The following is a 57,671-nucleotide window of genomic DNA, read 5'->3' as shown; positions in this document are numbered from 1 at the left end:
GGCATACTCGGCCCTGCCCGTCACCTTCGCCGGACCGTCCACGCGGTTCATCGGCTCGCCGATGATCTTGCTGGTCGATTGTTCCATCTCAATTGCCTCCCAGTCCGGTCAGCTCCCGCAGCATCGCAACAACAACGCGCGGTGCCAGAATCTTTTTGAAATCATTGTGCCCATGGCCTTCGGCGTCGGCCATCTCCTGTTCCAAGGCCTCCATGAACAGCGCGGCTTCGGGCATCTTGCCTTCCAGCATTGCTTCGGCCTTGGTCGCGCGCCACGGCTTGTGCGCCACGCCGCCCAGCGCAATGCGAAGGTTGCGCATGTGCCCGTCCTCAAGATCGAGCGCAATCGCGGCTGATACCACCGCAAAGGCATAGGACGACCTGTCACGAACTTTCCGGTAGGACTGAAGCCGCGGCGGCGAGGCTGGCAGTTCCACCGCAACAATCAGCTCTCCCTCATCAAGCACATGATCGAGATCGGGCCGGTCGCCGGGCAGCCTGTGCAGCTCCGTAACCGGAATCCGGCCTTCGGTGCCGTCGCGCTTGCGTGTGACGACTACTGCACCCAGGGCAGCCATCGCGACCGCCATATCCGAGGGATGAACTGCAATACAGTTTTCGCTTGCTCCGAGGATGGCATGAAAGCGGTTGAGCCCGTCGAGCGCATCGCAGCCGCTGCCGGGTTCCCGCTTGTTGCAGGCCCGCGCCGTGTCATAGAAATACTGGCAGCGGGTCCGCTGCAGCAGGTTGCCGCCGGTCGTGGCCTTGTTGCGCAACTGCTGGGTCGCGCCTGACAGAAGCGCAGACGAAAGCACCGGATAGTCTCTGCGGATCAGCGGATGGGACGCCAGATCGGTGTTGCTGACCTGTGAACCGATAAGCACAGCGTCTCCGCGCTCCTCGATTCGGTCCATTCCTGCGCGGGTGACATCGACGAGAACATCAGGAGTCTCGATCTGGTGTTTCATCAGATCTATCAGATTGGTTCCGCCACCCAGGAACCGCCCGGCATCGACGTGGCCGAGATGCTCTGGTGTTTCAAGGCGCTGATAATCAAAGGGTTTCATCGCTCGTCTCCCGACACGGTTCTGATGGCCTCCACGATGTTGTTGTAGGCACCGCATCGGCACAGGTTGCCGCTCATCCGTTCGCGGATCTCCTCATTGGTCATCGCCACACCAACCTCGCCTGTTACCACGCTCGGCAAGCCTTCGCGGATTTCGTCCACCAGCGCCGCAGCCGAACACAACTGCCCGGGTGTGCAGAAACCGCACTGGAAGGCATCCTTGTCGATGAATGCCTGCTGCAGCGGATGCAGTTCGCCGCCTTCTGAAAGCCCTTCCACCGTGACTACGGTGTCGCCCTCATGGGTCACTGCCAGCGAAAGGCAGGAGTTGATACGCCGGCCGTTGACGATCATCGTGCAGGCGCCGCACTGGCCATGATCACATCCCTTTTTGGGACCCTTCAGGCCCAGCGTTTCCCGCACCAGATCGAGCAGCGAGCGGCGCGGATCGATCTCGACGTCGTGAACCGTGCCGTTGACGGTCAGCATAAGTGGATACAAGGCATGTGCCTCCTCCTCTGCAAACATTGAACCGGACAGACGCCGGCAACCTTTCGGTAAACCTCCCAGCCGTTGCAATCGTTCCGCCATGAACAGAAATTTTTGGACCATCGGTCGATCGCGGAACGATCCATCGCGCCCGCCGTTGTGCAGAGCCAACCTGTTGAGGATTCCACATGACTTTTGATCGCCACGGTGAAAGAGAAGCCAGAAAGTCACTGGTGGAGAAGAAAAAACTCCATGAAAACAAATCGTTCTGGGCGAAGACACCGCGAATTTCGGTTCGACACCATCAAAAGCCGCCAGTCGGGTCCTGCGATGTGCTCATCATCGGCAGCGGCATCAGCGGCGCCCTTGTGGCGGAACATTTGTGTGACGGCACGCGGGATGTGATGATGGTCGACAGGCGCAAGCCTGTGCGCGGCAGCAGCCTCGACAGCACGGCAATGATCCAGCACGAGATAGATATCCCGCTTCATCAACTGGCGCGGAAGATCGGTGAAGACAGCGCCATCCGTGCATGGAGACGCTCTCGCGACGCCGTCACTTCGTTGGTCGATCTTGTCCACAGCCTCGAGATTGATTGCTCGATGCAGGCCAAGCGCACGCTGTATCTTGCGGGAAACGAATTTGGATCACGGGCGCTCCGGACCGAGGCCGGGTTGAGAGAGAAAGCGGGGATCGAGGCCAGATATCTCGACCGGGATACAACCGCGAAGGAATTTGCCATAGATCGTCCGGCATCGATCGTCTCGAGCGATTCCGCATCGGCAAACCCGGCCCAACTGACGGCTGGGCTGATCAGGATCGCCCAGGCACGGGGACTGAAACTGGCAAGTGCGGTTGAGGTGACCGATGTGCAGTCCTCTGGGGACCGGGTTGCCTGCGCGACCAGTGATGGCCGGCTGATTACCGCCAGGCATGTGGTGTTCTGCAGTGGCTACGAGTTCCTCAAACGGCTCGAAAGCAGGAAACATTCGGTTATCTCGACCTGGGCGATTGCTGCAAGGCCGCGAGGCTCTGTGCCAGGCTGGCTGGAGAACCACCTCGTCTGGGAGGCCAGTGACCCCTATCTCTATCTCCGCATGGCCGCAGACGGCAGCATCATCGCCGGCGGCGAGGATGAGGACAGCGCCGATGCCTTTGACGACCCGGTCAAGCTGACCGTCAACACCCAGACGATCATCGCCAAGACCGAAGCCCTGCTCGGGATCCGTCTTTATCCGCCTCACAGCCGGTGGGCCTCACCGTTCGGCAATACGAGTACGGGGTTGCCGTTCATCGGCGCGGTTCCAGGTCTTGAAAACGTCTATGCGGTGATGGGATTCGGCGGAAACGGCATCACCTTCTCCAAGTTCGCCGCCGAAATCATCAGGGGCGAAATCAATGGAAGCAAGGATCGGGATGCAGAGCTGTTCAGCTTCCCGGAAAGGTGACCGGAGCAAGGGAACAGCCGCTTTCGCGGCCCCTTCTGGCAGCGGTCAATCAGGTTTTCACCGGCCAAGCACGATCGGGCGATCGCCCTCCTGCCATTGCGGATACTTCTCCATGATCTGTGCGAACCGTTCGGACGCCAGAAACCGCTCGAGCCAGGCCTGCAGACTTGGCCAGGACTGTGAATCGAACCAGTCCTTGTCGATGAAGGCGAACTGGCGGACAAAGGGCAGGATGGCGAAATCGGCAAGGCTCGGGCCGTCGAAGATCCAGTGGTCGATCGTGGCGTCGAGTTGGTTCAGGAAACCGGCGGCCACGCTGCGCTGCTGCTCCGGGTCAGTGCCCGGATAGCGGTCGGCATACTTGGTCCGGTCGAGTGCGTGCTTGAAGGGGCCGTCCACCTCGGCAATCAGCCCGTAACCCGCTTGCGGCATCGACAGCCAGCCTTCGGGATCATGTTGTTTCAGGGCCCAGATCATCACGTCCAGGCTCTCGTCTATCACCTCACCGGCGTTGACAAGACAGGGAACCGTTCCGCTCGGAGAGGCTTCCAGAAAGGCAGACGGTTTGTCCCGCAACACGACTTCGCGCAATTCGACCTCAAGCCCCGCCGACAAGATGGCTAGACGGGCGCGGATCGCGTAGGGGCAGCGGCGAAAGGAGTAAAGAACGGGCGTCATCACGCTCCTGCTGTAGCAAACTCGGCCCGGATTTCAAATGCGGCGGCGTTGCCATCCGGTCACCTCCGGCTCCAGCAAAGGCTATTTGCCCCACCTCAACGCCATCACATCGAGATCCCTGGCAAGTTCGAGCAGGCGTGTCCGGGTGCGTTCCGACATCGGCTTGAGCGGGTGGCGTACATGGTCGCTGCCGATCACCCCGCCTTCCTTGAACACCACCTTGGCCGCACGCAATCCGCATTGGCGATTCTCGTGATTGATCAGCGGCAGGCATTTCTGCCATTGGGCAAGCGCCGCATCCTTGTTGCCGCCCCGGTACTCGGTGACGATCGGCCGGATCAGTTCGGGAAACATGGCGGAGGTCATGGTGCCGGTTGCCCCGGCGTCGAGGTCGGCGAGCAGCGTCACCGCCTCTTCCCCGTCGAACGGCCCTTCGATGTACGCGCCGGCAGCCTCGATCAGTGCCGCAAGCTTGTCGGCGGCAAAAGGGCACTCGATCTTGAAGTAGGACACGTTTTCAAGCTCGCGGGCGAGCCGCGCCAGCAGATCGACCGGCATCGTCACGCCCGACAGCGGTGCGTCCTGCACCATGATCGGGATCGAGATCGCGTTGCTGACGGCTTCGAAATGCTCGAAGATTCCCTGTGCTGCCGGGTAGAGTCCCGATCCGTGATAGGGCGGCATCATCATGATCATCAATGCGCCCATCGATTGCGCCGCCTGCGCGCGCTCCATCGCGATCCCGGTTGAGAAATGGCTCGTAGTGACGATCACCGGCACCCGTCCGTCCGCATGCTCCAGGCTCAACCGCATCAAAAGGCTGCGCTCGTCATCCGACAGCAGGAACTGCTCGGAATAGTTCGCCAGAATGCAGATCGCATCCACCCCCTGATCGATCATGCAGTCGATCACCCGGCGCATGCCGTCCTCGTCCACGCGCCCGTCGGGATGAAACGGTGTTGGAGCCACGGGGAGAATGTTGGCGAGCGGTTGCTTCATCTCATAGTCCTTTCGGGAATTGGCATCGGGCGAACTGGCGGGCAGCGATCCTTGGCAGGCTCACTCGACAAACGCTTCGACGGTGATCCGCTTGCCGAGCAGAAACGCATCGGCCACATGCGCCATCGGCGCCAGATCCATGTCGATCGCCCCTGCCCGCACCAGCCTTGCCATCCGGGCATAGAGCCGCGGATACTCCCCCTGAAGCGCGTTGTCGTGGGTAGCTGCGCTTTGAACCACGCCGTTGATGGATAGCGTCGCCCCGCCTTCCGACAGCACCAGGCTGCCCTGATCGGTTTCAATCGCAATGTTCCAGAACTGGTCGCCTTCCTTGCGGAAGTCGAGTTCGGCGGAAACCTCTGCTCCGTGCGGGTGGCTAAAGCGAAGATTTGCCGCGATCGGCGTTTCACAGTTCTCCGGAACCAGCAGTTCAGATGCGGAGACATGGATGGGATCAGCAAGAATTTCCGTAACGATCGAGAGTGCATTGATACCCGGATCGAAGACCCCGAGCCCGCCCGCCTGCCAGATCCAGGTCTGGCCGGGATGCCATTTGCGCACGTCTTCCTTCCAGGTCACCACGAGACTCTTGAGCCTCTTGCCGGCCAGCCAGGCTTTTGCCGGCGCTACCATGGCCGCTTCCCGCGAATGCCAGCTCGCATAGATCGAGACGCCGGCTTTGCGTGCCAGTGCCTCGAGCGCATGGCACTCGGACAGCGTTGCGCCGGGTGGCTTTTCGAGCATCACGTGACGCCCTGCGCGTATCGCGGCTTTCGCATAGTCGAACCGCGGCACCGGCGGCATGCATAGTGACACCACGGTGATGTCCGGCCGTGCCTGAAGCATCGTGTCGAAATCATCGAAGGCTTCGACCCCTTCAACCGTTCCATGCCGCGAGACGGTTGCGGCCAGTTCCCAGTCCGCTGACGCCGCGAGCGCCGGCACATGCTGGTCGCGGGCGATCTTGCCTATTCCCGCCAGGGCAATCTTGAATGGCATCAGTGTGAATCCCTTCCGACTGGTGAACCTCTGCATCCGACGAGAAAATCGAGATCCGCGCCAGTGTCGGCGCCGCCGATATGGGTGTGGTGCAGCCAGGCGTAGCCTGAGACTGGCTTGGTCTCGCCCGGTTTCCATTTACCGAGCCGTGTCGCCAGTTCCTGGTCGGATATGTCGAGCCGGATGCTGCGCGCAGAAACATCCAGTTCGATCATGTCCCCATTTTGCACAACCGCCAGCGGCCCGCCATCCGCCGCTTCCGGGGATGTGTGCAGGATCACTGTGCCATAGGCGGTGCCCGACATTCGCGCATCCGAAATCCGGACCATGTCGGTGATCCCCTTCTTCAGAATCTTCGGCGGCAGTCCCATGTTGCCGACTTCGGCCATGCCCGGATATCCCTTCGGTCCGCAATTCTTCAACACCATCACGCAGGTCTCGTCGATGTCGAGCGCGTCATCGTTGATCTTGGCCTTGTAGTCGTCGATGTCCTCGAACACCACCGCGCGGCCGCGGTGCTTGAGCAGATGCGGCGATGCGGCAGACGGCTTGATCACGGCGCCACGCGGCGCAAGGTTGCCTTTGAGAACGGCAATCCCGCCCTGCGCCGTCAGCGCCTTCTCGACCGGCAGGATCACCTCCTCGTTGTGGTTGACCGCATCCTTGACCTCGTCCCAGATCGCGGTTCCGCTGACCGTCATCGCATGCTTGTTGAGTAGACCCGCCTCACCCAGGCGCTTGAGCACCACCGGCAGGCCGCCGGCATAGAAGAACTCTTCCATCAGATACTTGCCCGACGGCATCAGATTGACGATCGTCGCCACATCACGTCCGCACCGGTCCCAGTCATCCAGCGTCAGATCGACGCCGACCCGGCCGGCAATCGCCAGCATGTGGATGACGGCATTGGTTGAACCGCCGATGGCGCCGTTGGTCCGGATGGCGTTTTCAAACGCCTGCTTGGTCATCACGTCGGACGGCTTGAGGTCATCCTTGACCATGTCGACGATGCGGCGGCCCGACATCTGCGCCATCACCCGCCGGCGGCTGTCGACCGCGGGGATCGCCGCGTTGCCCGAAAGCGCCATGCCAAGCGCCTCGGCCATTGAGGCCATGGTAGATGCAGTTCCCATGGTGTTGCAGGAGCCCGGCGAGCGCGACATCGAGGCCTCGGCTTCGAGAAAATCTTCCGGCGACATTTCGCCGGCCTTCACGGCTTCCGAAAACTTCCACAGATGGGTACCAGAGCCAACCCGCTCGCCGCGGAAATAGCCATTGAGCATTGGCCCGCCGGTCACGACGATCGACGGCAGATCGGTCGACGCGGCTCCCATCAGGAGGCTTGGCGTTGTCTTGTCGCAGCCGACCAGAAGCACCACCCCATCCATCGGCTGGCCGCGAATGGTTTCCTCCACCGCCAACGCCGCAAGGTTGCGGAACATCATCGCGGTCGGGCGGAACGAGCTCTCTGAGGCGGAGAACACCGGAACCTCCACCGGAAAACCGCCGGCTTCCAGCACACCATGTTTCACCCGTTCGGCAAGATCGCGCAGATGCGCGTTGCACGGCGTGAGTTCCGACCAGGTGTTGAGGATGCCGATCACCGGCCGGCCATCGAACATGTCATGGGGAAAGCCCTGGTTCTTCATCCATCCCCGGTGATAGATCTGGTCGCGGCCGGTTCCGCCGAACCATTCCTGGGAGCGCAGCCTTCGCGGCCAATGTGCTGGTTTGAATGTCATCGTGTTTCCAGAACCGCGGCAGCCGTCAGTGTGGCCGCGAGCGGTGTCTTCCTTTCGGATCAGCTTTGTTTGTTCTTGTTGTAGACATCGAAAATGACGGCCGCGAGCAGCACCAGGCCCTTGATCACCTGCTGGTAGTCGATGCCGATGCCCATGATCGACATGCCGTTGTTCATCACGCCCATGATGAAGGCGCCGACGACGGCGCCGACGATCTTGCCGACACCGCCCGACATCGACGCGCCGCCGATGAACACGGCTGCGATCACGTCAAGCTCGAACGAGACGCCGGCCTTCGGCGTCGCGGTGTTGAGCCGGGCGGCAAAGATAAGTCCCGCGAGCGCCGCCAGCATGCCCATGTTGACAAAGGTCAGGAAGGTCAGCCGCTCTGTGCGGATCCCCGACAGCTTGGCTGCCTTTTCGTTGCCGCCGAGAGCGTAGATGCGACGGCCGAGAACCGTCGATTCCGTCACGAATGCATAAATGATGGTCAGCAAGCCCATGGTGATGAGCACGTTCGGAAGGCCGCGGAAGGTGGCAAGCTTGTAGGACACGAAGACAATCGCCCCCGCCACCAGCAGGTTTCTGAGGATGAAGAAGCTCATGGGTTCGGCAGCCATGCCGTAGGCGCGGTTGCGGGCCCGGGCCCGCAAGCCGAGCCAGACGATCAGGCCGGCGATCACCAGACCGGTGACGACCGCGAACCCGTTCATGCGTTCGACACCGAAGATGGTTTTGACGAAAGGCAGAAGATCGGGAATGAATCCGGTGGAAAGCGCCTGGAACTGTCGCGGAAACGGCCCCACCGATTGCCCTTCGAGCAACCACAGCGACGCCCCGCGGAACACCAGCATGCCGGCAAGCGTCACGATGAAGGAGGGAATGCGCCAATAGGCGATCCAGTAGCCCTGCGCCGCCCCGATCAGGATGCCGACCATCAGGCAGGCGGGAATGGTCAGGTAGATCGACCATTCCCAGTTGACCATCATCACTGCCGCCAGTGCCCCGACAAAGCCAACCACCGACCCTACGGAAAGGTCGATATGGCCGGCGACGATCACCAGCAGCATGCCCAGAGCCATGATGATGATGTAACTGTTCTGCAGGAACAGGTTGGTGATGTTGACCGGTCTGAGCAATGTGCCGTCGGTCATCACCTGAAAGAACGCCATGATGGCGATCAGCGCCAGCACCATGCCGTAGTCGCGCAGGTGATTGGCGAGGTATTGCCCGGCCGACCGGCCTTGCTGGTTGTCCTGGGTATCAGCGGCTTCGCTCGCCATTGTCTCAACTCCTCACGATGAAGGACATGATGCGTTCCTGGCTCGCTTCCGCGGCGGTCAGCTCGCCCACGAGGGCGCCTTCATTCATCACATAGATTCTGTCACACATGCCCAACAGCTCGGGCATTTCAGACGAAATCATCAGCACGCCCTTGCCGTCGGCGACGAGCTTGTTGATGATGCCGTAGATCTCGTACTTCGCGCCGACATCAATACCGCGTGTCGGCTCGTCCAGGATAAGCACCTTGGGATTGGCAAATAGCCACTTGGACAGCACCACCTTCTGCTGGTTGCCCCCCGACAGGTTTCCGACCTTCTGGAACACGCCCGGCGTGCGTATGTTGATCGCCTTGCGAAAGCCTTCCGCGACATTGATTTCCTGGGCTTCCGAAATCACCCCGAGCGACGCCACTTCCGAAAGGTTGGCGAGCGTGATGTTGCGCTGAATGGTTTCGTCGAGAATGAGGCCGAGATGCTTGCGGTCCTCGGTCACATAGGCAAGGCCCGCGGAAATCGAGCGATCGACGGTGGAGACATCCGCCGGCGCCCCATCAACCAGCACTTCGCCCGAGATCCGCCGCCCGTAGCTCTTGCCGAAGATGCTCATCGCCAGTTCGGTGCGGCCTGAGCCCATCAGCCCGGCAATGCCGACCACCTCTCCGGCCCGGACGTTGAAACAGGCGTCACGGATGACCTGCCGTTCGGTGTGTTCCGGGTGCCAGACATTCCAGTTGCGCACTTCCATCAGCATCTCGCCGGGATTGCTTTCTCGCTCCGGAAACCGTTGCGCCATGTCGCGCCCGACCATGTCGCGAATGATCCGGTCCTCGGTGATCTCGTCGCTGTCGGCATCAAGGGTCGATATGGTTGCGCCGTCGCGGATCACGGTCACCCGGTCGGCGATGCTTCTCACCTCGTTGAGCTTGTGGCTGATGATGATCGATGTCACGCCCTGCTGCTTGAGTTCGAGAAGCAGGTCGAGCAGCGCCTGGCTGTCCTTCTCGGAGAGCGCAGACGTCGGTTCGTCCAGGATCAGCAGCCTTACATCCTTGGACAGCGCCTTGGCGATTTCGACGAGCTGCTGTTTGCCAACGCCGATGCGGTCGACGAGCGTGCCGGGCGCTTCCGAGAGTCCCACCTTTTTCAACAGCGCCTCGGTGCGCTGGAACGTCTCGTGCCAGTCGACGATGCCCCTGGTCGCGCATTCATTGCCGATGAACAGGTTCTCGGCAATCGACAGCAGCGGAACCAGTGCCAGCTCCTGGTGGATGATGATGATGCCGACGCCTTCGCTCTGCGAGATTCCGGAGAACTGAGCAAGAGCGCCGTCGTAATGGATCTCGCCTTCGTAGGTTCCGGCCGGATAGACACCCGAGAGAACCTTCATCAGTGTCGATTTGCCCGCTCCGTTTTCGCCCACCAGCGCATGGATCTCGCCTTTCATCACGGTCAGGTTGACCTCGTTGAGAGCCTTGACGCCCGGGAAGGTCTTGGTAATGGAGCGCATCTCCAGAAGCGGTTTCATGGCTCGGTCTCGGTATCGATGGAATTGGAGGTCAGAGCCCGGGCCGCGCGCGGAAACAGGCGCGGCCCGGACGGCATGCCGGCTGCTTGGGACAGCCTACTTGATCTGATCCATCGTGTAGTAGCCAGAACCGATGAGGATCTCCTCCCAGTTCGACTTGTCGACCGAAACCGGCTCCAGAAGGTAGGATTCAACGACCTTGACGCCGTTGTCATAGGTCGAGGTGTCGTTGATTTCCGGAGTGCCGCCCTGCAGCAGCGCTTCGACCATGCCCACGGTAACGCGGGCAAGCTCGCGGGTGTCCTTGAACACGGTCGAATACTGCTCGTCCGCCAGGATCGACTTGACCGACGGCACCTCGGCATCCTGGCCGGTCACGATCGGCATTTTGAGGTCGCCGGAACCGTAGCCAACGCCCTTGAGCGAGGACAGGATACCGATCGAAAGGCCGTCATAGGGTGAGAGCACGCCATGAACAGGCATGTCGGTGTAGTGCGCGGACAGAAGATTGTCCATGCGGGCCTGCGCCACCGCGCCATCCCAGCGAAGCGTGCCGACCTTGTCCATGCCCATCTGGCCGGAGACGATGACCACGTTGCCGGAATCGATCAGCGGCTGCAGAACGCTCATCGCGCCGTTGTAGAAAAAGAAGGCATTGTTGTCGTCCGGCGAGCCACCGAACAATTCGACATTGTAGGGGCCTTCGCCAAAGCGGGCCTTCAAGCCGTCAACCAGCGAACTGGCCTGCTGCACGCCGACCTTGAAGTTATCGAAGGTGGCATAATAGTCGACATTGCCGCTTTCGCGGATCAGCCGGTCATAGGCAATCACCTTGATGCCCGATGCGGCGGCATTTTCGAGCGCATTCGACAGCGTGGTACCGTCAATGGCGGCAATCACCAGAACATCGACACCCTTGGTGATCATGTTCTCGATCTGCGCCAGCTGGTTGGGAATGTCATCCTCTGCATACTGCAGGTCGGTGGCGTAGCCGGCGGCGGTAAACTGCTCGACCATCGAGTTTCCGTCGGAGATCCAGCGCGCGGATGATTTGGTCGGCATGGCGATACCGACGGTGCCCTTGTCCTGGGCGATAACAGGCGTCGAAATTAGACCGACGCCAAGCGCTACTGTCGCCAGAATAGATGTAAGCTTCTTCATAAAGTCCTCCCGAGACAATGCCATGCAGCGGCCCTCCTCCTCGGAAGTCCGACCCTGCCGACCATAAGGATCCATTTGAACCCGGGCGCAGGGTAGCGGGACTTCATCATGCATTTCAAATGAATAGATTGACATTCTGCATACCAAAATTGATAAGCAGAAGATGGCACCTTCCTCCCGCAACCTGCAACTCAAGGACTTCCGCCTGATCCAGGCGATCCACGAAACCGGCCAGCTTGGTCTTGCGGCCGAGCAGCTGGCTCTTTCGCAGCCCGCCGCATCCCGCATGCTTGCGCACATTGAGCGCGCGGTCGGTGGTCCGGTATTCCTGCGTCATCCCAAGGGCATGACACCTACGCCGGTTGGCGAGACCCTGATCCGCAACGGCCACAACCTGCTCAACGGCCTTGACCGGACGCTCAGGGAGATATCGTCCGTGAGCGAGGGCCTGGCAGGCACGGCGCGGGTCGGCTCGGTTACCGATGGCGCGGTTGCCTTTGTGGTGCCGGCTATCCAGCAGCTCAAGAAGACGGCCACCGGAGCCGACATCCACGTCGATGTCGCCCCCAGTGACGCGCTCGTCGAAGGCCTGTTCCGCGGTGAATATGATTTTGTTCTCTCGCGGATACCGCCGAGTTATGACAAGCGCCAGCTCGAGGTGCGTCCGGGTAGGCACGAGGATATCTGTTTCATGACCCGGGCCGGCCACCCGCTTGCGCAGAACCCGACGGCACCGCTCGAGGAACTCGCTGCCTATGAGTGGGTCGTCCAGGCTCCGCAGACACCGCTGCGCCAGGCGGTTGAATCGGTTTTCGTCTCCGCGGGCGTCGATCTGCCTGTCGACATCGTCAACACCACATCCATGCTGGTGATGATTTCCTATCTCGCTTCATCCGACGCGCTGGCGCCGACACCGAGACCGGTGGCGGATCTGTTTGTCGCAAACAAGCTCGCAGGCGGTCTGGCTATTGTCGGCCCCCAGGAGCAGATCCTGGTCAGTCCCTACTATCTCATCTCCCGCAAGAACGTCATCATCAGCGCGGTCGCAACGCGCCTGCGCGAACTTGTCTTTGCCGCAATGAACACCCCGGCAGCTTAACCCTGAAATGCCGTCCGGCGGATCAACGTGCGTCGATGAACACGCTGACGCTTGCCGCCCTGCCCTTTGCATCCATCACCGTCAGCGTCGATGCTCCCGGACTGTCAGGGGTCCAGTTCAGCACGCGGCGCCGTGTGGACTTCGGCAGCGCCTCGCCATTGGCGATCAACCGGTAGGGCCCCGACCCGCCCTGCAGCTTGATGACCAGCGGCATCAGTGGCCCCGCCCCGCCTGAACCGAGCGCCACGCGCGCTCCCTGCGGCGGATAGACGATCTGTGGCGGCAAAGTCCCACCGGCGGACACATTCGCTACCTTATCGGTGCTGCGGAACTTCTTCAGCGCATACGGCAGGCTGTCGCGTCCCCGCGCCACGAGTCCGCGCGGGGCTTCCGGAAAGTCCACCCGGTCCAGCCCGCTCCGCACAAAGGCCTCGAAAAGCAGCGGCGCCGCGGTCTCGATCCCCGAAAGACCTGGGACCGGCGCGGCATCGGCTCGCCCGACCCAGACTCCGAGCACATGGCGCCCGTCGAAGCCCACTGCCCAGGCATCGCGATAGCCGTAGGACGTTCCGGTCTTGTAAGCTATGGCAATGCGAGGTGCGCCCTGCGGCGCGGTGACACCGGACAGGATCTCGGCGACGCGCCACGCGGCGTCCGCCGCAATCACCGGCTGATCGAAAAGATTTTGGGGGGTGCCTTCCGTGCCATCCCGCAACATCCGTGCTGTGCCGTTGTTGGCAAAAGCGCTGTAGAGCTGGACCAGATCGCGAAGGCTTATCCCGGCTCCACCCAGACCGATCGCCAGCCCTGGTGTGCCGCCGGGCGGCAGTTCCAGTTGAATCCCGCCGCGCCTGAACCGGGACAGCAGCCGTTGCGGACCCACCGCTTCAAGCAAACGCACGGCAGGAACATTCAACGAAAACTGAAGCGCCTCGCGAATGCTGACTTCACCCATGTAACCGCGATCGAAATTGCGCGGCCGGTATCCGGAAAAATCCGCCGGCGTGTCGTCAATCATTGTCTCCGGCGCGATCAGCGCATCCTCGAAGGCCAGCCCGTAGATGAACGGCTTCAGCGTCGAGCCGGGCGAACGTATGGCGCGGGTCATGTCTATGGCGCCGGTGCGGCCCGTATCGAGGTGGCCGGTGGAACCGACGCTCGCCAGGATCTCGCCGGTTGCGGCATCGGCCAGCACCATGGCGAGCGACTGCCTGGGGCCAAGCCTGCCTGCGGTCTCGGTCGCAAGCAATTCAAGCCGTTCCTGAACCGCGCCATCGAGCGTCAGCGCAATCACATTGGCATCGGGTCGTGTCCGGATCGCGAGGTCTGCCGTGTGCGCGGCCAGGTCCGGCATCGTCATGCGGCGGTCCGGGATCTTCGTCCCCGAGGCCCGCATGATTTCGCTTTCGGGGATCAGCCCGGCTGCACTCATTCGGGAGAGGACCCGGTTTCGCGCCAGCCGCGCCTGCGCCTGGTGACGGTCCGGACGCCTTGATTCGGGCGATTGCGGCAGGGCAACAAGCAGCGCCGATTGCGACAGCGTCAGTTTCTTCGGCTCGCGCCCGAACCAGGCGAGGCTTGCGGCCCTGACCCCCTCGAGATTGCCGCCATAGGGGGCAAGCGTCAGATAGAGCGAGAGGATCTCGTCCTTGCTCATCCGCCGCTCGATCTGCAAGGCCCTCGCCATCTGCCGTAGTTTGGCGATCACCGAGCGTTCGCCGCGCGGCTCGACCAGCCGGGCGAGCTGCATGGTGATGGTCGATCCGCCCGAAACAATGCGCCCGCCATTGAGAACCAGTTGAACTGCGGCCCGCATCAGCGCCACAGGGTCAATGCCAGGATGGCTGCGAAACCTGCGATCCTCATAGGCAATCAGCATGTCGATGTAGTCGGGATCCACCGCATCGAGCGGCACCGGAAGCCGCCAGACGCCCCCTTCGGTTGTATAGGCGCGCAACAGCTTGCCATTCCGGTCAAGAACCTCCCGCGAAACATCGGCGGCCTGATCCAGAGGTGGCGGAAAGGCCCGATCCAGCCGGTCAAGCATCAGGGCGGTAAAACCGGTCAGGAGCATCAGGGCGACCAGCACGGTGGCTGCCCGCCGCCATGGGCGCATGCCGGCCGCGGACTTCATGGCGATCCGAGTACTTCCATGAAGCCGGTCGCCGTCCGCGCCGCGAGTTCGGGCCGGTACATGTCTTCCACCACCGCGGCAGGATGATTGTAGATGCCGGGCGTTACGGCGCGGACCACATAGGCAGCCACAAAATCCCTGTTCGAGGTGGCGCCGCGGTCGAATGCTGCCATGAACCGGTCGCTGCGGAACTCTGAATGGCTCGCCGAAACCTCGCCCAGCCACGGGAAATTGCCCAGTTCGGCGCTGCCGACAAGCCGTGGATTGTCGATGACAAGCCCGGCAGGCAGCAGATCGGTGACCACCACACGCGACGGCCAGGCGTTGGCCTCACGCATCTGCAGCACCACCAGAAAGCGCTCGTTCTGCTGCACCGAGGATATCGAGGCCGGCTGTCCATCCAGCGTGTAGTAACTCCTGTTGATCAGGAACCCGGTTCCGCCGGCGCTCAGTGGTTGGGAGGGTGCTGCAATCGTGGTCACAACTGCATCCACTGGATCAGCGCCCTGGTTGACGATGGTCAGCGGGTTGTCGCGGATGGTCTCGCCGCTCAGCCGCGTCTCATAGGCGCCGGCAAAAGCTTGTCCGTTGACATTGACCGAGATCGACCTGTTGCCCGCCGCAATTGCTCGGGCGGCAAGCACCATCCAGGCATCTTCCTGCGTGCTGGTTGATTGCCGCGCTGACTTGGCCTCGCCGACAAAGCGGACCAGTTCGGGAACAATGCCCGGGGTCGGGGTCGATTCTGCCGCCAGTGCCAGCATCGCCGCACCGTCGCGCAAGGCCGAACCATAATCGTTGCGCGCACCCACGAGGGTTGCTGTCGAGCGCGCATGTTCAAATGCCGAACGGAAGCTTTCGGCCGCCCGCTGCGGATCGCCGTAAAGCGAAAGCGCTGCGCCGATCTGTGCCCGGGCAAGCGGCTGGGCGAAGGCGTCGATCTGGCTGTCGGAGTAGTACCGAAGATCGGTGGCCGCCGCCTTGCGGTTGCGTGCCAGCACATAGAGCGCATAGGCAATGGCGCTCCCCTCCGAGCTCACATCGGTTGTATAGGCCAGGGTGTTCTGCAAATTGTCGAGTGCCATGCGGCTCGCCACCGGTGGCACCGAAAACCCCTTCTCCATCGCGCGGGTGAGAAAATCGGTGACATAGGCGTCAAGCCAGAGATCGCCCGATCCCGGTCCCCAAAGACCAAAACTGCCCGAGGCGGACTGATAGGCGACAAGCCGGGTGATCGCATCGTTGACCCGTTTGCGGATGGTGTCCGCCTCATCGCCGCTGGCGCCATCGCCGAGTTCGCTCAGATACAATAGCGGCAATGCCCGGCTGGTGGTCTGCTCGGCACATCCATAAGGATAGCGGTCAAGCGCCATCAGCAGCGATGCCACATCAAAGGCTGCGTTGCGGGTCACTCCCACAGTGACGGAGGCGCCATCAAGCAGGCTGTCAGCCAGCAGCTCACCGTCGATCCGCAAGGTGCCGCCGCCACCGGCAAGACTGATCACGCGCTTGGTGGTCACAGGCATCGCCGCAGGTCTGACAGTGATCGTCTCCTCGCGGTCAAGCGATAGCCCGTCAGGTCCCGTCAACGCGATTGTCAGCGTATCGGCGCCGCTCTGAAGCCCCTCCAGCGGCATTACCAGGCTGGCGCGCGCGCCGGACGGCAGAGAAAGTGTCTGACGCAGCCCGCTGCCGCCCTGAACCCTTCCCGATGCGGTGAACAGCTCGACCGCGTAGTCACCCTCTGGACCGTCCGTGTTGGCCAGTTCGACCAGGATCTGCGACCGGTCACCGGGCGCAAGGAACTGCGGCAGGCTCGCGCTGATGACCACCGGATCGCGCACGATCACGTCGCGCGTCGCGTGCCCCACGGCGCCTGCACTCCAAGCCACGGCATTAACCCGGACCGTGCCGTTGAATTGCGGCATGTCGAAACTCACGATTGCGGTCCCGTCCCGTCCGACCTGGACCGGGCCTTCGTAGAAGGCGACCAGCTTCTCGCGCGGCGGACTGCCCTCCGAGCGCATCATCGCCCCGTCACCACCCGAACGGATCCGTCCAGTGATGCCGGCCGATCCGTCAATGAGGCGGCCATAGAGATCACGGATTTCAAGTCCCAGCGCCCGCTGCCCGAAATACCAGGCTTCAGGGTCGGCAACCTCGTGCCGGGTCAGGTTGAGGATACCCACATCAACCGCGGATACGCTGACGAAAGCCTCTTCCCCCGGTGTCAGCCCGGCGAGCGTGACCGGAACCGTGAAGGCGCCACGCGGTTTTGCCTGATCGGGAAGGTCGAGTGCGACATCCAGCTTCCGGCTGCCCGGCTCGACCGCCAGCCACTTGACCCCGATTGCGCGCATCGGCATGCGTGACTGTGCATCGGTTGGCCGGTAGAGCGTTGCGGTCACATAAGCGCCGGCGCCCCATTCCTCGGTTACCGGCAGATCTATGGTCGTACCTTCCATGCCGACCGAAGCGGTCACGGTCTCAATCAGCCGCTCGGTGCCGACGGTTACCAGAACCTCGCCGGCAAAGCGGGGCGATATCCTCAATCGCGCGGTTTCCCCTACCTCGTAGCTGTCCTTGTCGAGAGCGATCTCCAGACCTTCGGGGGTCTCGATCGATTTGGCCTCGACGTACCAGCCGGCATCGAACAGAACGCTGCTTTCAGCCCCGTCGGCGCCTGTCACGTCAAGCCGGTAGCGGCCCCAGTCGACCACCTCCGCGATCGATGCGATGCTGTCGCTTGCAATATCGATCACCCCGTCGGCAATCTCTGTGGTGAAGTCGACCACCTCGTAATTCCAGGAACTGCCCTGCCGGTACCATTGGTAATTGCGTTCAACCTTGACCAGCGACCACGATGTGCCCTGCATGGCGATACGCGATCCGGCTCTGTCGACGGCGATCAGCTGGAAGCCTGCCTGACTGTTTTCTGCCACCTGATGGTCTTCGAACAGCGGCTTGATGCCGATGCGCGGACCCTCGGCGGCAACCTTCAGTTCGACCGAGCGTTCGACGGCCCGGCCACCGCTCTCGGAGGCCCGAATGGTCACATTCGCCGTCAGAAACTGGGTCGTGTCGGGCATGTTATCGAGATCGATCCCGACAGTCGCCTCGCCCCGCTGGTCGAGTGGCGGAAGATTGTCGAGAGAAATTCTGGCATTTTCGAATTCCTCGTCCGCCAAGCCGAACTCGAATCCGGCGAAGCCTTCGAGCGACCTGGTCCGGCTCAGGACGATGTCGCCCTCGGTTGCCAGTCCCTCTGCTGGCGCGCCATAGAGATAGCGGCCTGTAACCTCTATGTCAGCCGGGACTTCCGGGCTGACGATGGCATCGCCGGCCTCCAGTTCGATTTCAATCCGGTCCGGTTGAAAGTCTTCGACCAGGAACGTCACTTCCGCCACGGCCGGTCGCTTCGGATCCGTATGCAGTGCCGCGCGCCACGCGCCATGCATGGCGTTTTCCGGCAGGGCCAGCGCCAGCGCATGCCCGCCCAAGGCCGCACCGTCGGAAACGATGCGCCGGTCTTCCACACCGTCCGGCCTTTGCAGGACCAGCGTCAGCGGCAGGTTTGCGATCGCGTTCGCGGTGCCATCGCGCGCCAGCGCCGAAAGATGAACGGTCTCACCGGCACGGTAGATACCGCGTTCGGTCCAGGCCATGACATCGACCCCGCCGGGAGAGGCGCGTCCAGCGACGCCCCGGTCCGACAGGTCAAAGCCGCCGCGGGTCAGGTCAAGAAACACGAAGTCGCCGTCCGGGCCCCTGGCCAGCAATGCTGCCGGTGCCAGTCCGGCCTGTCCGCGAATGAGCCCGGGCTGGAATGTGGCCCGGCCGTCTGAATCTGTGACAGCCTCGCCCAGGATCTCGTTGTTGCGGGCCAGCAGGGTGAGCCCGACAGCATTCAGTGGCCTGGCCGAATCCAGCGACCGCAAGAACACCGACAACCCGTCATCGCCGGCAAAGGTGCTGACGCCGATATCGGAGATCACGAACCACTGGGTGGCTCGTGCTTCCCAGTTCTCGCTCTTGTCGCCCAGCGGAACTGCGCTCAGCACATAGACCCCGGGCTTGCGTTCGGGCAGCAGGCTGTCCACGGGAATGCTGGTTGTGACTTCCCGGTTGGCCTCACCGGCAATCTCGATTGTGCCCTCCCATACCGAGGCCCCCAGATCCTCGGTGATCGTGTCGAGCGAGTAGCCGTCGAGTTGCCTGAGGAAGTCGGAACGGGCGATGATCTGAGACAGGGCACGCTCGCCGACACGATACAGTTTCAGATCCGCCGAGGGCGCGTTGATTGTTACCAGAGGTATGCCAAGCCGGGATTTAGCGGGCAGGACAAAGCTCGATCCGGTAAACCGCGCTGATGGCGCCCGGTCCCGTACATAGACCGACAGCTCCACGGGTGCCTCAAGCACTTCCCCTATCGATGACGGCAGGCCCTGGCGCAGCACGACTCGGTAACGCTGTCCATGCGAGAGACCGTTCACGCAGATTTGCCGCGTATCGGTGTCGATTGCGAGGGTGCTGGTTCCGTCAACACTGACAAAGCCGGCATAGTCCTGGCTCGTTACCAGGTCTTCGGAGAACTGCACGCAAACCCGCGGCGTTTCGCTGTCCGCGTCGACGGAATTGTCAACGACGCGAAAACCGCGGCTTGCCCGCAACTCCGCATAGGCCGAACGGAGGGCCGGTACTTCCTTGAGCTCGAGACTGGCCCGATAGGCTTCGAGCGCGGGACGCCAGTTCTGGGTGGTCTCGAACGCTTCGGCAAGAATGGCCAGTGCTCCCGCCCGCGTCGTCACCGTGCGCGACGTCCGGTAGGCGATGATTGCCGAGGAGACCGAAACCGAACGAAGGCTGCGCGCCAGGTTCTGGTCCTGTGGCGTATAGGCAAGTGCGGTCCGCGACAATCCAGCCCAGAGGTCGCTGCGTTCGGGCGCGGCGGCCGCAGCCATGGCGAAGTTGCGCACTGCACTATCCATGTCGCCGGATGCGAGCGCGGCGTCTGCCTGGCTTACCAGCCCGGCAACCCCTATGCTGCTGCCATTGCCGTACCGCGCCAGTGTGCGGTCACGGTAAGCCCGCGCCTCGTCGAGCACCGATGCCGGAACAAATGCCAGATCCGGGGCCGCGCCGAGATCAGGCTCTCCATCGGTCACCACCCGCCCCGCAACGGCTCCGGCAAACGGGTTCATCGTGTTATAGTCGGATTTCAGAAAGCACCATCCGGCTTTGACGTTGTAGGTAAAAGCCTTGCACTGCCGGTCCGTCAGACATTCGGCCTTGCACTGGTCCAGTCCGATATTCTGGACCGTCCGAAGGTCAAATCCGAAGTAGTCGGCATTTTCGGTCGTTTCGATCCGTCGAGGTCCGTCCTGTGACAGTGCCGCCACCGGCACGGAAAGCAACGCAATCAAGGTGCAGACAAGCATGCGGTTGAGTGCAGACATGGAACCTCCCGCGCCCGAACCCGGATCGGGCATTTCGAAACATCCGATCCCCGGTGGCACCGATCCATCGGACCGTGTGACGGTTCAGATCTTCAAGAAAGAGAGTAGGACCGGACAAGGGCGCTGGGCAAGGCCTTGCAATGAAGATTCCGGTGTTTGCCGTTCTTGGCCAAAAGCGGCATCTAAATCGATTGGAAATATTGCAACGCACCCCAGGAATAAGCTAGGAACTATCCATGAACTGGAGCATCGGGCCTTTTGTGTTCGGTCTTCCCAGCGGTTGCAGGCACGTCTTTGTCTTACAGCCGCCCTTTTCCAGATCGCATTATCGCTATATAATAAACAAGATCCATCGAGCACGCACCAAAATGACACTGCCTCAAATCAAGACAGACATGAATCAGGAGGAAATGAATCTCCTGCTTGTTCAGGCGCGCAAGGCCAGTGACCTGTTGAAGTCACTCAGCCATGAAACGCGGCTTATGATCCTGTGCATTCTCTCCGAGGGCGAGAAGTCCGTCTCCGAGCTCGAGGAAATCCTGGCCATGCCCCAGGCTGCAGTCTCGCAGCAATTGGCGCGCCTGCGCCTCGATGGTCTCGTCGATACAAGGCGCGAAGGCCGGATGATCTACTACTCGATCCTCAATCACGAGGTCTCATCGGTCATCGGCACGCTCTATTCGCTGTTTTGCGCCCCTGTGCGCAACGAGGCAGAGCAGCCCACCGACTGATCGCGCGATACCCGATCGAGCAGGCGCCACGATTACCGTTTCCTGCGCCTACATGTGAAAAAGCCCGGTCAGTTCACCACTGTCCGGGCTTTTGCTTGAAAACGTGATTTGCACGTATCCGTCAGGCGACCGCCCGCGCCAGTGCGCATTGTGACCACAATTCGCTCAGAGCGCCGGCCAGATGCTTGATGTCGGCATCGCTGTGCATCGGTGTCGGCGTGATCCGCAGGCGCTCGGTCTTGACCGGCACCGTCGGGTAATTGATCGGCTGCACGTAGATGCCGTGGCTTTCCATCAGCACGTCCGAAATCCACTTGCACTTCGAGGCGTTGCCAACCATCACCGGCACGATGTGGCTCGGATTTTCCATGTGTGGAATACCATGCGAGTCGAGCGCCCGGCGCACCTTTGCCACCGTGTCCTGATGGCGGCGGCGTTCCAACTGACTTGCCTTGAGATGACGGATTGATGCCGCAGCGCCCGCGGCGAGTGCCGGCGGCAACGCCGTGGTGAAAATGAAACCGGAAGCAAAGCTGCGAACGAAATCACAGAGCGCGCGCGATCCGGTGATGTATCCACCCATCACGCCGAATGCCTTGCCAAGCGTACCCTCGATCACGGTAAGGCGGTCCATCAGGCCTTCGCGCTCGGCAATGCCGCCGCCGCGCGGTCCATACATGCCCACGGCGTGAACCTCGTCGAGATAGGTCATGGCACCGAACTCGTCTGCCACGTCACACAGCGCCGCTATCGGCGCGACGTCACCATCCATCGAGTAGACGCTTTCGAAGGCGACCATTTTCGGTGCGGCCGGATCATCCAGTGCCATCAGACGGCGCAGGTCTTCGGGATCATTGTGCTTGAAGACCCGCTTCTCGCAGCGCGAATGGCGAATGCCCTCGATCATGGAGGCGTGGTTGAGCGCGTCGGAATAGACGATCAGGCCCGGAATCTTGCCCGCCAGGGTTCCCAGTGCCGCCCAGTTGGAGACGTAGCCGGATGTGAAAATCAGCGCGTCTTCCTTGCCATGAAGATCCGCAAGTTCCTCTTCGAGAAGCACATGGTAGTGATTCGTACCGGAGATGTTGCGCGTTCCGCCAGCGCCCGCTCCGCAGCGGTCGATGGCTTCCTTCATTGCATTCGTGACCAATGGATTCTGCCCCATGCCCAGATAGTCGTTGGAGCACCAGACTGTCACGTCCTGCGTGGAGCCATCGGCACGATAGCGGGTCGCGCGCGGAAAGCCGCCAGCGTGACGCTCGATATCGGCAAAAACCCGGTAGTTGCCGGCCTTGTGCAGGCCACCGAGCTTGTCCTCGAAGAACGCTTCAAAATCCATGGTATTCTTCCTATGTGTCACTTCCAAGATGCGAGACAATGCCAGTTTCGTCAACCCGGAAATCGAATTTTCGACGGCAGTCATATGGTCGCACAGGCGAGACCGACCGAGCTTTGTCCTATGTCAAATCGCCAGAAGAAGTTTTCCGCCGTTCGCATCCCTTCGTTTACGGGCCGAAAACCACGTCTCCCAATATAGGTCGGCCTCTTCTCAAAGGTAGGTCGAGCGTTCCAGAGGCGTGATTTCATTGTCGAATGCGACGAGCTCCTCGCGCTTGATCTCGGCAAAGATCTTGCGCAGTTCCGGACCAAACAGACGCCGGATGAAATCGGACCGTTCAAAGTCCTCGATCGCGTCGTCCATGTCATCGGAAAGTTGCGGCAGCGGCACGTTGTAGGCATTGCCCTCCACCGGCGGCGGCGGCAGCTTGGCGGTCTCCAGCCCCTCGAGCATCCCGCCCAACACACCGGCCAGAACGAAATAGGGATTGGCATCGGCGCCCGACATCCGGTGTTCGAGACGCCGCGCCTTGTCATCGGACGCCGGTACACGGACCACCACCGAGCGGTTGTTGCGCCCCCAGGCAATCCGCGTCGGTGCATAGGAGCCTGGCTGCAGCCGCCGATAGCCGTTGAAGCCCGGGATGTAGAGCAGCAGCGTATCCTTAAGCGTTGCCAGCAGGCCCGCGGCTGCATGCTGAAGTCGCAAGTCTCCAGCCTCGCCGGCAAAAACGTTGTTTCCGTCCCCATCAAGGACACTGGCGTGGACATGCATGCCGTTGCCGGGCCACTCGAGGAAGGGTTTCGCCATGAACGTGGCGCGAAGCCCGTGCTTGTGAGCCGATTCGGTGATCAGCCGCCGCAGCAGCACGGTATCGTCGGCAGCAGCCATCGCATCGGCGCGGTGCTTGAGATTGACCTCGAACTGTCCCGGTGCCGCTTCCTTGATGATGGTATCGATCGGCAGCCCCTGGGCGACGGCTGCAGCGCGGATCTCGGCAAACAGTTCGCTCTGGCCGCGCAGCTCGGACAGCGAATACATCTGCTGCTGGTCCGGCCCCGGCCCCTTGTCCTTGCCCATCCGGCCCGATCGCTGGAACACGGCAGGATCCACCAGGTAGAACTCGAGCTCGAACGCGGTCACAGGCTTGAGGCCCTTCGCGGCATATCGGTCGACGATGCGTTGCAGCACATTGCGCGGATCATAGGCGCAGGGTTCGCCGGATTCCGTGTACATCGACATCAGCACCTGCGCCGAGGGGCGCGGCGCCCATGGCGCCCGGTTGATGCGTCCGGGAATGGCCCGGCAGTAGCCGTCGATGTCGCCGGTCTCGATATGGATCCCGGTCGCCTCGACCTCCCGGCCCCAGATATCCAGGCCGAAGATCGACAACGGCATGTTGATGCCCGGATAACCGGCCTTGGCGAGCGCTTCGGTCGGGCCCCATTTGCCGCGCATCACGCCATTGATATCGGGAATCAGAAAATCGACCGATTCGATATCAGGATTGTCGGCCAGGAACCGTTCGGCTTCTTCGTTTGTGGGAAGGTCTGCGTTTTGCATTTCCGTGCTGGCGCTCTCGCGCATAGTATCACCTTGCCCCTTCAGGGCCCCTTCAGGACTTTCAGTTGCCGCGCCACGAACCGGTACTGTTTGCCGGGATAGGTTAGACTGCAGTGCCGCTTTGAACCCATGCATATACATTATCGCGTGAGTGACAACATTTGAGTGCGGCGGGCGGCAGGAGAAAGCCGCGGCGCTTGTCCGCGCTGAAAAATTGTGCACACACTCGGTTAAAGGTCAAACCGATTTCATCGCGGCCTCTCTGAAAACAATCAGGAACAGATATAATGCGCGTCAACGTGTCTTCTCACGATCTCAAGGTTTCCGACCACAAGCACCACCTTCATCCATTTACCGAGCATGGCGCCTTGGGAATCGATGAGCGGCGGGTCATCTCCCGTGCCGACGGTGTCTGGCTTTGGGATACGGACGGAAACCGCATCATGGACGGCATGGCCGGGCTGTGGTGCGTCAATGTCGGTCACGGCCGGCAGGAAATCGTCGAAGCCGTCCGCGCGCAGATGAGCGAGCTGTCCTATTACAATACGTTCTTCAAGACCACGCATCCGCCAGTGATCGAACTGTCGCAGATGCTCAGCGATCTGGCGCCGGAACACATCAACATGGTCTTTTATGCCGGTTCCGGCTCCGAAGCCAACGACACGATCCTCCGCCTGGTGCGCAGCTATTGGGCGCTGAAGGGACAGCCGGGCAAGAAGGTGGTGATCAGCCGCAAGAACGCCTATCACGGCTCGACCATGGCCGGTGCTTCGCTCGGCGGCATGGGCGCCATGCACAGCCAGGGCGGCCTGCCGATCCCCGACATTCACCACATCGACCAACCTTACTGGTTCGGCGAAGGCATGATGACCGGCATGAGCGAGGACGAATTCGGCCTCTGGGCCGCACGAGAACTCGAGCGCGCCATCGAGGAAATCGGCGAAGAAAATGTCGCCGCCTTCATCGCCGAGCCGATCCAGGGCGCCGGCGGCGTGATCGTGCCGCCAGCCACCTATTGGCCCGAGGTCAAGCGGATCCTCGAAGCCCGCGATATCCTGTTCGTTTCCGACGAAGTCATCTGCGGCTTCGGCCGCACCGGCGAGTGGTTCGGTTCCGGCTACTACGACATGAAACCGGATCTCATGGCGATCGCCAAGGGGCTCACCTCCGGCTACCTGCCGATGGGCGGCGTTCTGGTCTCCGACGAGATCGCCGAAGTCCTGCACAACGAGGGCGTCGAGTTCTTCCATGGCTACACCTATTCGGGTCATCCGGCCTGTTGCGCCGCGGCCATAGCAAATCTCACCATCATCAAGCGCGAGGGACTGGTCGATCGCGTCCGCGACCAGATCGGACCCTATTTCCAGGAGCGCTGGAAAGCGTTGGAGGACCACCCCATGGTCGGCCAGGCCCGCATGGTCGGCATGTTCGGTGCGCTGGAACTCGTACCCGATGAAAACGACCTGAAGAAGCGCTTCGACAATGTCGGCAAGGTCGGCACAATCACCCGCGATCATTCCTTTGCCAATGGTCTGGTGATGCGCGCGGTGCGTGACTCGCTGATCATCTCACCACCGCTGAGCATCACCGAGGAAGAAATCGAAGTCCTGATTGCTTCAGCCAGGAAAACACTGGATGCCGCCTGGAATGACGTGCGCAAGCAGGGGCTCGCCTGAACCGCCGCCAGGCCGCTTAACCTTTACGCTTAAGCTTAACGCCGGGTTGTCAGACCCGGCGTTTCCGTTTGCGCTAGAATGACCGCATCCTAACAGGAGAGATCACCATGCGTGGCAGTCAAACATCCGGGCGGTCCGGTGTAAGCGACGCCAACCGGAACGGTTTGCTCGACCTGCTTCGCTTTGCGGCGGCGATGACGGTTGCTGTCTACCATTTCCTCTACCGCGGAGCTCAGGAAGGCGGTTATCTGGAGTTTTCCTTTGCTGCCGCTGGCGTCTCGGTTTCACTGGGCTATCTGGGCGTCAATCTCTTCTTCATGATTTCGGGTTTCGTCATCATCTGGTCGGCCACCGGCCGCGACTGGTATGGATTTTCGGTGGGGCGGGTGGCCCGGCTCTATCCGGCCCACGTGGTGGCCATGACCATCACCTTTCTGGCGATGCTTTGGTGCGCACAACCGCCCTACAGCACCGACGTGTTTGAGTGGCTGGCAAACCTCACCATGCTCGCGCCGATGTTCGGATCCGACTTCATGGATGGTGCCTACTGGTCCATCGTCATCGAGATCATCTTCTATGGCTGGGTGGCAATCGGCCTGTTCACCCGGGTGTTACCGCGCCACACCGATACTGCTGTGGCAGTCTGGATGCTGCTGGTGATGGTCAACAACACGATGCTGGGGTCACGTCCGGTCGAACTGTTGTTTCTCACCGAATATGGAAGCTATTTCGCGCTCGGAGTCATGACCTGGCGGATTTCGTCGCAGGGCGCCGGCGCTTTGCGTCTGCTGATTGCCGGAGTAGCGCTGATCATGACCTTCCACGCAGCCGAAGTGCAACGGCTCGACGTCGTCTTCCGCCTCGGCGAAGCCTCGAGTGCGGCCGTGGTGGCCCTAGCAAATGCGGGCATAGTTGCAGCATTTTTGTCGGCCGCTGCCCTTGGCCGCCATGTCAGGGCTGGGTCCTGGATCCTGGTGCTCGGCGGCCTCAGCTATCCTTTCTACCTGGTCCACCAGAACGCCGGTTACATCCTGATGAGCACCGTGGAGCCGACCATCGGAAAATGGGGTGCCTTTGCACTGGCGCTGACCTTGTCGCTGGCTGTCAGCTGGTGGATTTTCGCCCGCATCGAGCCTGTGGGCCGGGCAATCATTCGCGCGCTGTTCGCGCCCGTTGGCCGGTTCTTGCCCCGGACCACGACACCATACCCCACCACGACGCCATACCCCGCGCCAGCCGAATAGGGCGATCAGACGCGGGGAATAACAAGAAGGGGCGGCCAATGTAGCCGCCCCCACCAATTGTCATAAGTCCGCAGAAGCGAGATTACTGCGGCAGCTGGTCGTCGATGCCCTTGACGTAGAAGTTCAGGCCGGCGAGTTCGCCGTCTTCGGCAACAACACCATCAGCCAGCCATTCCGAACCGTCCTGCTTCATGATCGGGCCGGTGAACGGGTGGAATTCGCCCGAGGTGATTTTCGCCTGGGTTTCTTCCGCCATCGCCTTAACATCGTCAGGCATGTTGGTGTAGGGCGCCATCACGACGTGGCCCTCGGCCATGCCGGCCCAGGTCCGCGACTGTTCCCAGGTGCCGTCGAGAACCGCGCTGATGCGTTCGACATAATACGGGCCCCAGTCATCGATGATGGAGGTAAGCTGTGTTTCCGGACCGAAGGCGATCATGTCTGATGCCTGGCCGAAGGCATGTGCACCGCGCTCGGCGGCAACCTGCATCGGTGCTGTGGAATCGGTGTGCTGGGTCAGGATGTCGACACCCTGGTCGAGCAGCGCCTTGGCCGCATCGGCTTCCTTGCCCGGATCAAACCAGGTGTTGACCCAAACGACCTTGAGCTTGAAGTCCGGATTGATCGACTGCGCGCCCAGCATGAACGAGTTGATGCCCTGGACAACTTCCGGGATCGGGAACGAGGCGATGTAGCCGGCCATTCCGGCTTCCGACACCTTGGCGGCGATCTGACCGATCACATAGCGTCCCTGGAAGAACTTCGAGTCATAAGTCGCAACGTTGGGATGGTCGGTCTTGTAACCTGTTGCGTGCTCGAACTTCACATCCGGAAAATCCTTGGCAACCTTGTTGGTCGGATCCATGTAGCCGAACGAAGTTGTGAATATGATGTTACAGCCGGAACGGGCGAAACGCTCGATGGCGCGCTCGGAATCCGCGCCTTCCGGCACGCTTTCCAGATAGGCGGTTTCAAGCTTGTCGCCGAGTTTTTCTTCCGCATATAGACGGCCCTGATCGTGCTGATAGGACCAGCCGAAGTCACCCACCGGGCCGACATAGATGAAACAGGCCTTGACCTTGTCCATGCCCGCGGCGCTTGCTGGAGCTGAGATGCCGGCGAGCGCAGTGGCCGCGGCAAGGAGAAGAAGTGTTTTTTTCATTGGGTTCACCCTGTCTGGTTGGTTGTTGACATCATGCCGGGGGTATTTTGCCTACCTTTCCGGCACAAAGGATTTGCCGAGCGAAGCCGGCGTGTTGATGAGCGTCATCCTGCGATTCAGCGATATGATCACCAGTACCGCAATCGTGGCGAGGTAGGGAAGAGCCGAGAGAAATTGTGAAGGAATTCCCAGACCCAGCGCCTGTGCGTGCAATTGCCCGATCGAGACCGCTCCGAACAGATAGGCACCGGCGAGCACCCGGGTTGGCCGCCAGGAGGCGAACACCACCAGCGCCAGCGCGATCCAACCGCGCCCGGCAGTCATGTTCTCCACCCATTGCGGCGTGTAGACGATGGACAGGTGAGCCCCCGCAAGTCCCGCGCAGGCGCCACCGAACATGACCGCCAGATAGCGCGTACGCACGACCTTGACCCCCAGCGCATGTGCCGAGGTATGGCTGTCACCGATGGCTCTGAGCCTTAGCCCCGCACGGCTCCTGAACAGGAACCAGTTCACGCCGATCACCGCGATGATCGAGGTGTAGAAGATCGGGTCCTGGGAAAACAGCAAGCGTCCGAAGAACGGTATGTCGGAGAGAAGCGGGATCTCGATTGCCGCCAGCTTCAGGCCGGGAAGTCCGATGAAGGCTTCCCCGATCATGCCCGACAGACCGAGCCCGAGGATGGTCAGCGCCAGGCCGGTCGCCACCTGGTTTGCCACCAGTGTCAGTGTCAGGAACCCGAACAGCAGCGAGAACAGCATGCCCGCGACCAGTCCGCCAAGGGCGCCGAGCCCGGCCGACCCCGTCAGTTGCGCGATGGCGAAGGCCGCGACCGCGCCCATGATCATCATGCCCTCGACACCCAGATTGAGAACGCCGGAACGCTCGACGACCAGTTCGCCAATGGCCGCCAGCAGCAGCGGCGTGGCGGCGGTCATGATCGTCAGGATGATTGCCTGGGTCATATCCATCAGGCGGCACTCCCCTTCTGTGCTGAGCCGAAGACCAGCCGGATGCGGTAATGGATCAACGTGTCGCATCCCAGCACGAAGAACAAAAGCAAGCCCTGGAACAGCCGGGTGACCTTGTCGGTGATGCCGATCGAGATCTGCGCCGCCTCGCCGCCAAGATAGGTCAGCGCCAGAATAAGCCCTGCCGCAACGATCCCCAGAGGATTGAGCCGCCCGAGGAAGGCCACGATAATGGCCGTGAAACCGTAGCCCGGCGAAATCACCGGGCGGAGCTGGCCGATGGCGCCCGACACTTCCGATATGCCGGCGAGGCCTGCAAGAGCACCGGAGATCAGAAAGGCGAAATAGACCATCTTCTTGTCGGAGAAGCCGGCAAACCGCCCTGCCCGCGCCGACTGGCCGAGCACGCTGATCTCGAACCCCTTGAGCGTCCGGCGCATGATGAACCAGAGCACCAGCGCCGCAATCAGCGCGAAACCGAAGCCCCAATGGGTCTTTCCGGTCTCGATGATCCTCGGCAAGATCGCGTTATCGGCAAAATTGCGGGTTTCGGGAAAATTGAAGCCTTCCGGATTGCGCCACGGGCCGCGGACCGTCCAGTCGAGCAGCAGTTGCGCGACATAGACCAGCATCAGGCTGGTCAGGATTTCGTTGGTGTTGAGCCGTGCTTTCAGGAAGGCCGGAATCGCCGCATAGGCGGCTCCCCCGATCATTGCGCAGATAAGCATCAGCGGCAGCATCAGCGTTGACTCCCAACCATGGAACACCACCGGCAAAACCGATCCTGCCATCGCCCCGATGATGAACTGGCCTTCCGCACCGATGTTCCAGTTGTTGGAACGGTAACAGACCGACAGGCCGACAGCGATCAGGATCAGCGGCGCCGCCTTGATAGCCAGTTCATGCAGTGACCAGACCTCGGTCAGCGGCTCGATGAAGAAGCTGTAGAGCGCAGAGACCGGATCCTTTCCAAGCGAGACGAAGAGGATCACGCCCGCAATCAGGGTCAGCCCCAGTGCAATGAACGGCGACAGCACCGAAAACAGCGCCGACATGTTTTCACGTTTTTTCAGCTCAATGCGCATGGACGGCCTCCGCGTGAGCCTGGCCGGTTCCATCGTGGAAACCGCCCATCAACAGGCCGATCCGCTCTCGCGTCATGGTCGACGCGGGCTCGGGAGAGGAAAGCCGGCCCTCATTGATGACCGCGATGCGGCTTGCAATTTCAAACACTTCATCAAGGTCCTGGCTGATGACAACCACGGCGGAACCGCTCTTGGCGAGGTCGATCAGAGCCTGGCGAATGCGGCTCGCGGCACCTGCGTCAACGCCCCAGGTCGGTTGGTTGACCACCAGCACTACCGGCTGCCGGTCAAGTTCGCGCCCGACAATGAATTTCTGCAGATTGCCGCCCGACAAAGACCCTGCTGCCGGGTCTTCACCGGATTTGCGTACATCCATGGCCTCGCAGATGCGTTTGGCGGCCTTTGCCACGGCACCGGTGTTTATCAGCCCCAGTGGTCCGCCGGAGAGAAATGTCGCGCTGTCGGATGTATGGCGTGACAGTACCAGATTGGCGGTCAGCGGCATTTCGGTGACGGCCGCGTGGCCATGCCGTTCCTCCGGCACGAAGCCACAGCCGAGCAGCCGCCGCTCGGTGATCCCCATCCGGCCCGCCGACTTGCCACGGATCCGGATTGCGTCGGCGTCGCCAACCTTCTCTTCGCCCGAGAGAACGTCGAACAGTTCGCTCTGGCCATTGCCTGCGACACCGGCGATCGCGACGATTTCGCCGGCCTTTACCGAAAGATCGATATCCCTGAGCGCCACCGCAAACGGCGAGCGTGACGGGGCACTCAGATTGCGGACCTCGATCAGCGTCTCGCCCGGTTCACCCAGGCCGGCGCCGGAGATTTCGGCCACCTCGCCGCCCACCATCATCCGGGCAAGCGACGACGGCGTTTCCTGTCTCGGATCGCATGCCCCGGTGACCTTGCCATGACGCAGGACGGTGGCCCGGTCGCAGATCCGCTGAACCTCCTCAAGGCGGTGGGAAATGTAGAGAACCGAACGCCCTTCCGCTTTCAGCTTGGCAAGCGTTTCAAACAGCTTGTCGGCCTCCTGCGGCGTCAGCACCGAAGTCGGCTCATCAAGGATGATCAGCTCCGGGTTTTGCAACAAAGAACGGACAATCTCGATCCTCTGGCGTTCCCCGACCGACAGGTCGGCGACATGCGCGGACGGATCCAGCGGCAGGCCGTATTCGAGTGAAAGCCGCCTTGCCTCTTCGGAGATCCGGTCAATCGGAACGTTGCCGTCAAGCGCAAGCGCGATGTTCTCAGCGACAGTCAGCGCCTCGAACAACGAGAAATGCTGGAAAACCATGCCGATACCCGTCGCGCGGGCCTCTCCCGGGCTGCCGATTGTCACCGGGTTGCCTTTCCAGAGAATGCCGCCGGCACTGGGATCAAGCACGCCGAACAACATTTTTACCAGCGTTGATTTGCCCGCGCCGTTTTCCCCCAGCAATGCATGGATTTCGCCCGGAGCAATAGAGAGATCGATTTCGTCACAAGCCCGGAGGCTTCCAAAAATCTTGGTCAGCCCTCTTGTTTCCAGAAGCGGCGCTTCGGTTTGCTCGTTGATCACGTCACCCCCTGACTTCATCACCTGCGGAATCGCTCAGTTTTGAGGCATTATCTCCGCAAGCACAAGAAACAAGCTTCACCATGTGGTCGGGAAATTCAAGTGAGCGAATTCCGACCAGGCCATCGTCGCAGATCCCACCAAACGCAATATTTTTGCGTCGCACAAGTGGGGCTCGTTTGAAAACTACAAGCAATTTCAACGCTCGCGTTTCAAGACCCTTCGAAAAAAGCAGCAGCCGCCGCCTTTTCTCAAGATTATCCTGAGAGTGTTTCAGCGCGTATTGCTGGAGTTCACCGCCGCTGTCATGGCAGCAGAACCGTCGTACCGGTGGTCTTGCGTCCTTCCAGATCGCTGTGCGCCTGGGCGGCTTCAGCCAAGGGGTAGCGTTGATTGATGTCGATCTTGACGACGCCGCGCGAAACCACGTCGAACAGCGCGTTGGCCGATGCTTCCAGTTCCGGGCGCGTCGCAATGTAGGTGAACAGCGTCGGTCGGGTGGCGTAGAGCGACCCCTTCTGCGAAAGAATACCGATATTGAACGGCTCGATCGGACCCGACGACTGGCCGAAGCTGGCCCACAGACCGCGCGGCCTCAGGCAGTCGAGCGAACCGGGAAATGTGTCCTTGCCGACGGAATCATAAACCACGTCGGCACCCTTGCCGCCGGTGATCTCCCTGACCCTCTCGACGAAGTCCTCGGTTCGGTAGTTGATGACGTGATCGTAGCCGTTGGCCGAAGCCAGTTCCGCCTTCTCGCTGGACCCGACGGTTCCGATTACGGTCGCGCCAAGCGCCTTTGCCCATTGGCCGACTATCAGGCCGACGCCCCCGGCTGCCGCATGATACAGGATCGTGTCGCCCGGCTTGACGTCATAGGTACGCCGAAGCAGGTACTCGGCTGTCATTCCCTTGAGCATCATGCTGGCGGCCACATCAAGCGCGATGTCGTTGGGAACCTTGACGATTTTCGTCGCCTCGATCACGCGCTCCTGCGCGTAGGCACCGATCGGTCCTGCATAGGCAATCCGGTCGCCCTCCTTGAAAAGGCTGACACCTTCGCCAACGGCTGTAACGACGCCGGCGCCTTCATTTCCCGGAACCAGCGGCAAGCCCTGCGGTGCGGGATAAAGCCCGGTGCGAAAATAGACATCGATGAAGTTGAGGCCGACCGCTTCCTGACGGATCCGCACCTCTCCCGGACCAGGATTCCCGACCTCGTGATCACGCCATTCCAGAACTTCCGGTCCGCCATGCTTGGAAACAACGATTGCCTTCATGTGGGTGTCCTCTCTTACGGTCTCGGCTTGCGCCGATTGTTATCTCTCATGCGGGCTGCGATCAGCGCCGCCCCAACCCCGGAAACAGCTGCATGATCCCGCCAATCACAAACAGATAGGCTCCGGTCAGCATCACCGCCCACATCAGCCAGTCCGGGCTCTGGAAGTGCAACAGCAGCGCGTATCCCGAGAGCACCGACCAGACTGCGAAAACCGTAAGATTGACCGGCCGCAAGCGTACAACCCGCACCGGGTGCAGAAAATTGATCGGCAGGAAGGTCATGAAAACTGCCGCCAACACGATCAGGAAAGCCACGATCTCGGAAGGATTGGTGACAAACAGGGTGAACACCAGCATGTTCCAGACCACCGGAAAGCCCGAGAAGAAGTTTTCGTCCGTCTTCATGCCCATGTCAGCGTAATAGATCGCGCTCGACACCACGATCAGTCCGGCGGCGACGAAGGACAGCGGCTCGCCGATCATGCCGCTCTGGTAGAGTGCGAAAGCCGGTATCAGGACGTAAGTCACGTAATCGATGACATTGTCGAGCATGGTGCCGGACCAGTTCGGCAGCACTTCCTTGACATTGAGCTTGCGCGCGATCGGCCCGTCGATGCCGTCAATCAGCATGGCGACCGCAAGCCACCACCACATATCGACAAACCGCTCTTCTGCAGCCGCCACCAGAGCAAGGAACGCCATGAACGAGCCGCTGGCGGTCAGGATATGAACCGAAAACGCCCTGATCTCCGCGTAGGGAACGCGGCGGTATTTGAATGGAAGCTTCATGCCGCCAACGCCTCCCAGCGCAGTCTCAGTTCGGGCCGCTCCAGTCGAGGGCGCAGATTTCGGCCGAGCGGCCGGCAAAGTTCCAGTTGCGGCCAAAGGCGCGCATCTTGGAACGTTCGGATTTAGCCACGATGATTTCCGGCGCAATCCAGTATTCGGAATTGCTGATCACCGTATCCTCGCCGTGGTTCTTGCCCGGTATCGGCGAAACGATCCCGTCGATGATTTTGGGAATCTTGACGATTCGCTTCTTGTCCTCGACCTCATAGCTGATCGGCTCCTGCTGCACACCGAGGAAATTGCCGACCAGGATGGAAAGCAGCGAAGTTGTTCCGCCAGCCTTGCCCGTAAAAATCTTGGTGAAGGCCTTGGTGGCGTAGATAGAGGCGCGCTTGTCGACAAACAGCCCGGCGGTCCAGTTGCCGCGGCTCATGTAGCCGGGGATCTCCATGATCAGGCCAAGATTGAGGCCGGAAAGATCGGTGTCGCCGTAATAGCCGTTATCAACCCGGAACCCCGCCCATGTCTGACAATAGCCCTCGGTGGGCGGATGCTGGCCGAGCGAGATCACGCAGGGGCAGAAAACTGTGCAATTGCACGAAAGCACCAGTTCACCCTTCAAAGCCCACTCTACATCAGCCATGAAACCTGTCTCCCTCAAGCCCTTGTTATTATGTCAGGGCGACCCATACCAGGACCGCTCCCCAGATACTTACTATCGCGCCGCCGGCTTTGGTTGTCACCCGCCCGGTTTCGGTTTTTTCGAGAAATGCGAACACCGTGAGCGCCGTCATCCAGACCACATTCATGCTGCCCACTGCAAGCATGATCAGCATCAATGCCCAGCAGCACCCGAGGCACCACACGCCCTGTTCGACACCGAGCCGGAAAACGCCGCCCACGGTTGTCTTCCAGCGGGCGAACAGGGTCGTGAACGGGTTGCGGCACTTCGTCAGGCATGCATGTTTCAAGGAGGTGAACTGGTAGAGCCCTGCGCCAATCAGGATGCCTCCTGCAATCAGGCCCTGGACCGGTCCGGTGGCCGATATGTCTGCGATCTGGACGATAGCCAATTGCACGGAGGTAAAGCCTATCGCGGCCAACGCCCAGACAAACAGGTAGCCCGCGGTCAGCACCACAGGATGAACCACCGGCTCGCCGCGGGCCGCAGCTGTGTCGGCGATCTCGGCATAGGTCCGGATCATCGGCGCGGCGGTCGGCAGCATCATCGCGGCGGCCATCGCAAACCACATGACGTAAAGTGCCAGTGCGGTGGAAAGAACGGGCCCCCCGGCGAGCCCGATTCCGGCATCCCCCGACAGGCACAAGGCCGCGATTGTTGCAGCAAATGAACCGGGTTCGAAGGGAAGATAGGGGGAAATCAGCGACATGCCCGGTCCGAGCGGATGAGCCGATCCCTGCAACTGCGCAACAGATCCGGCCATTCCCATCACGAACCACCAGGCGGCACCCGCAGTCAGCACAACCATTGCCAGCACTGGCCACAACGGACGCCGTGCAAGCCCGGCGATCATCCTGCCGGACCGGTCTAGCCGGTCAAAGCGGCCGTCGAGCGGGTCTGTGTTTGCACGGGGCGTGAACATGCGCCAAATGATCCCATGGAGTTCGTTCGTCTGGGGATGTAAAGGATGGATCAACCAGATGGCAATCGGTAACACGTTGAGAGGTCGAAGAATTGCAGCAGCATCATGATATTGCCGTCGTCGGCGGCGGCCTTGCCGGATCCGTGGCTGCGCTAGCCGCCGCTGCCGAGGGATGGCGCGTGGCCTTCATCGCACCGGCACCGCCGCGCCAGGATGGACGGACGACCGCCCTGCTGTCGGAATCGATCGACCTGCTTTCCCGCCTTGGCGTATGGGAAGATGTCCGCGGCGTTTCGGCGCCGTTGCGAACGATGCGGATTCTGGATGGCACCAGCCGCCTGTTCCGCGCCCCACCGGTGTCGTTCCGCTCGAGTGAAATCGATCTCGATGCCTTCGGCTACAACATTCCCAACCAGCCGCTTTTCTATGTGCTTCAGGAAGCAACGCGCAAGTCCGACCTGATCGAGCGGTACGAAAGCCCTTTGGTGGATGCCGAGCAGTCCGATGGCGCCGTCACCCTGTTTCTCGAAGACGGTACAGAGCTGACCGTGCTTGCAGCCCTCGCAGCTGACGGTCGTGGCTCGAGACTGCGCGAAGCGATCGGCATACGGGTCAAGACCTGGACATATCCGCAGACCGCTCTCGTGATGAACTTTTCGCACGGCATCGCCCACGCCGACACCTCGACCGAGTTTCACACCGAACAGGGTCCGTTCACCCAGGTTCCGCTGCCCGGCAAGCGCTCCAGCCTGGTCTGGGCCGTCCGGCCGGAGGACGTGGATGCAATCCTCGCCCTGCCCCGCGAAACACTCAACCGGGAGGTCGAAACAAGAATGCGTTCCATCCTTGGAGCGGTTGAGGTCGAGGGAAAGGTGCAGGCCTGGCCTCTGTCGAGCCTGATCGCGGACAGTTTCGGCACGGGACGAACCATGCTTGTTGGAGAAACCGGCCACGCCTTCCCGCCAATCGGAGCCCAGGGTCTCAATCTTGGCCTGCGCGACATCATGCAGGCCGTCAGCACGATTCTGGACGCCGGTGGACCACAGAACGCCGCGGAAGCCGTCCGATCCTTCAACCGTCAACGCCGCGCCGATGTCACCAGCCGGACAGCCGGGGTCGACCTGCTCAACCGGGCGCTTTTGAGTTCCTTCCTGCCGGTCCAGGCACTTCGCGCCGGCGGTCTGGCGGCATTGTCCGCCATTCCGCCGCTGCGGCTGCTTGCCATGCGCGAAGGCATGACACCTGGCTGGCGCCGCAGTGGCCTTGCGAAATCAGGATCCCAGCGCTTGTAGCATCACTTTCATAAATGTCTGCAGGAACCTGAAATCACAATATTTCATAATTCTAAAACACCTCTCAACGAGGAATTCTGTCCGTTCAGCCGGGAAAGAGATCGGGCGGCAAGGTGCCGCTGGTGATCAACCACAGCAGAACTGAGACGCTGCCGACACTGCAGACGGTGGTGACCAGCACGGTGGCGGAAGCGCGCTCGACCCATGTCGAGTACTGCTGGGCAATGACAAACACATTGGTTGCGGTCGGCAGAGAGGCCAGCAGCACCGCAGTGTAGACCCAGACCGGTTCGAAATCGCCGATCAGGCTCAGGCCCAGATACATCATCACCGGATGGGCGATCAGTTTCATCGGCACGATGAAGCCCAGCTCCACCGGTACCCGCTTGAGCGGCCTGAGCGCCAGCGTCACTCCCATCGCAAACAGGGCGCAGGGTGCAGCCGCCTGGGCAAGATAGTCGATCAGCCGTCCGACCGGGAGCGGCGGCACGAACTCGATCCAGGCGGCGGCAACACCGACTATCGTTGCCAGGATGAAGGGATGAAGGGCTATCTTGCGCACGACACCAAGCGCCAGCGCCCCCGGGCTGCGGTGGTCGCCGCCCGAAAGCGCCATCATCATCGGAGCGATGGTGAAATGCATGATGTTCTCGAAGCAGAAAATCAGTGCCACCGGCACCGCGGCCGGTTCCCCGAAGGCCAGAATGGCGATGCCCGGGCCCATGTATCCAATGTTGCCGTAGGCGCCCGCAAGCCCCTGGATCGTGGCTTCGCCGATCAGTGCACGGCGAACGAGGATGCTTGCGGCAAAGACCAGAGCGAACACCGTATAGGTGACCACCATGCTGGTCAGCACGTAGTCCCAGCGCGCCAGCTGTTCGATAGGGGTGCGCGACAGGAGCTTGAAAAACAGCGCCGGCAGCGACACATAAATGATGAAGGTATTGAGCCAGCCCATCGCCTCCTGGGGCTGCCGGGTAATCCGCGCGGCAATGTAGCCAAGCAGGATCAGCCCGAAAAACGGCAGCACCAGACCAGTGATTTCAGCCATGCTTGATACCCGCCTGCGCTCTTAATACATTGCCTAAGCGATTGAAGGGGGTAGGTTCCCGGCGCTGCGCCGTCAAGGCCAAACAGTTGAACTTCTGTCCACGGTTCCCATCTTAAAGGGCAAAGGAACAAAGACATGCAGCTCAAAGAAGCCAAATTTCAGATCGGACAAATCGTCAAACACCGGATCTTTCCGTTCCGGGGGGTCATTTTCGATGTCGACCCGGTCTATGCCAACACCGAAGAATGGTGGAACGCGATTCCCGAGCAGGTGCGCCCGCGCAAGGACCAGCCATTCTATCACCTTCTCGCGGAGAACGATGAGACCGAATACGTGGCCTATGTATCGGAGCAGAACCTGCTGATCGATGACAGCGACCACCCGGTGCGCCACCCGCAGCTGGGCGATTTCTTCGAGGCCCAGGTCGATGGCGTCTACAAGCCCAAGGAGCGGATCAGCCACTGATTCAAGAGATCTGCCGGCAGCGCTCTTGAACAACAAAAAGGCCCGGATGCGTGATGCATCCGGGCCTTTTTGTTGAAAACCGCTTGGATCAGTTTTTCTTGGCTGCCGCCTGTGCCTCTTCAAGCTTCTTGCGGGCTTCCTCGGCCTTCTTGGCCATTTCTTCCTGCAGCAGGCGCTGGCGCTCCTGAAGTTCGGACTGGGCGATCGGATCGCCGTCCCAGGCCTGGGTAAAGCCCTCGAGCGAAATCTTCAGTGGGTTCGGCGTACGCTGGTAATTGACCGACGTCAGAACCAGTTCGCCGCCCTTCTTGAACGATGACACCATGGCGTCGGTCAGCAGAATTTCCGCGACGCAGGTTTCGGGCATGCAGATCGCATACTCGACGCGCTGGGCCTGGCCGCCATCAACCTGCAGGTTGACGCCGGGCTGGATCAGGCGCGCTGTCGGCACTGTGACCTGCATGATCATGCGGTTCACCTTGCCGGTCACATTGATCAGGCCGACCGCGGTCAGCAACTGGCCTGTGGGAGCCGTGACGATGTTCTGAACAATGCAGACATCATTGTCTTCCTGCTTGGTGCAGGTCTTGTACCAGCCCTGGTTGGCACCCTGAGCGGAAGCGGACGCAGGCATGAACGCGGCGGCCAGACCAACCGACATGGCGGCTGCGAAAAGGGTCTTAGTGATGGCGGTCATTTGTTTCCATTACTCCTGAGTTGCAGCCCGCGGGGCAGCGTAGGGTTCGCGCGGATGAGGCGCCCTCTTGTATCTGTCGCGCCTTCTCGATCGAAAATGCGGCAACAGCAAGGCTTGTTTCGCGTTCCTGTTAGCGCGTGAAGACGCCAATATCCAGCCCGCGGCAGGACTTGAACCAAAAAAAACCGGCGGCGCCCGGTCAATGGTGGCCTGTGCCGGATGGCGCGTATATTCTCGCGGCGGGATTCGGCGCCACAGCAACCACGGGGCGGAACTGGAAACATGCCCAGGAGGATCGGAATGAACCAATTGCTTCGGACGCTGGCCATTGTCGCTGGGGTGATCATGGCTGGTCTGCCAAGAGCTCATGCCGAGCCTGTACATGCCATCGCCATGCATGGGGAACCGGCATTGCCGGCGGGTTTCAACCATCTGCCCTATGTCAATCCGGATGCGCCCAAGGGCGGAAAGGTGACCTATGGCGTGGTCGGAACCTTCGACAGCGTCCGTCCCTTCATCGTCAAGAGCATGCGGACCACTGCGCGCGGTCTGGCCGATCCGGTTTTCGGCAACCTCGTCTACGAAACGCTGATGGCCCGTTCCCAGGACGAACCATTCACGCTCTATGGGCTTTTGGCCGAGACAGTGGAGTGGGACGAAGAGCGCAGTTTCATCCAGTACAACATCAATCCAGCCGCGCGCTGGTCCGATGGTGAACCGGTTACCGCCGATGATGTCATCTTCACCATGGAACTGCTCAAGGAGAAGGGCCGTCCGCCCTACAGCACCCGCCTCAACCGCGTGGCAAGCATGGAAAAGGTCGGCCCGCTCTCGGTCAGGTTCACCTTCAACGAGAATTCCAACCGCGAGTTTCCGCTGATCCTGTCACTGTCGCCGGTGTTGCCAAAGCATGCCACCGAGGTGGAGACCTTTGACCAGTCGACACTCACACCAGGGATCGGTTCGGGTCCCTACATCGTCAGCGAAGTCAAGCCGGGCGAACGCATCACCTATACGCGCCGGGATGACTACTGGGCAAAGGATCTGCCGGTCAAACGTGGACTCGACAATTACGACCAGATCGCGGTTGAGTATTTCCTCTCCGAAACCGCTCAGTTCGAGGCGTTCAAGAAAGGCGTCTTCGATGTCTATCCCGATGGCAGCGCCACCAACTGGTCACGCGGCTATGACTTCCCGGCGGTGACGTCGGGTGAAATCTTGCGCAAGGAGTATGAGAGCCGCACGCCGTCGGGCATGTACGGGTTTGTCTTCAACAGCCGCAGGCCGCTGTTTGAGGATGTCCGGGTCCGCCGCGCGCTGACCATGCTCTTCGATTTCGAATGGGCCAATCGCAGTCTTTACGACAACACTTACAAGCGCACCCATTCCTTCTGGGACGGGTCGGACCTTTCGAGCTACGGCAGGCCCGCCGATCAGCGCGAACGTGAGATCCTGGCCCCCTTCCCCGATGCAGTGTCGGCTGACATTCTAGACGGAACCTGGGTCCTTCCTGTCACCGACGGTTCGGGCCGCGACCGCAAGGTCCAGCGGGCGGCGCTGACACTGCTGCAGGAAGCCGGCTACCGGATCCAGGACGGCAAGCTGCTGGATGGAAACGGAAATCATTTTGCCTTTGACCTGATGACCCAGAACGAGGGACAGGAGAAGCTTGCGATCGCCTTCCAGCGCTCGCTTGCCGCGCTCGGCATCGACATGTCGATCCGCACTGTTGACGATGCGCAATACCAGCAGCGCTCGCAGACCTTCGACTACGACATGATCATGAAGGCCTTCTCATCGTCGCTGTCGCCCGGTGCCGAGCAGATCAACCGCTGGGGGTCGGCCTCCCGTGACATCCAGGGCTCATTCAACTTCGCCGGCGCGGCCAGCCCGGCAATCGACGCCGCCATCGATTCCATGCTCAATGCCCGCACCGCGGATGATTTCCGCTCCTCCGTCCGCGCCTTTGACCGTGTCCTTCTGTCCGGGCATTATGTCATCCCGGCCTTCCACTTGGGCAAATCCTGGGTCGCGCATCGCAGCCGCATCGCCGAGCCCGATGCTGGCCCGCCGCTCTACGGCTATTATCTGCCGGCCTGGTGGGACAGCAGTGCGGCACAATGAGCCATTGAACTGACAGACACCCGAAAGGTGACCTTATGACCGCTCCCTCATTGACCATCGACGTTGTCTCGGACGTGATGTGCCCTTGGTGCTATATCGGCAAGCGCCGGCTTGAAGACGCTCTGGCGGAGGTTCGCAACGAGTTCGATGTGGAGGTCCGGTGGCGGCCCTACCAGCTCGATCCGACCCTCCCCAAGGAAGGCAAGGACCGGAAGCAGTATCTCGAAGACAAGTTCGGCGGTGCCACCGGAGCCGCGCAGGCCTACGCCACGGTTCGCGCAGCCGGTGAAGAAGAGGAAATTCCCTTTGCCTTCGACAAGATCAAGGTCTCGGCCAACACGCTCGACGCCCACCGGCTGATCCGCTGGGCCGGTTCCCTCGGGCTGCCCGCACAGCACCAGATGGTCGAACTGCTGTTCAAGGCCTATTTCGAAGATGGCAAGAGCCTTGGCGACGACGCCGTGCTGATCGAGGCCGCCGAACAGGTCGGGCTTGAGACGCCGGTGGTTGAGCGCTTGCTCTCGGGCGACGCCGATCGCGACACGGTCGCTGCCGAGATCGACCAGGCCCGTCAGATGGGTGTCACCGGGGTGCCCTGTTTCATCATCGACATGCAGTACGCGGTCGTCGGCGCCCAGTCCGCCGAGGCGCTGGCCGATGCCATGCGCAAGATCGTTGCCAGCCGAGGCAAGGAGGCAGCGGGGAACGACAACGGCTGAAGCGGGTCTATCGCCGGTTTACGGTTTCGTAGCGCGCGCGGCTGAGGCTGACCAGCGCGGAAACGGCGGTGCACAATCCGGCAATCACCAGGGCGATGGAAGGGGCGTCGCCCACCGGGACCAGCGCAAAGATGATCGACATCGATATCGCGCCCATCGTCTGGCCCAGAAGGCGCGCCGTGCCCTGCATGGCTCCGGCAGCCCCGCTCCGGGCCTTCGGCGCCGAAAGCAGCAGAATCCGGTTGTTGGGCGTCTGGAACAGGCCAAACCCTGTCCCGGCAAGCGTCGTGCCGATCAGGAAGGCTATCCCCTTCGCATCCGGCGGAAACAATCCTGCGATCAGCAGTCCCAGCGCCAGCAGACCGCCGCCGCAAGCGCACAGCCACGCAGTCTTGATCCGGTCGGCAAGCCGTCCGGCGATCGGGGCCATGATGATGGTGGCGATCGGCCACGGCATCATGTAGAGGCCGGTCAGAGCCGGTGTCATCCCCATGGTGTGATGAAGGTAGAACGGCAGTGCGACATAGGCCAGCATCTGACCGGTGAAGCAGGCCACAGAGGCAATCACCGCGACCCGAAACCCGGGATCGGAAAGGAGATCCGTCGGCACGATCGGCGTGCGTGTGTTGCGTTCCAGCCGCAGGACTGCCAGCAGGCACAGGATCGAGCATCCGATCAGCATGGCTCCGCTTGCGGGTGCGGTGGCGATCAGCTCCGCGCCGGCAAAGAAAAGGATGAACATCGCCGTGCTGGCAAGCACTGCCGGCACATCGAGCCGCCGCTTGACCCCGTCCATATGGCCGAGAAACCGGCCGCATGCCAGCACCAGGAGCCCCAGCGGCAGGTTGACGGCAAACAGCCAGGGCCAACTGGCGAAAGAGAGGATGGCCCCGGCCACCGCCGGCCCCGCGGCGGCAGAAATCGCGATCGCCATGGCATTGAAGCCGATGATGGTCCCCAACATGCGTTGCGGAACCGCGGTCCGCAGGTTCATTGCCGCAAGCCCCATCATGGCGCCGGCGCCCAGACCTTGCATGAAACGCGCGGCGACCAAAAGCGGCAGGCTCCCGGCCAGCGCACAGGCAGTTGACGCGAGCGTGAAAACCGCGACGCCCATGAGGAAGACCCGCCGCGGACCATAGATCTCGCCGAGCGCACCGCAGGGAAGCAGGGCCACCAGTACGGCGAGCTGGTAGCTCGAGACGACCCACACCGTGTCGCTGGGATGCGCCCCGAGCGAAATGGCGATGGAGGGCAGCGCCACATTGGCGATGGCGCCGTCGAGCACGACCAGCACCAGCGACAACAAGAGCACGCCAACGGCGAAGTGGCGCCGCGGCGCAGGCAATCCGTCGTCGGCCTGGTCGGAATGGGATGAGGTGAGCATCGCGATCATTTCATCTTTTGGTCGCACAAGCGATACAAGCGCCGCCTCGATTGCGCCAGATGCGATCGGAAAATTCAACGTCATGCCAGACACATGACAACACCATGGCTACGCCACAAGTGCCGCAAGCTGTCCGCCAGGAAGGCCCTATCTCGTCTGCCTCAGCGTGATGCGCGTGAGTTCGGCAGGCCTGCCCAGCCGCAGCGCGAATCCGGGCCAGAGCGCGGTGCCGTTATTGACGTAGAGCTGCATCGAGCCGACCTGGTAAAGGCCGGAGACGAAGCCGTTGTTGGCCCGCGCAAGCAGCCGGTCCATCCCCCTGATCATTCCGCCATGGGTGTGTCCGGAGAGTTGCAGCGCCACTCCTGAAACCGCCGCCTGCTGGGCCATCATCGGTTGATGGTCGAGCAGGATGACCGGCGCCGCGTCCGGCACACCCTGAAGCGCCGCCTCGAGATCCGGGGCCGGAAAACCGTTCCGGCCCGCCGACCGGTCGGGGACGCCGGCGATCACCAGCTTGTCGCTGCCGCGCTCGATGACCGCATGGCTGTTGGAGAGAAGCCGCATGTCCATGGCCTCAAAATGCTCCAGGAAGGCGCCTGCGTCGAAGAAATACTCGTGGTTTCCCGAAATGGCATAGATCCCGTCACGGGCGGAAAGGCCGCGAAGCGGCTCGACGTCGGCGCGGCGGTGCTCAAGGCTTCCGTCGATGAAGTCGCCGGTGATGACGATCAGGTCGGCATCAAGCGCGTTGGCCTTTGCCACCATCGAGCCTGTCCAGGCAGCCGGAAACAGCCGGCTGATGTGCAGGTCGGTCAGTTGCACGATCCGGTATCCGTCGAACGCTGCGGCAAGGCCCGGGATGGAAATCTCGATGTCCTTGAGTGGCGGAACAATGATGGCCCTGCTGACGCCGAATGATGACAGGGCAAGAGCGGCAATGCCTGCGGCATATCTCACCTCAGCGGCAGGTTCGGAAAAATAGCCCGTGAAAACAAGGCCAACGAGTGCCCCCGCATCAAGCGCAATCTGGAACACCGCCAGAAGCACGATTGCACCAAACAGGACATTGAACGCAATGACCAGCGGCCTCGGGAACTCGGGCGCAAACACCGAGCCAGACGAGAGCCGGCTGACATAATGGTATTGCGACGCAATCAGCAGCACCACCGCCACGACCGCCTTGAGCGTCCATGGCCAGGGCAGCGGCAGGATGAAGCGGACGAGAACGATCAGCCATGGAAGCCCGGTAACCAGATGAAACATCAAATGCGCCTTTGGTGGCTTGAAAGATCCCACAGGCGTGGGAACCGGGAAGGTTCATGCTGGTACCGCACCGCCGATCCTACGGCGGCACCGTTGACTGAGCTGGCAGGCCTCCGCATGCCGTTACCGGAAAAGACGCCTGTACCCAGTAAGATAGAGAGCCATTCAGCTGCTGCCACCCTCACCCCGTTCAGCCAGCGAGTTCCGCCAGATGCGTCATTACCACGGCCGCGCCATTGAGGCGCTTGTCCGGGGTCGGCAGGTCGCGGATGAACACCACGCTCTGGTCGGGCCGGATCTTGGCCATATTGCCCTGCTTGGAAATATGGCCCACCAGCCCGGCCGGGTTGGGGAATTCCTTGTTGCGGAACTGCACCACCACGCCCTTCGGACCGGCGTCGAGTTTCTCGACATTGGCCTTGCGGCACAGCGCCTTGATGAAGACGATCTTGAGCAAGTGCTGCACTTCCGTCGGCAAAGGCCCGAAACGGTCGATCATCTCGGCGCCGAACCCGTCGATATCGGCAATGTCGGTGATCTCGCCCAGCCGCCGGTAAAGCCCCAGCCGTAGATGCAGGTCCGGAACATAGTCTTCGGGGATCATTACCGGCGTGCCGACCGTGATCTGCGGCGACCAGCCGGTGTCAATCGCCGCGTCCTCGCCGCGGACCTCGGCGACCGCTTCCTCCAGCATGTGCTGATAGAGTTCGAAGCCGACTTCCTTGATGTGGCCGGATTGCTCCTCGCCAAGCAGGTTGCCGGCGCCGCGGATGTCGAGATCGTGGCTTGCGAGCTGGAACCCAGCGCCAAGCGTGTCGAGCGACTGCAAGACCTTGAGCCGCTTGTCCGCGGTCGCAGTCAGCATCTTGTTGACCGGCAGCATGAACAGCGCGAAGGCGCGCACCTTGGACCGTCCGACCCGGCCGCGCAGCTGGTAGAGCTGGGCCAGGCCGAACATGTCGGCCCGGTGGACGATCAGCGTGTTGGCGGTCGGCACGTCGAGGCCCGATTCGACGATCGTCGTCGACAAAAGCACGTCGTACTGGCCGTCATAGAAGGCGTTCATGATGTCATCGAGTTCACCGGCAGCCATCTGGCCGTGGGCGATGGCGAATTTCAGTTCCGGCACGTCTGAACGCAGGAAAGCCGCCACGTCCTCGAGATCGGCAAGCCGCGGACAGACATAAAAACTCTGCCCCCCGCGGTAATGCTCGCGCATCAGCGTTTCGCGCACAGTGACCGGATCGAACGGCGAAATGAAGGTCCTGACCGCCATCCGGTCGACCGGCGGCGTGGTGATCAGCGACAGTTCGCGGACCCCGGTCATCGCCAGCTGCAGCGTGCGCGGGATGGGCGTGGCGGAAAGCGTCAGCACATGCACGTCGCTCTTGAGCTCCTTCAGCCGCTCCTTGTGCTTGACCCCGAAATGCTGCTCCTCGTCGATGATCAAGAGACCCAGATTGGCAAACTGGATCGATGAACCAAGCAGCGCATGGGTGCCGACCACTATATCGGTCTTGCCTGAGGCCAGTTCCGTTTTCGTCAGCGCCAGTTCCTTGGCGCCGACAAGACGCGAGGCCTGGGCAATGCGGACCGGATAGCCGCGCAGCCGCTCGGTGAAGGTCTTGAAATGCTGGCGCGCCAGCAACGTCGTCGGCACCACCACCGCCACTTGCACACCGTTCATCGCCGCGATGAACGCGGCGCGCAGCGCAACCTCTGTCTTGCCGAAACCGACATCGCCACAGACCAAACGGTCCATCGGCTGCCCTGCGGCCAGATCGTCGCGCACCCGTTCGATCGCCGCCATCTGGTCTTCGGTCTCGTCATAGGGGAAGCGCGCGGAGAATTCGTCGTAGAGCCCCTCGGGCGCCGCAAGTGCCGGTGCCGAGCGCATGTGCCGCTCGGCGGCGATGCGGATCAGCCCCTCGGCCATGTCCAGAAGCCGCTTCTTGAGCTTCGCCTTGCGAGACTGCCAGGCAACCCCGCCCAGCTTGTCGAGCTGCACTTCGGCGCTGTCCGAGCCGTAGCGCGTCAGAAGCTCGATATTCTCGACCGGCAGGAACAGCTTGGCATCGCCGGCATAGTGCAGCTCGAGGCAGGCGTGCGGCGCGCCCGCAGCCTCGATCGTGCGCAGGCCGATGAACTGGCCGATCCCGTGCTCGGCATGAACGACATAATTGCCCTCGTCGAGCCCGGACACCTCGGAAATGTAATCCGCACCGCGGCGCTTGCGCTTGGCCCGGCGCACCAACCGGTCGCCCAGCACGTCCTGCTCGCCGATGACGACGAGATCATCGATCTCGTAGCCACCCTCGATGGCCAGCACTGCTGCCGCTGCCTCGCCCGGTTTCAGCTTGTCGATGTCGGCAAGACTGTTGATCCGGACAACGCGTTCAAGCCCGTGCTCATCGGTGACCTGCAACAGCCGGTCGAGCGATCCTTCCGTCCAGGCGGTGATCAGCACCTTGCGCCCTTCGGAACGCTTGACGCCGACATGGGTCACCAGCTTTTCGAACAGGTTGGCGCGGCCGCCCTCTTCCGATTTGTCGGATTCCGCGTCAGCCGCCCAGCGCGGACCGCTAGCAGTCGGAAGGTCGATCACCATCCGCGCCGACGTTTCCGGCTCGTGAAACGGTGTCAGACGGATCGCGTTACGGGCATCGAGGCGTTCAAGCAGTTCGGTCGTGTCGAGATAGAGCAGGTCCGGCCTGATCGCCTTGTAGGGCGTGGTCTGGACACCCCGCCCCTTCTCGATGCTCTGCGCCGTCTGCCTCGCTTCGTAATGGTCGACGATCTGCGCGCGACGTTCGCTTGCGGCTTCCGCGAGCATATGGTCGCCGGTAATACGGAACCCGCCCAGATAGTCGAACACCGTCTGCATCTCGTCGTGAAACAGGGGAAGCCAGTGTTCCATGCCCGGATAGCGGCGGCCTTCGCTGACCGCAACATAAAGCGCATCATCCCGGTTTGCCGCCCCGAACATGGAGAGGTAGTTGCTGCGGAACCGGCTGATCGTTTCCGGTTCCAGCGTAACTTCGCTCATGGCGTTGAGAGCAAGTTCCTTGGCCTGGGTTGTCGTGCGTTGCGAAGCCGGGTCGAAATGCCTGACACTCTCCAGAGTGTCGCCAAAGAAATCCAGCCGCACAGGTTCTTCGGAACCCGGTACGAAGACGTCGAGAATGCCGCCGCGCACGGCGTACTCACCCACTTCGCGGACAGTAGCGACCCGCTCGAAGCCGTTCTTGGCAAGCCGAACGGACAGGTCATCCATCTTCAGCCGGTTGCCGGCGCGGGCCGAAAATCCAAGATCCGACACCACTGATCGCGATGGAACCCGTTGCAGCATGGCATTGACGGTCACCAGCAGGATTGCCGGATGCGGATTGTCCGGGAACTGCGCCAGGGAAGACAACGCCGCAAGCCGTCGTGCCGAAACATCGGCTCCCGGTGATACCCGGTCATAGGGCAGGCAATCCCAGCCCGGCAGGGTGAGTACCGGGATTTCGGGTGCGAAAAACGCGAGATTCTGCTCGAGATCGGCCATGCGCTGGCCGTCGGAGATGATGTGCGCCAGCGGACCGGTCGACCGGGCAAGCTCGGCGAGCGCCAAAGCTTCCATGCCCTGCGGCACACCGGCCAGCGTCACCGGCGTGTGCGAACCGGAGATCTTGGCAACCGGGATCACTGGTTTCATGATTTGCTCGCCGGTCCCTGCGATGTGTTCTGCTGCGGCTCGAAGTCGGGCACATAAGCGCGCATCCGGTCAAACAGCGCCGTGCGGAGGCGCTCCGGTGTCTCCGCTTCGCCTGTCACCCAGCGGAAAATGTCCGCATCCTCCTCCGCCATCAGCTCTTCGAGCTGGTCGAGTTCCGCATCTCCGAGATCAGCGATCTCGGCGTCGGCAAAACCGCCGATCACCAGATCCATTTCCCGGATGCCACGTCGCCACGCCCGCACGAGAATGCGACGGCGGCGCGGATCGAGGTCGGCGCTTGAGCGTGTTGTTCCGGTCATGACGGGCCTTTTTTGTTTGGACGGTTTCCATATCCTGTCGCCACGCAAATGTCAGCCTTGCCTTTGACCCAAAATTACCGTTCATCTGGTTCCATGCGACCACTTCAGCTCGATCCCCTGTTCAAACCTGTTGAAAGCCTGCCCGGGATCGGTCCAAAGCTCGCCGAGGCGCTGACGCGGGTGACAGGCCGCGAGGGGCCGGAAGACACCCGCGCGCTCGATCTCTTGTTGCTGCCGCCGCACGGTCTGATCGACCGGACCATGCGCTCGGGCATCACCGAAGCGCCGGAAGGCACGATTGCCACTCTCAAGGTTCACGTGGACCGCCACCAGCCATCGCCTCCGGGCCGCAGAAACGCGCCTTATCGGGTGTTCGTCCATGACGATACCGGTGAACTGGCACTCACCTTTTTTCACTCCAAGCGGCAATGGCTCGAGAAGATCCTGCCGGTCGGCGAAGCCGTGCTGGTCAGCGGCAAGGTCGAATGGTTCAACGGCAGACCGTCAATGGTCCATCCCGACCATATCGCCCTGGAAGTGGACGCGGACAGCTTTCCGTTGATCGAACCGGTCTATCCACTGACAGCCGGGCTGTCGCCGAAAATACTCCGCAGGTCGATCGAGTCGGCGCTGGACCTCCTGCCGGAACTACCAGAGTGGTCCGACGCCCATCTGGTGAGCAAGAACAGTTTTCCCTCTTTCGCCGACGCAGTCCGCGAACTGCACCATCCCGAAGCAGCGATGGATATCGAAGCGCAGACACCGGCGCGCCGCCGCCTGGCCTATGACGAGTTGTTGGCAGGCCAATTGTCGCTGGCACTTGTGCGCCAGACACTGCGCAAGCTGCCCGGACATCCCGTTGTCGCGGAAGGCCGCCTGCGTCAGGCGATCCTCGGAGCGCTGCCGTTTTCCCTCACTGGCAGTCAAACAACGGCTGTCGAGGAAATCCTCGCCGACATGGCCGGCAAGGACCGCATGCTGCGCCTTCTCCAGGGCGATGTCGGTTCCGGCAAGACCGCGGTGGCGATGCTCGCCATGGCCGATGCGGTGGAAGCCGGCGGCCAGGCGGTGCTGATGGCCCCGACGGAAATCCTCGCCCGCCAGCATCACGCCACGATCAGGAAGATGGCGGAGGCCGCCGGCATCGAGGTTGCCGTGCTGACCGCCCGCGCCAAGGGCCGTGAACGCGCCGAACTGCTCGAGCGCATTGCCAATGGCCAAGCCCGGATTGTGATCGGCACCCACGCGCTGTTTCAGGAATCGGTCGTCTACAAGAACCTCACCCTGGCGGTGGTGGATGAGCAGCACCGGTTCGGGGTTCATCAGCGGCTTCGGCTGACGGCCAAGGGAACCGCGCCGCACATGCTGGTCATGACCGCTACCCCTATCCCGCGCACGCTGGTCTTGGCGGCCTTTGGCGATATGGACGTCTCCAAGCTCACCGAGAAACCCGCCGGCCGCCAGCCGATCGCCACCGTCACCATCCCCGACGAACGTCTGGCCGAGATTGTCGACCGGCTGAAGAAGGCGTTGGAAGAGGGCAAGAAAGCCTACTGGATCTGTCCGCTTGTCGAAGATTCCGAGCAGAGTGACTTGATGTCGGTGGAAAGTAGGCATGCGAGCCTGGCAGAGGCGTTCGGCAAGGACATGGCACCGCTGGTATCGCTTGTTCATGGTCGCATGACGTCTGAAGAAAAAGACCAGGCGATGAGCGCATTCAAGAACGGCCAGACCCGTCTGCTCGTGGCAACGACGGTGATCGAGGTCGGCGTTGACGTTCCGGATGCGACCATCATGGTGATCGAACACGCCGAACGTTTCGGGCTTGCCCAGTTGCACCAGCTCAGGGGTCGCGTCGGTCGCGGCGAAGGCGCATCGAGCTGCATATTGCTCTACCACGGCCCCTTGGGCGAAACCGCCGGCGCGCGGTTGCAGGTCTTGCGCGAAACCGAGGATGGCTTCCGCATCGCCGAGGAAGACCTCAAGCTGCGCGGTGAAGGCGAAGTGCTCGGCACGAGGCAATCGGGCATGCCGGGGTTCAGGCTCGCAAACCTGAGCGCTCACGCCGACCTTCTGGAAATCGCCCGCAGCGATGCCCGCAATGTGCTGGAGACCGATCCCTCACTGGCCTCGCCGCGCGGTGAGGCGCTCAGAATGCTGCTCTACCTGATGCGGCGCGACGAGGCGATCAGGTTCCTCAGAGCCGGCTGAGGCAATCACTCCGCCGCTGGTTTGGCCTTTGACTTGGGCCTTGTCTGAACCGGGAGGACCTTTGGAAAATCCGGAGACACCAAGCCGGCCGAGATCACCATCTTGGCCGCCTCTTCGACGCTCATGTCGAGAATGATCACGTCTTTGCGCGGTACGAACAGCAGGAAACCCGACGTCGGGTTTGGTGTTGTCGGCAGAAACACCGACATTGAATCGTCCTCCGGCAGCCGCGAATTGACCTCACCCTTGGTATCGGTGGCGATGAAGACGATCGACCACAGTCCGCGTCGCGGATACTCGATCAGCGCTGCCTGCTTGAACGACCCGCTCTGCTCGGCGAGCACCGTCTGGAAGATTTGCTTGAGCCCCTTGTAAAGACTGCGCACCAGGGGCATCCGGTCGAGAAGCGATTCTCCGAAGGAGATAATCGAGCGGCCAACGAGGTTGGCTGTGAGAAACCCGATCATGGTGATCAGGAACAACGCTGTCAGCAGACCAAATCCCGGCACTGCAAACGGCAGGTAATAATCAGGATTGTAGATGGCCGGAATATAGGGCTTCACCCAGCTGTCTACCCAGCCGATGAAGGTCCAGGTCAGATAGGCGGTTATAGCGAGCGGCGCCACGATGATCAGGCCGGTCAGAAAATAGTTTCTCAGCCGCCGTCCTGCGCCCAGCCGTTTCTGCTTGTCGGTCATTCGTCACCTTGCCCTATGGCATGCAAAACACCGCGCCTTGCGATCCCCGTTATATAGGGAACGCACAGAGGCGAAGACAAGTTCACCGCCGATCTATCTCTTATTCGACGGTGACCGACTTGGCGAGGTTGCGCGGCTGGTCCACATCTGTGCCCATGAAAACGGCGGTATGATAGGCAATCAGCTGAACCGGCAGCGCGTAGAGGATCGGTGCGACGATCTCGTTGACCTCGGGCAGCACGATGGTCGCCATGGTCTCAAGTGTTGTCGCAGCCGCGCCCTTTTCGTCGGTGATCAGGATGATCTGGCCACCGCGAGCCGCCACTTCCTGCATGTTGGAAACGGTCTTCTCGTAATGCCGGTCATGCGGTGCGATCACAATCACCGGCATGTTCTCGTCGATCAGCGCGATCGGACCGTGCTTGAGCTCGCCCGCCGCATATCCCTCGGCATGGATATAGGAGATCTCCTTGAGCTTCAGCGCGCCTTCCAGCGCCAGCGGAAAGCTGGTGCCGCGGCCGAGATAGAGCACGTCCTTGAACCGCGACAGCTCGCGCGACAATGTCTCGATCTGCGGCTGGATCGATTGCAGCACCTCGTTGAACAGGCGCGGCGCACCGACCAACGCCTGCACCATCGCGGTTTCGTCTTCCGCCGAGAGCGTGCCGCGCGCGCGACCGGCGATCATTGCCAGCGCAGCGAGCACCGAAAGCTGGCAGGTGAACGCCTTGGTTGACGCCACGCCGATTTCCGGTCCCGCAAGCGTCGGAAACGTTGCGTTGGACTCGCGCGCAATGGTCGATTCGCGCACATTGACCACCGCGCCGATGGTCAGACCATTGTCACGGCAGTAGCGCAGCGACGCCAATGTGTCGGCGGTCTCGCCCGACTGCGAGATGAACAACGCCGCCATCCTGCCCGTCAGCGGCATTTCGCGGTAACGGAATTCGGAAGCAACGTCGATTTCGACTGGCAGGCGGGCAAAGCGCTCGAACCAGTACTTGCCGACCAGCCCGGCATAATAGGCGGTACCGCAGGCCGACATCGCCAGCCTGTCGAGATTGGCGAAGTCGATCTGAGCACTGTCGAGCTTCACCCGACCCTCGGCAAAATCGATATAGTGGCTCAGCGTATGCGAGACCACTTCCGGCTGCTCGTAGATTTCCTTTTCCATGAAATGGCGATGATTGCCCTTGTCAACGACATAGGCGGCGCCCTGCGACTTCTGCCGCCGCCGCTCGACCAGCGTGCCATTGCCATCGTAGATCTCGAGGGCATCGCGGGTGATCACCGCCCAGTCGCCATCGTCGAGATAGGTGATCTCGTCGGTGAATGGTGCCAGCGCGATCGCGTCTGAACCGAGGAACATCTCGCCCTCGCCATGGCCAACCGCAAGTGGCGGGCCAGAGCGTGCACCCAGGATCATGTCCGGCTGGTCTTCGAACAGGACAGCAAGCGCATAGGCGCCTTCAAGCCGTCCGAGTGCCTTCTGCATCGCCTGGCGGGGCGCCAGGCCCTCCTGCCGGTAGGCGGCCAGCAGTTGCGCCACCACTTCCGTGTCGGTCTGGCTGTAGAAGTTGGCTCCCTTGGCGGTAAGCTCGGCGCGCAGCGGCGCGAAGTTCTCGATGATGCCATTGTGGACGACGGCGACACCATGGCAGAAATGCGGATGCGCATTGCTTTCCGTCGGCGCGCCATGGGTTGCCCAGCGGGTGTGACCGATGCCGATCTGGCCGGCCAGCGGCTCTTCGCCGAGCTTGCGGTCGAGATTGGCGAGCTTGCCTTCAGCCCGGCGGCGGTCGAGATGCCCGTCATGCACGGTGGCGACACCCGCAGAATCATATCCGCGGTATTCCAGCCTTTTGAGCGCGTCCACCAGCAGCGGAGCCACCTCGCGCTTACCAACTATCCCGACTATGCCGCACATGCGTTTCTCCTGGGTAAAGTGTTGGCCAAGCTCTTACCCAGCAACGCCGGTTTAGACCAGTGACCTAAGGTATTGCGTCCGCTCAATTTTCGTGACACCGCGTAACCGGTTCCGTCCCGGCGGTCAGCTTTGCGCCTGTTTCTTGAGCGCCTTGATGGCCGCGATCTTCTCCCGCAGGCGGTGCGCGCGACCCGGCTTTGTCTCCTGCCGCGCCCTTGCGATGGCCAGCGCATCGTCGGGAACATCCATCGTTACCACGCTTCCCGAACCGACATAGGCCCCGGCGCCGATCTTGAGGGGTGCGACCAGCGACGAGTTCGAACCGATGAAGCTCCCCGCGCCGATCTCCGTCAGGTGCTTGTTCTCGCCGTCATAATTGCAGGTGATCGTGCCGGCGCCGATATTGGCGGCCTCCCCGATGACGGCGTCACCGATATAGGTCAGGTGATTGACCTTGGCGCCCCTGCCGACCTTCGCCTTCTTGATCTCGCAGAAATTGCCGACCTTGGCCTTTTCTCCAAGTTCGGTTCCCGGTCGCAAGCGGGCAAATGGCCCGATGCTGGCATTGGCGCCGACATCGGCGCCTTCAAGATGGCTGAAGGCATGGATGACCGCACCCGGACCGACCCTGACGCCGGGACCGAACCAGACATTGGGCTCGATCGTCACGTCATTCTCCAGCACCGTGTCGTGGGAGAGAAATACGCTCGACGGGTCAATCATGCTGACCCCGGAGATCATTGCCGCGTGGCGGGCGCGGGCCTGCCAGACCTGCTCGATCTCGGCGAGTTCTGCGCGGGTGTTGCAGCCCATCATGTCTTCTTCGGGAGCCTCGATCGCAACGCATCTCAGTCCGCGTTCACGGGCGATCTCGACGATGTCGGTCAGGTAGTATTCGCCCTTGGCATTGTCATTGCCGATCGCTTCGAGCAGGCCGACGGCCTCCTCGCCTGAAAACGTGATGATTCCGCCATTGCAGAAATCGACAGCCAGTTCATCGCTGGAGGCGTCTTTGTGCTCGCGAATCGCAACGAGTTCGCCATCACGTTCGAGAAGCCGTCCATACCCTGTTGGATCGGCCGCGCGGAAACCGAGAACCACGACGTCGGCGCCCTTTGTCCTTTCATCTCTCGCCGCTGCAAGGCTGTCCGGACTGATGAGCGGGGCATCTCCATAAAGCACGATGACGTCGTCAAAGCCTTCACTGATCACGTCTCGCGCCATCAGCACGGCATGTCCGGTCCCCTTGCGTTCGGTCTGCTCCACGGCGCTCACCGGCACCCCGAGCCCGGCTCCCGCTGCCTCCGTCACGCGCTCGGCCTCCCGGCCAACCACCAGGGCAACCTTGTTGACGCCGGCGGCAGCGGCGGCACGGGTGACATGGGCTATCAGCGGCAGATTGCCGACGGTATGCAGCACCTTGGATTTCGACGACTTCATCCGTGTCGCATCCCCCGCCGCAAGCACGACTGCCAGACTTGTCCGCGCCATTCCGTCACCTCTTCATCGAATCGCTTGTTTAGCCGTGCCGGACGCTATAGCACCGGAACCTGAGTAATTCTCCTTCAAGCAAACATTGCCCCGATTTGGAAGCCCCCCATGACTGCCGCCTCACCCACCGTCGCGAAACCCATCCGCGCGCGCCTCGTCCCCTTGGCCGTCATGCTGCTGACCCCGTTGTTTTTTTCGTCCAACCTCATCTTCGGACGATCAACGATTCCGGAGGTGGCACCGTTTACCCTGGCGTTCCTCCGCTGGAGCGCCGCGGCCCTTCTGCTCTCGCCGTTCCTGTGGATGGCGCGCGACCGGGTTCGAACCTACGTGAGCGGCCACCCGGTGCATTGGCTGGTGCTGGGTTTTTTGGGCATGTGGATCTGCGGCGCGGGCGTCTATTATGCATTGCAATTCACCACCGCGACCAACGGCACACTGATCTACACAACCTCGCCGCTGATGATCATTATCCTCGAGCGCCTCTTTTTCGGCCGGCCGACGAGCTGGCGGGAAATCGCCGGCATCGTGGTCGGGTTCATCGGAGTGGCGATCATCGTGCTCCAGGGCGATATCACACGCCTTGCCACGACGTCCTTCAACTGGGGTGACCTGATGTTCATCGCCGCCGCTTTGTCCTGGGCCGGATATTCCGTCCTGCTCAAGGGCAGACGCACGGCTGGGCTGCCGGTCTCGGCGCTGTTTGCGGTTGTCGCTCTCTCCGGAGCGCTTCTGCTGGCCCCGTTTGCACTGTGGGAATTTCTTGCGGGGGCCATGATGCCGCAGAGCTGGAGCGCCTGGGGCGGCATTGCCGGCATTGTCGTGTTCTCGTCGCTATTGGCCTTTTCGGGCTACCAATACGGCGTCGCCCGGCTTGGCGCCTCGACCGCAAGCGTCTTCATGTATCTCCTGCCACCCTATGGCGTCGGTCTGGCGGTGCTGGTTCTCGGCGAGCCGTTCGAGATCTACCACGCCATCGGCATCTTCACCGTGCTGACCGGACTGGTACTTGCGACCGCGCCCGGGTTCAAGCGCTGATCCAGTCTTCAATTGCCGGCAGCTCAGCCGATCCTGCCGAGCGCGGGAAACGTCTCGAGCAGCCAGTAGGCCATGGTGGCCATCCCGCCGGTCAGAAACAGGATGCCGGTAAGCACCAGCAGTGCGCCGGTGGCTTTTTCGATGGTGCCCAGATGCCTGCGGAATTTCTGCGAGAACCGCATGAAACGTTCAGAAAACAGCGCAGCGATCCAGAACGGAACGGCGAGGCCTAGGGAATAGGCGGCGAGCAGCATAGCCCCGGCACTGACAGTCTCCCGGCCCGCGGCAACACCGAGCACGGCGCCCAGCACCGGTCCGATGCACGGTGTCCAGCCAAAAGCAAAGGCCAGCCCCATCACATAGGCTCCCGACAGCGTGGCCGGCTTGCCTCCGCCGGCGAACCGCGCTTCCCGCGCCAGGAGACCGATCCGGAACACGCCAAGAAAATGCAGTCCCATCAGAATGATGACGATCCCGCCCAGCTTGGCCAGGAGATCCATGTGCTGGCGCAATGCAGCGCCGATACTGGAAGCCCCTGCCCCAAGCGCCACAAACACGGTGGCAAAGCCCAGTGTGAAGAACAGGGAGGCGAAGAACACCGCGCGCCTTGTGTCGCGCGCCCGCGCCTCGGCACCGCTGCCGCGAAAATCCTCGACCGACACGCCTGCCATGTAGCACAGATATGGCGGCACCAGCGGCAGAACGCAAGGCGACAGGAAAGACAGGGCGCCCGCCAGGATGACGGTAAGCAGCGGAATGTCGGCGATGGTCACGAAATCTGGATCCCCTTGCCGGGCAACAGGTTGGACGGGAGCGGGACGGAAAATCCGCGTGGACCTATCTAACCGTCAGCCGCCGGCTTCGCCAGTCACGTTTTTGCGCGCAAGCCGTGATAAATTGACGCCCGGTGCCTGTAATCGTGCCTGTCAAGCCCCGGTTCCGGCGCAACAAATGCCGAACCTCGTCAGGTCGGGAAGCGGCCTGCAGGACCCCCTGAAAAAACACTGGAGCGCATCGGTTTTTGCAGTTGACCATATGCAGTTGCCTGCCTATGTTCCGCGCCATTCGAGCCCGAAGCAAAGCGATGCGCACAACGGGCTCAGGGAGAGCGTAGCTCAGTTGGTAGAGCAACTGACTTTTAATCAGTAGGTCCAGGGTTCGAACCCCTGCGCTCTCACCATGAAAACCAGCAGGTTGTCCTGAAATCGTATTGTCTAGGCGGCTTGCTGTGAGCGCCGCTGAGAAATCGACGGCGGTTGATTTTGCATATTGAGGATCTTTCTCAATCCTGGCCACCGGGCTGCACCTGCCGGAACACGATGTCACCGAAACTCACCTCGCTGTCAGGTTCCACTGCGATCTCGAGGACAGGTTCGTAGGTCACGCCCATGGGCAGGCCGACGTCAAATTCGATCACGCCCTGCAGCTTGGAGGTAAGCAGTCCCCGCCAGAAAGGATTGCTGTGTTCGCCATCTTTTCGAACAAGCCGAAGCGAGACGATACCGTGGCCAGACAGGGGCGCGCGAACACGAAGGGCTTTTTCACCGCCGGTGATTTCCACTGGCATGCCCGAACTGTCCTTCAAGGCTATTTCAACGGAGTTCCTGGTGATGTCCGAGCGCAATTGGCCAGATCCGCAATCCTCAAGGCAATCGTCATTAGTTGCGCTCGCGACTACCTTCCCCACCGGCAGGCTGGGACGATCAATACGATAAAGATACCATGTTTCAAACTTGTCAGCCGCGAAATAGGCGAGTTGCGACTGATCGACGATCGCCCGAAGTTCCGACTGATCGATCGCATGGCGATTGGCGTAATTGAACAACAGATACTCAACATCCAGCTCGGCCAGCGACTGCCTTGCCTCCTCCGGCGTTTTGGACGTGTAGAGGGGAACAAGGCGCGGATCGATCGGGTTAATCACGCATCCATTCGCATAAAAAACCGGATCGGAATAGCGCATCGTCAGAAGGCATCCGCTTCCAGTTTCATTAAAGCGGTCGATCACTCTGTAGAGCGACCAATCCTGACGCTTTGCCTTTGCCAGGTCGGGCATTGAAAGCACCCCTGGCTTGGCAAGATCGCGATAGATGTAACCAAATCGATCAAGGTCGCGTATGGCGAAATTGACCAACGGCGAGATCAAATGTTGCGAATACAGACCGAACACAACGAGGACCGCAAAACCGAAACCGATCAATCT

44 protein-coding genes and 1 tRNA gene (2 of these 45 running past the window's edge) are annotated in these 57,671 nt (G+C 61.5%); 12 read left to right on the top strand and 33 right to left on the bottom strand.

Annotated features, from left to right (window positions below):
* The 3 genes in view from SPHINGO391_RS10545 to SPHINGO391_RS10535 are tightly spaced (at most 1 nt apart) and all read right to left on the bottom strand, a layout consistent with a single transcriptional unit that may run on beyond the window.
* Nucleotides 1–87 carry the start of a xanthine dehydrogenase family protein molybdopterin-binding subunit gene (locus tag SPHINGO391_RS10545; RefSeq protein WP_152008789.1) on the bottom strand. 2,121 nt of this gene lie to the left of the window's left edge, so 87 of the gene's 2,208 nt are visible here — the first part of the coding sequence; it begins with the start codon at nt 85–87; its stop codon lies beyond the left edge, outside the window.
* A gap of 1 nt (nt 88) precedes the next feature.
* A complete protein-coding gene (locus tag SPHINGO391_RS10540) occupies nt 89–1,066 on the bottom strand; it encodes a xanthine dehydrogenase family protein subunit M (RefSeq protein WP_152008788.1) in 978 nt (325 codons plus the stop codon).
* Nucleotides 1,063–1,593, bottom strand: coding sequence for a 2Fe-2S iron-sulfur cluster-binding protein (locus tag SPHINGO391_RS10535; RefSeq protein WP_244615396.1), 531 nt, complete (start codon nt 1,591–1,593; stop codon nt 1,063–1,065). The genes SPHINGO391_RS10540 and SPHINGO391_RS10535 overlap by 4 nt, the downstream gene beginning before the upstream one ends.
* 149 nt (nt 1,594–1,742) lie before the next feature.
* On the opposite strand from SPHINGO391_RS10535, the gene SPHINGO391_RS10530 reads away from it, so the two are divergent.
* Complete coding sequence (locus SPHINGO391_RS10530) at nt 1,743–3,002, top strand: FAD-binding oxidoreductase (protein ID WP_152008787.1); 1,260 nt, start codon at nt 1,743–1,745, stop codon at nt 3,000–3,002.
* Between the two features lie 57 nt (nt 3,003–3,059).
* On the opposite strand, the gene SPHINGO391_RS10525 is transcribed toward SPHINGO391_RS10530, so the two are convergent.
* The 7 genes from SPHINGO391_RS10525 to chvE form a co-directional block, all read right to left on the bottom strand.
* Nucleotides 3,060–3,680 carry a glutathione S-transferase gene (locus SPHINGO391_RS10525; protein WP_152008786.1) on the bottom strand — a complete coding sequence of 207 codons (621 nt, stop codon included), beginning with the start codon at nt 3,678–3,680 and terminating at the stop codon, nt 3,060–3,062.
* An 81-nt stretch (nt 3,681–3,761) separates the two neighbouring features.
* Nucleotides 3,762–4,679: a dihydrodipicolinate synthase family protein gene (locus tag SPHINGO391_RS10520; protein ID WP_152008785.1), complete on the bottom strand. Its 918-nt coding sequence runs from the start codon at nt 4,677–4,679 to the stop codon at nt 3,762–3,764.
* Nucleotides 4,680–4,739: 60 nt separating this feature from the next.
* The gene (locus SPHINGO391_RS10515) at nt 4,740–5,681 is read right to left on the bottom strand and encodes a Gfo/Idh/MocA family oxidoreductase (RefSeq protein WP_210385832.1); all 942 of its coding nucleotides are present in this window, start codon (nt 5,679–5,681) and stop codon (nt 4,740–4,742) included.
* A complete protein-coding gene (gene araD / locus SPHINGO391_RS10510) occupies nt 5,678–7,420 on the bottom strand; it encodes an L-arabinonate dehydratase (RefSeq protein WP_152008783.1) in 1,743 nt (580 codons plus the stop codon). Before araD ends, SPHINGO391_RS10515 begins: the two co-directional genes overlap by 4 nt.
* Nucleotides 7,421–7,479: 59 nt before the next feature.
* Entirely contained in the window at nt 7,480–8,703 is a 1,224-nt protein-coding gene (mmsB, locus tag SPHINGO391_RS10505) for a multiple monosaccharide ABC transporter permease (protein WP_152008782.1), read from the bottom strand.
* Nucleotides 8,704–8,707: 4 nt separating this feature from the next.
* Nucleotides 8,708–10,228: a multiple monosaccharide ABC transporter ATP-binding protein gene (gene mmsA, locus SPHINGO391_RS10500; protein WP_152008781.1), complete on the bottom strand. Its 1,521-nt coding sequence runs from the start codon at nt 10,226–10,228 to the stop codon at nt 8,708–8,710.
* A 96-nt stretch (nt 10,229–10,324) separates the two neighbouring features.
* Nucleotides 10,325–11,389: a multiple monosaccharide ABC transporter substrate-binding protein gene (gene chvE, locus SPHINGO391_RS10495; protein ID WP_152008780.1), complete on the bottom strand. Its 1,065-nt coding sequence runs from the start codon at nt 11,387–11,389 to the stop codon at nt 10,325–10,327.
* Between the two features lie 163 nt (nt 11,390–11,552).
* Between chvE and SPHINGO391_RS10490 the strand changes: the two genes are divergently transcribed.
* Entirely contained in the window at nt 11,553–12,488 is a 936-nt protein-coding gene (locus SPHINGO391_RS10490) for a LysR family transcriptional regulator (protein WP_152008779.1), read from the top strand.
* Nucleotides 12,489–12,510: 22 nt separating this feature from the next.
* Here the strand turns inward: SPHINGO391_RS10490 and pbpC are convergent, their stop codons facing one another.
* Entirely contained in the window at nt 12,511–14,604 is a 2,094-nt protein-coding gene (gene pbpC, locus SPHINGO391_RS10485) for a penicillin-binding protein 1C (protein WP_152011518.1), read from the bottom strand.
* 14 nt (nt 14,605–14,618) lie between these two features.
* Nucleotides 14,619–20,078 carry an alpha-2-macroglobulin family protein gene (locus tag SPHINGO391_RS10480; protein ID WP_244615163.1) on the bottom strand — a complete coding sequence of 1,820 codons (5,460 nt, stop codon included), beginning with the start codon at nt 20,076–20,078 and terminating at the stop codon, nt 14,619–14,621.
* Nucleotides 20,079–20,446: 368 nt separating this feature from the next.
* Here SPHINGO391_RS10480 and SPHINGO391_RS10475 point away from each other — a divergent pair, with 368 nt between their 5' ends.
* Nucleotides 20,447–20,809: a metalloregulator ArsR/SmtB family transcription factor gene (locus SPHINGO391_RS10475; protein ID WP_152008778.1), complete on the top strand. Its 363-nt coding sequence runs from the start codon at nt 20,447–20,449 to the stop codon at nt 20,807–20,809.
* Between the two features lie 121 nt (nt 20,810–20,930).
* On the opposite strand, the gene hemA is transcribed toward SPHINGO391_RS10475, so the two are convergent.
* Together hemA and SPHINGO391_RS10465 are read right to left on the bottom strand one after the other, a co-directional pair.
* The gene (gene hemA / locus SPHINGO391_RS10470; protein WP_152008777.1) at nt 20,931–22,148 is read right to left on the bottom strand and encodes a 5-aminolevulinate synthase; all 1,218 of its coding nucleotides are present in this window, start codon (nt 22,146–22,148) and stop codon (nt 20,931–20,933) included.
* Nucleotides 22,149–22,358: 210 nt separating this feature from the next.
* Entirely contained in the window at nt 22,359–23,735 is a 1,377-nt protein-coding gene (locus tag SPHINGO391_RS10465; RefSeq protein ID WP_152008776.1) for a glutamine synthetase family protein, read from the bottom strand.
* Between the two features lie 263 nt (nt 23,736–23,998).
* Between SPHINGO391_RS10465 and SPHINGO391_RS10460 the strand changes: the two genes are divergently transcribed.
* Nucleotides 23,999–25,387 (top strand): aspartate aminotransferase family protein, encoded by a 1,389-nt coding sequence (locus tag SPHINGO391_RS10460; RefSeq protein WP_152008775.1) that lies wholly within the window; start codon nt 23,999–24,001, stop codon nt 25,385–25,387.
* A gap of 107 nt (nt 25,388–25,494) precedes the next feature.
* On the top strand, nt 25,495–26,631 hold the full coding sequence (locus tag SPHINGO391_RS10455) for an acyltransferase (RefSeq protein ID WP_152008774.1): 1,137 nt from the start codon (nt 25,495–25,497) through the stop codon (nt 26,629–26,631).
* A gap of 82 nt (nt 26,632–26,713) precedes the next feature.
* Here the strand turns inward: SPHINGO391_RS10455 and SPHINGO391_RS10450 are convergent, their stop codons facing one another.
* From SPHINGO391_RS10450 to SPHINGO391_RS10415, 8 genes are all read right to left on the bottom strand, one after another.
* On the bottom strand, nt 26,714–27,793 hold the full coding sequence (locus tag SPHINGO391_RS10450; protein WP_152008773.1) for a BMP family ABC transporter substrate-binding protein: 1,080 nt from the start codon (nt 27,791–27,793) through the stop codon (nt 26,714–26,716).
* 51 nt (nt 27,794–27,844) lie between these two features.
* A complete protein-coding gene (locus SPHINGO391_RS10445) occupies nt 27,845–28,765 on the bottom strand; it encodes an ABC transporter permease (protein ID WP_193217255.1) in 921 nt (306 codons plus the stop codon).
* Nucleotides 28,765–29,850: an ABC transporter permease gene (locus tag SPHINGO391_RS10440; protein ID WP_152008772.1), complete on the bottom strand. Its 1,086-nt coding sequence runs from the start codon at nt 29,848–29,850 to the stop codon at nt 28,765–28,767. The genes SPHINGO391_RS10445 and SPHINGO391_RS10440 overlap by 1 nt, the downstream gene beginning before the upstream one ends.
* Nucleotides 29,840–31,384 (bottom strand): ABC transporter ATP-binding protein, encoded by a 1,545-nt coding sequence (locus tag SPHINGO391_RS10435; protein ID WP_244615395.1) that lies wholly within the window; start codon nt 31,382–31,384, stop codon nt 29,840–29,842. The genes SPHINGO391_RS10440 and SPHINGO391_RS10435 overlap by 11 nt, the downstream gene beginning before the upstream one ends.
* Nucleotides 31,385–31,716: 332 nt before the next feature.
* A complete protein-coding gene (locus tag SPHINGO391_RS10430; RefSeq protein WP_152008771.1) occupies nt 31,717–32,691 on the bottom strand; it encodes a quinone oxidoreductase in 975 nt (324 codons plus the stop codon).
* Between the two features lie 61 nt (nt 32,692–32,752).
* A complete protein-coding gene (gene pcsA, locus SPHINGO391_RS10425; RefSeq protein WP_152008770.1) occupies nt 32,753–33,481 on the bottom strand; it encodes a phosphatidylcholine synthase in 729 nt (242 codons plus the stop codon).
* Nucleotides 33,482–33,506: 25 nt separating this feature from the next.
* Nucleotides 33,507–34,124: a DUF1326 domain-containing protein gene (locus SPHINGO391_RS10420; RefSeq protein WP_152008769.1), complete on the bottom strand. Its 618-nt coding sequence runs from the start codon at nt 34,122–34,124 to the stop codon at nt 33,507–33,509.
* A gap of 28 nt (nt 34,125–34,152) precedes the next feature.
* Nucleotides 34,153–35,085, bottom strand: a complete 933-nt coding sequence (locus tag SPHINGO391_RS10415) for a DUF2182 domain-containing protein (RefSeq protein WP_152008768.1) — start codon at nt 35,083–35,085, stop codon at nt 34,153–34,155.
* Between the two features lie 92 nt (nt 35,086–35,177).
* Between SPHINGO391_RS10415 and SPHINGO391_RS10410 the strand changes: the two genes are divergently transcribed.
* Nucleotides 35,178–36,377 (top strand): UbiH/UbiF family hydroxylase, encoded by a 1,200-nt coding sequence (locus tag SPHINGO391_RS10410; RefSeq protein ID WP_152008767.1) that lies wholly within the window; start codon nt 35,178–35,180, stop codon nt 36,375–36,377.
* 85 nt (nt 36,378–36,462) lie between these two features.
* On the opposite strand, the gene SPHINGO391_RS10405 is transcribed toward SPHINGO391_RS10410, so the two are convergent.
* Nucleotides 36,463–37,428: an AEC family transporter gene (locus tag SPHINGO391_RS10405; protein WP_152008766.1), complete on the bottom strand. Its 966-nt coding sequence runs from the start codon at nt 37,426–37,428 to the stop codon at nt 36,463–36,465.
* Between the two features lie 135 nt (nt 37,429–37,563).
* Here SPHINGO391_RS10405 and hspQ point away from each other — a divergent pair, with 135 nt between their 5' ends.
* On the top strand, nt 37,564–37,893 hold the full coding sequence (hspQ, locus tag SPHINGO391_RS10400; RefSeq protein ID WP_152008765.1) for a heat shock protein HspQ: 330 nt from the start codon (nt 37,564–37,566) through the stop codon (nt 37,891–37,893).
* An 88-nt stretch (nt 37,894–37,981) separates the two neighbouring features.
* Here hspQ and SPHINGO391_RS10395 read toward each other — a convergent pair whose 3' ends face one another.
* Nucleotides 37,982–38,590: an invasion associated locus B family protein gene (locus SPHINGO391_RS10395; protein WP_152008764.1), complete on the bottom strand. Its 609-nt coding sequence runs from the start codon at nt 38,588–38,590 to the stop codon at nt 37,982–37,984.
* Between the two features lie 345 nt (nt 38,591–38,935).
* Here SPHINGO391_RS10395 and SPHINGO391_RS10390 point away from each other — a divergent pair, with 345 nt between their 5' ends.
* The gene (locus SPHINGO391_RS10390; RefSeq protein WP_244615394.1) at nt 38,936–40,714 is read left to right on the top strand and encodes an extracellular solute-binding protein; all 1,779 of its coding nucleotides are present in this window, start codon (nt 38,936–38,938) and stop codon (nt 40,712–40,714) included.
* 35 nt (nt 40,715–40,749) lie between these two features.
* Entirely contained in the window at nt 40,750–41,433 is a 684-nt protein-coding gene (locus tag SPHINGO391_RS10385) for a DsbA family oxidoreductase (RefSeq protein ID WP_152008762.1), read from the top strand.
* A 7-nt stretch (nt 41,434–41,440) separates the two neighbouring features.
* Here the strand turns inward: SPHINGO391_RS10385 and SPHINGO391_RS10380 are convergent, their stop codons facing one another.
* The 4 genes from SPHINGO391_RS10380 to SPHINGO391_RS10365 all read right to left on the bottom strand — a co-directional run bounded on the left by SPHINGO391_RS10380 (nt 41,441) and on the right by SPHINGO391_RS10365 (nt 48,103).
* Nucleotides 41,441–42,748 carry an MFS transporter gene (locus SPHINGO391_RS10380; RefSeq protein ID WP_152011514.1) on the bottom strand — a complete coding sequence of 436 codons (1,308 nt, stop codon included), beginning with the start codon at nt 42,746–42,748 and terminating at the stop codon, nt 41,441–41,443.
* Nucleotides 42,749–42,967: 219 nt separating this feature from the next.
* Nucleotides 42,968–44,086: a metallophosphoesterase gene (locus tag SPHINGO391_RS10375; RefSeq protein WP_152008761.1), complete on the bottom strand. Its 1,119-nt coding sequence runs from the start codon at nt 44,084–44,086 to the stop codon at nt 42,968–42,970.
* A gap of 190 nt (nt 44,087–44,276) precedes the next feature.
* Nucleotides 44,277–47,783: a transcription-repair coupling factor gene (mfd, locus tag SPHINGO391_RS10370; RefSeq protein ID WP_152008760.1), complete on the bottom strand. Its 3,507-nt coding sequence runs from the start codon at nt 47,781–47,783 to the stop codon at nt 44,277–44,279.
* On the bottom strand, nt 47,780–48,103 hold the full coding sequence (locus tag SPHINGO391_RS10365; protein WP_152008759.1) for a succinate dehydrogenase assembly factor 2: 324 nt from the start codon (nt 48,101–48,103) through the stop codon (nt 47,780–47,782). The genes mfd and SPHINGO391_RS10365 overlap by 4 nt, the downstream gene beginning before the upstream one ends.
* Nucleotides 48,104–48,196: 93 nt before the next feature.
* Here SPHINGO391_RS10365 and recG point away from each other — a divergent pair, with 93 nt between their 5' ends.
* Complete coding sequence (recG, locus tag SPHINGO391_RS10360) at nt 48,197–50,314, top strand: ATP-dependent DNA helicase RecG (protein ID WP_152008758.1); 2,118 nt, start codon at nt 48,197–48,199, stop codon at nt 50,312–50,314.
* A gap of 5 nt (nt 50,315–50,319) precedes the next feature.
* Here recG and SPHINGO391_RS10355 read toward each other — a convergent pair whose 3' ends face one another.
* The 3 genes from SPHINGO391_RS10355 to glmU form a co-directional block, all read right to left on the bottom strand.
* Nucleotides 50,320–51,012, bottom strand: a complete 693-nt coding sequence (locus tag SPHINGO391_RS10355) for a DUF502 domain-containing protein (protein ID WP_152008757.1) — start codon at nt 51,010–51,012, stop codon at nt 50,320–50,322.
* 100 nt (nt 51,013–51,112) lie between these two features.
* Entirely contained in the window at nt 51,113–52,939 is a 1,827-nt protein-coding gene (gene glmS / locus SPHINGO391_RS10350) for a glutamine--fructose-6-phosphate transaminase (isomerizing) (RefSeq protein WP_152008756.1), read from the bottom strand.
* Nucleotides 52,940–53,062: 123 nt separating this feature from the next.
* Nucleotides 53,063–54,430: a bifunctional UDP-N-acetylglucosamine diphosphorylase/glucosamine-1-phosphate N-acetyltransferase GlmU gene (gene glmU / locus SPHINGO391_RS10345; protein ID WP_152008755.1), complete on the bottom strand. Its 1,368-nt coding sequence runs from the start codon at nt 54,428–54,430 to the stop codon at nt 53,063–53,065.
* A gap of 108 nt (nt 54,431–54,538) precedes the next feature.
* On the opposite strand from glmU, the gene SPHINGO391_RS10340 reads away from it, so the two are divergent.
* Nucleotides 54,539–55,468 (top strand): DMT family transporter, encoded by a 930-nt coding sequence (locus SPHINGO391_RS10340; RefSeq protein ID WP_152008754.1) that lies wholly within the window; start codon nt 54,539–54,541, stop codon nt 55,466–55,468.
* 23 nt (nt 55,469–55,491) lie between these two features.
* On the opposite strand, the gene SPHINGO391_RS10335 is transcribed toward SPHINGO391_RS10340, so the two are convergent.
* Nucleotides 55,492–56,241, bottom strand: a complete 750-nt coding sequence (locus SPHINGO391_RS10335; protein ID WP_152008753.1) for a cytochrome c biogenesis CcdA family protein — start codon at nt 56,239–56,241, stop codon at nt 55,492–55,494.
* Nucleotides 56,242–56,572: 331 nt separating this feature from the next.
* Here SPHINGO391_RS10335 and SPHINGO391_RS10330 point away from each other — a divergent pair.
* Nucleotides 56,573–56,648: transfer RNA gene (locus SPHINGO391_RS10330), tRNA-Lys, on the top strand.
* A gap of 102 nt (nt 56,649–56,750) precedes the next feature.
* Here SPHINGO391_RS10330 and SPHINGO391_RS10325 read toward each other — a convergent pair.
* On the bottom strand, nt 56,751–57,671 hold the 3' portion of the coding sequence (locus SPHINGO391_RS10325) for a hypothetical protein (RefSeq protein ID WP_152008752.1). It continues 1,389 nt past the right edge of the window; the window shows 921 of its 2,310 coding nt (coding positions 1,390–2,310); the start codon falls outside the window, past its right edge — the gene reads right to left on this strand; it ends in the stop codon at nt 56,751–56,753.

The sequence above is a fragment of the Hoeflea sp. EC-HK425 genome, from assembly GCF_902498795.1.
In the GTDB taxonomy this organism is placed as follows: Bacteria; Pseudomonadota; Alphaproteobacteria; order Rhizobiales; family Rhizobiaceae; genus Hoeflea; species Hoeflea alexandrii.
This window is presented reverse-complemented; position numbering and strand designations above follow the sequence as displayed.

Excerpts from the sequence above, each read along its gene's own strand:
- SPHINGO391_RS10445 (WP_193217255.1), bottom strand. The coding sequence starts at position 28,765 with ATGGATATGACCCAGGCAATCATCCTGACGATCATGACCGCCGCCACG.
- mfd (WP_152008760.1), bottom strand. The coding sequence starts at position 47,783 with ATGAAACCAGTGATCCCGGTTGCCAAGATCTCCGGTTCGCACACGCCG.
- SPHINGO391_RS10520 (WP_152008785.1), bottom strand. The coding sequence starts at position 4,679 with ATGAAGCAACCGCTCGCCAACATTCTCCCCGTGGCTCCAACACCGTTT.
- mmsB (WP_152008782.1), bottom strand. The coding sequence starts at position 8,703 with ATGGCGAGCGAAGCCGCTGATACCCAGGACAACCAGCAAGGCCGGTCG.
- SPHINGO391_RS10385 (WP_152008762.1), top strand. The coding sequence starts at position 40,750 with ATGACCGCTCCCTCATTGACCATCGACGTTGTCTCGGACGTGATGTGC.
- SPHINGO391_RS10365 (WP_152008759.1), bottom strand. The coding sequence starts at position 48,103 with ATGACCGGAACAACACGCTCAAGCGCCGACCTCGATCCGCGCCGCCGT.
- SPHINGO391_RS10535 (WP_244615396.1), bottom strand. The coding sequence starts at position 1,593 with ATGTTTGCAGAGGAGGAGGCACATGCCTTGTATCCACTTATGCTGACC.
- recG (WP_152008758.1), top strand. The coding sequence starts at position 48,197 with ATGCGACCACTTCAGCTCGATCCCCTGTTCAAACCTGTTGAAAGCCTG.
- araD (WP_152008783.1), bottom strand. The coding sequence starts at position 7,420 with ATGACATTCAAACCAGCACATTGGCCGCGAAGGCTGCGCTCCCAGGAA.
- hemA (WP_152008777.1), bottom strand. The coding sequence starts at position 22,148 with ATGGATTTTGAAGCGTTCTTCGAGGACAAGCTCGGTGGCCTGCACAAG.
- SPHINGO391_RS10490 (WP_152008779.1), top strand. The coding sequence starts at position 11,553 with ATGGCACCTTCCTCCCGCAACCTGCAACTCAAGGACTTCCGCCTGATC.
- glmU (WP_152008755.1), bottom strand. The coding sequence starts at position 54,430 with ATGGCGCGGACAAGTCTGGCAGTCGTGCTTGCGGCGGGGGATGCGACA.
- SPHINGO391_RS10405 (WP_152008766.1), bottom strand. The coding sequence starts at position 37,428 with ATGGCTGAAATCACTGGTCTGGTGCTGCCGTTTTTCGGGCTGATCCTG.
- SPHINGO391_RS10455 (WP_152008774.1), top strand. The coding sequence starts at position 25,495 with ATGCGTGGCAGTCAAACATCCGGGCGGTCCGGTGTAAGCGACGCCAAC.
- SPHINGO391_RS10530 (WP_152008787.1), top strand. The coding sequence starts at position 1,743 with ATGACTTTTGATCGCCACGGTGAAAGAGAAGCCAGAAAGTCACTGGTG.
- SPHINGO391_RS10440 (WP_152008772.1), bottom strand. The coding sequence starts at position 29,850 with ATGCGCATTGAGCTGAAAAAACGTGAAAACATGTCGGCGCTGTTTTCG.
- SPHINGO391_RS10395 (WP_152008764.1), bottom strand. The coding sequence starts at position 38,590 with ATGACCGCCATCACTAAGACCCTTTTCGCAGCCGCCATGTCGGTTGGT.
- pbpC (WP_152011518.1), bottom strand. The coding sequence starts at position 14,604 with ATGCGCCCATGGCGGCGGGCAGCCACCGTGCTGGTCGCCCTGATGCTC.
- SPHINGO391_RS10460 (WP_152008775.1), top strand. The coding sequence starts at position 23,999 with ATGCGCGTCAACGTGTCTTCTCACGATCTCAAGGTTTCCGACCACAAG.
- glmS (WP_152008756.1), bottom strand. The coding sequence starts at position 52,939 with ATGTGCGGCATAGTCGGGATAGTTGGTAAGCGCGAGGTGGCTCCGCTG.
- pcsA (WP_152008770.1), bottom strand. The coding sequence starts at position 33,481 with ATGAAGCTTCCATTCAAATACCGCCGCGTTCCCTACGCGGAGATCAGG.
- SPHINGO391_RS10420 (WP_152008769.1), bottom strand. The coding sequence starts at position 34,124 with ATGGCTGATGTAGAGTGGGCTTTGAAGGGTGAACTGGTGCTTTCGTGC.
- SPHINGO391_RS10355 (WP_152008757.1), bottom strand. The coding sequence starts at position 51,012 with ATGACCGACAAGCAGAAACGGCTGGGCGCAGGACGGCGGCTGAGAAAC.
- SPHINGO391_RS10340 (WP_152008754.1), top strand. The coding sequence starts at position 54,539 with ATGACTGCCGCCTCACCCACCGTCGCGAAACCCATCCGCGCGCGCCTC.
- SPHINGO391_RS10525 (WP_152008786.1), bottom strand. The coding sequence starts at position 3,680 with ATGACGCCCGTTCTTTACTCCTTTCGCCGCTGCCCCTACGCGATCCGC.
- SPHINGO391_RS10475 (WP_152008778.1), top strand. The coding sequence starts at position 20,447 with ATGACACTGCCTCAAATCAAGACAGACATGAATCAGGAGGAAATGAAT.
- chvE (WP_152008780.1), bottom strand. The coding sequence starts at position 11,389 with ATGAAGAAGCTTACATCTATTCTGGCGACAGTAGCGCTTGGCGTCGGT.
- hspQ (WP_152008765.1), top strand. The coding sequence starts at position 37,564 with ATGCAGCTCAAAGAAGCCAAATTTCAGATCGGACAAATCGTCAAACAC.
- SPHINGO391_RS10430 (WP_152008771.1), bottom strand. The coding sequence starts at position 32,691 with ATGAAGGCAATCGTTGTTTCCAAGCATGGCGGACCGGAAGTTCTGGAA.
- SPHINGO391_RS10450 (WP_152008773.1), bottom strand. The coding sequence starts at position 27,793 with ATGAAAAAAACACTTCTTCTCCTTGCCGCGGCCACTGCGCTCGCCGGC.
- SPHINGO391_RS10480 (WP_244615163.1), bottom strand. The coding sequence starts at position 20,078 with ATGTCTGCACTCAACCGCATGCTTGTCTGCACCTTGATTGCGTTGCTT.
- SPHINGO391_RS10540 (WP_152008788.1), bottom strand. The coding sequence starts at position 1,066 with ATGAAACCCTTTGATTATCAGCGCCTTGAAACACCAGAGCATCTCGGC.
- SPHINGO391_RS10390 (WP_244615394.1), top strand. The coding sequence starts at position 38,936 with ATGGCTGGTCTGCCAAGAGCTCATGCCGAGCCTGTACATGCCATCGCC.
- SPHINGO391_RS10375 (WP_152008761.1), bottom strand. The coding sequence starts at position 44,086 with ATGTTTCATCTGGTTACCGGGCTTCCATGGCTGATCGTTCTCGTCCGC.
- SPHINGO391_RS10465 (WP_152008776.1), bottom strand. The coding sequence starts at position 23,735 with ATGCGCGAGAGCGCCAGCACGGAAATGCAAAACGCAGACCTTCCCACA.
- mmsA (WP_152008781.1), bottom strand. The coding sequence starts at position 10,228 with ATGAAACCGCTTCTGGAGATGCGCTCCATTACCAAGACCTTCCCGGGC.
- SPHINGO391_RS10415 (WP_152008768.1), bottom strand. The coding sequence starts at position 35,085 with ATGTTCACGCCCCGTGCAAACACAGACCCGCTCGACGGCCGCTTTGAC.